At 61.9% G+C, this 56,921-nt stretch carries 50 protein-coding genes (1 of these 50 running past the window's edge); 25 read left to right on the top strand and 25 right to left on the bottom strand.

Features of this window, described 5'->3' with window-relative positions:
* Positions 1-129 precede the first annotated feature (129 nt).
* Positions 130-615 (top strand): GNAT family N-acetyltransferase, encoded by a 486-nt coding sequence (locus AHA_RS20175; RefSeq protein ID WP_011707675.1) that lies wholly within the window; start codon positions 130-132, stop codon positions 613-615.
* A complete protein-coding gene (locus tag AHA_RS20170; protein ID WP_011707674.1) occupies positions 612-1,469 on the top strand; it encodes an AraC family transcriptional regulator in 858 nt (285 codons plus the stop codon). The genes AHA_RS20175 and AHA_RS20170 overlap by 4 nt, the downstream gene beginning before the upstream one ends.
* Positions 1,470-1,661: 192 nt before the next feature.
* Here AHA_RS20170 and AHA_RS20165 read toward each other — a convergent pair whose 3' ends face one another.
* Together AHA_RS20165 and AHA_RS20160 are read right to left on the bottom strand one after the other, a co-directional pair.
* Positions 1,662-2,561 carry a DMT family transporter gene (locus AHA_RS20165; protein ID WP_011707673.1) on the bottom strand — a complete coding sequence of 300 codons (900 nt, stop codon included), beginning with the start codon at positions 2,559-2,561 and terminating at the stop codon, positions 1,662-1,664.
* Between the two features lie 147 nt (positions 2,562-2,708).
* Positions 2,709-3,149 carry a DUF2214 family protein gene (locus AHA_RS20160; RefSeq protein WP_011707672.1) on the bottom strand — a complete coding sequence of 147 codons (441 nt, stop codon included), beginning with the start codon at positions 3,147-3,149 and terminating at the stop codon, positions 2,709-2,711.
* Between the two features lie 109 nt (positions 3,150-3,258).
* Between AHA_RS20160 and AHA_RS20155 the strand changes: the two genes are divergently transcribed.
* Positions 3,259-4,869 carry a sensor domain-containing diguanylate cyclase gene (locus AHA_RS20155; protein ID WP_011707671.1) on the top strand — a complete coding sequence of 537 codons (1,611 nt, stop codon included), beginning with the start codon at positions 3,259-3,261 and terminating at the stop codon, positions 4,867-4,869.
* 15 nt (positions 4,870-4,884) lie between these two features.
* Here AHA_RS20155 and AHA_RS20150 read toward each other — a convergent pair whose 3' ends face one another.
* Genes AHA_RS20150 through AHA_RS20125 form a run of 6 tightly spaced genes read right to left on the bottom strand, consistent with a single transcriptional unit; the run spans position 4,885 to position 10,156 of the window.
* Entirely contained in the window at positions 4,885-5,544 is a 660-nt protein-coding gene (locus AHA_RS20150) for an HAD family hydrolase (protein WP_011707670.1), read from the bottom strand.
* Between the two features lie 39 nt (positions 5,545-5,583).
* A complete protein-coding gene (locus AHA_RS20145; RefSeq protein WP_011707669.1) occupies positions 5,584-6,591 on the bottom strand; it encodes an ABC transporter ATP-binding protein in 1,008 nt (335 codons plus the stop codon).
* Between the two features lie 6 nt (positions 6,592-6,597).
* Positions 6,598-7,374, bottom strand: coding sequence for an ABC transporter permease (locus AHA_RS20140; RefSeq protein WP_011707668.1), 777 nt, complete (start codon positions 7,372-7,374; stop codon positions 6,598-6,600).
* Complete coding sequence (locus AHA_RS20135; protein WP_011707667.1) at positions 7,367-8,266, bottom strand: ABC transporter permease; 900 nt, start codon at positions 8,264-8,266, stop codon at positions 7,367-7,369. Before AHA_RS20135 ends, AHA_RS20140 begins: the two co-directional genes overlap by 8 nt.
* Entirely contained in the window at positions 8,266-9,099 is an 834-nt protein-coding gene (locus AHA_RS20130; RefSeq protein ID WP_077392323.1) for an alkaline phosphatase family protein, read from the bottom strand. The genes AHA_RS20135 and AHA_RS20130 overlap by 1 nt, the downstream gene beginning before the upstream one ends.
* Before the next feature lie 10 nt (positions 9,100-9,109).
* Entirely contained in the window at positions 9,110-10,156 is a 1,047-nt protein-coding gene (locus tag AHA_RS20125; RefSeq protein ID WP_115586427.1) for an ABC transporter substrate-binding protein, read from the bottom strand.
* Between the two features lie 227 nt (positions 10,157-10,383).
* Here AHA_RS20125 and AHA_RS20120 point away from each other — a divergent pair, with 227 nt between their 5' ends.
* Entirely contained in the window at positions 10,384-11,190 is an 807-nt protein-coding gene (locus tag AHA_RS20120; RefSeq protein WP_011707664.1) for a UTRA domain-containing protein, read from the top strand.
* 66 nt (positions 11,191-11,256) lie between these two features.
* Here AHA_RS20120 and AHA_RS20115 read toward each other — a convergent pair whose 3' ends face one another.
* Both AHA_RS20115 and AHA_RS20110 read right to left on the bottom strand, forming a co-directional pair.
* Positions 11,257-12,021 carry a helix-turn-helix domain-containing protein gene (locus tag AHA_RS20115; RefSeq protein WP_011707663.1) on the bottom strand — a complete coding sequence of 255 codons (765 nt, stop codon included), beginning with the start codon at positions 12,019-12,021 and terminating at the stop codon, positions 11,257-11,259.
* Positions 12,022-12,472: 451 nt separating this feature from the next.
* Complete coding sequence (locus AHA_RS20110) at positions 12,473-13,387, bottom strand: LysR family transcriptional regulator (RefSeq protein ID WP_011707662.1); 915 nt, start codon at positions 13,385-13,387, stop codon at positions 12,473-12,475.
* Positions 13,388-13,644: 257 nt separating this feature from the next.
* On the opposite strand from AHA_RS20110, the gene AHA_RS20105 reads away from it, so the two are divergent.
* The 6 genes from AHA_RS20105 (at position 13,645) to recD (ending at position 24,374) form a co-directional block, all read left to right on the top strand.
* Entirely contained in the window at positions 13,645-13,977 is a 333-nt protein-coding gene (locus tag AHA_RS20105; RefSeq protein WP_011707661.1) for a hypothetical protein, read from the top strand.
* Positions 13,978-14,007: 30 nt separating this feature from the next.
* Positions 14,008-14,694: a pirin family protein gene (locus tag AHA_RS20100; RefSeq protein WP_011707660.1), complete on the top strand. Its 687-nt coding sequence runs from the start codon at positions 14,008-14,010 to the stop codon at positions 14,692-14,694.
* A gap of 40 nt (positions 14,695-14,734) precedes the next feature.
* Positions 14,735-15,127 carry a DoxX family protein gene (locus tag AHA_RS20095; RefSeq protein ID WP_016352231.1) on the top strand — a complete coding sequence of 131 codons (393 nt, stop codon included), beginning with the start codon at positions 14,735-14,737 and terminating at the stop codon, positions 15,125-15,127.
* 228 nt (positions 15,128-15,355) lie between these two features.
* Complete coding sequence (gene recC / locus AHA_RS20090) at positions 15,356-18,706, top strand: exodeoxyribonuclease V subunit gamma (protein WP_011707658.1); 3,351 nt, start codon at positions 15,356-15,358, stop codon at positions 18,704-18,706.
* Positions 18,706-22,323: an exodeoxyribonuclease V subunit beta gene (gene recB, locus AHA_RS20085; RefSeq protein WP_011707657.1), complete on the top strand. Its 3,618-nt coding sequence runs from the start codon at positions 18,706-18,708 to the stop codon at positions 22,321-22,323. Before recC ends, recB begins: the two co-directional genes overlap by 1 nt.
* A complete protein-coding gene (gene recD, locus AHA_RS20080) occupies positions 22,320-24,374 on the top strand; it encodes an exodeoxyribonuclease V subunit alpha (RefSeq protein WP_011707656.1) in 2,055 nt (684 codons plus the stop codon). The genes recB and recD overlap by 4 nt, the downstream gene beginning before the upstream one ends.
* A gap of 56 nt (positions 24,375-24,430) precedes the next feature.
* Here the strand turns inward: recD and AHA_RS20075 are convergent, their stop codons facing one another.
* Entirely contained in the window at positions 24,431-25,348 is a 918-nt protein-coding gene (locus AHA_RS20075; protein WP_164927758.1) for a hypothetical protein, read from the bottom strand.
* 334 nt (positions 25,349-25,682) lie between these two features.
* Positions 25,683-26,081, bottom strand: a complete 399-nt coding sequence (locus tag AHA_RS20070; RefSeq protein ID WP_011707654.1) for a VOC family protein — start codon at positions 26,079-26,081, stop codon at positions 25,683-25,685.
* 75 nt (positions 26,082-26,156) lie between these two features.
* Here AHA_RS20070 and AHA_RS20065 point away from each other — a divergent pair, with 75 nt between their 5' ends.
* The 3 genes from AHA_RS20065 (at position 26,157) to AHA_RS20055 (ending at position 28,834) form a co-directional block, all read left to right on the top strand.
* Positions 26,157-27,065, top strand: coding sequence for a helix-turn-helix transcriptional regulator (locus AHA_RS20065; protein ID WP_164927757.1), 909 nt, complete (start codon positions 26,157-26,159; stop codon positions 27,063-27,065).
* Positions 27,066-27,253: 188 nt separating this feature from the next.
* Entirely contained in the window at positions 27,254-28,255 is a 1,002-nt protein-coding gene (locus tag AHA_RS20060; RefSeq protein WP_011707652.1) for a sensor domain-containing diguanylate cyclase, read from the top strand.
* Positions 28,256-28,414: 159 nt separating this feature from the next.
* Positions 28,415-28,834, top strand: a complete 420-nt coding sequence (locus AHA_RS20055) for a hypothetical protein (protein ID WP_011707651.1) — start codon at positions 28,415-28,417, stop codon at positions 28,832-28,834.
* Positions 28,835-28,892: 58 nt separating this feature from the next.
* On the opposite strand, the gene AHA_RS20050 is transcribed toward AHA_RS20055, so the two are convergent.
* The 3 genes from AHA_RS20050 to AHA_RS20040 all read right to left on the bottom strand — a co-directional run bounded on the left by AHA_RS20050 (position 28,893) and on the right by AHA_RS20040 (position 30,051).
* Positions 28,893-29,243 (bottom strand): hypothetical protein, encoded by a 351-nt coding sequence (locus AHA_RS20050; RefSeq protein WP_011707650.1) that lies wholly within the window; start codon positions 29,241-29,243, stop codon positions 28,893-28,895.
* Positions 29,244-29,462: 219 nt separating this feature from the next.
* Positions 29,463-29,789, bottom strand: a complete 327-nt coding sequence (locus tag AHA_RS20045; RefSeq protein WP_011707649.1) for a hypothetical protein — start codon at positions 29,787-29,789, stop codon at positions 29,463-29,465.
* A gap of 82 nt (positions 29,790-29,871) precedes the next feature.
* On the bottom strand, positions 29,872-30,051 hold the full coding sequence (locus AHA_RS20040) for a hypothetical protein (RefSeq protein ID WP_077392324.1): 180 nt from the start codon (positions 30,049-30,051) through the stop codon (positions 29,872-29,874).
* 180 nt (positions 30,052-30,231) lie between these two features.
* On the opposite strand from AHA_RS20040, the gene AHA_RS20035 reads away from it, so the two are divergent.
* The 3 genes from AHA_RS20035 (at position 30,232) to AHA_RS20025 (ending at position 33,941) form a co-directional block, all read left to right on the top strand.
* Positions 30,232-30,954 (top strand): response regulator, encoded by a 723-nt coding sequence (locus AHA_RS20035; RefSeq protein WP_011707648.1) that lies wholly within the window; start codon positions 30,232-30,234, stop codon positions 30,952-30,954.
* Positions 30,955-30,958: 4 nt separating this feature from the next.
* Entirely contained in the window at positions 30,959-32,350 is a 1,392-nt protein-coding gene (locus tag AHA_RS20030) for an ATP-binding protein (RefSeq protein ID WP_011707647.1), read from the top strand.
* A gap of 103 nt (positions 32,351-32,453) precedes the next feature.
* Complete coding sequence (locus tag AHA_RS20025; RefSeq protein ID WP_011707646.1) at positions 32,454-33,941, top strand: transporter substrate-binding domain-containing diguanylate cyclase; 1,488 nt, start codon at positions 32,454-32,456, stop codon at positions 33,939-33,941.
* A gap of 34 nt (positions 33,942-33,975) precedes the next feature.
* On the opposite strand, the gene AHA_RS20020 is transcribed toward AHA_RS20025, so the two are convergent.
* The 4 genes from AHA_RS20020 to AHA_RS20005 all read right to left on the bottom strand — a co-directional run bounded on the left by AHA_RS20020 (position 33,976) and on the right by AHA_RS20005 (position 38,255).
* Complete coding sequence (locus tag AHA_RS20020) at positions 33,976-35,922, bottom strand: ligand-gated channel protein (protein ID WP_011707645.1); 1,947 nt, start codon at positions 35,920-35,922, stop codon at positions 33,976-33,978.
* A gap of 408 nt (positions 35,923-36,330) precedes the next feature.
* Entirely contained in the window at positions 36,331-36,543 is a 213-nt protein-coding gene (cspE, locus tag AHA_RS20015; RefSeq protein ID WP_011707644.1) for a transcription antiterminator/RNA stability regulator CspE, read from the bottom strand.
* A gap of 399 nt (positions 36,544-36,942) precedes the next feature.
* Positions 36,943-37,227 (bottom strand): DUF3811 domain-containing protein, encoded by a 285-nt coding sequence (locus AHA_RS20010; RefSeq protein ID WP_164927813.1) that lies wholly within the window; start codon positions 37,225-37,227, stop codon positions 36,943-36,945.
* Positions 37,228-37,376: 149 nt separating this feature from the next.
* The gene (locus AHA_RS20005) at positions 37,377-38,255 is read right to left on the bottom strand and encodes a cation diffusion facilitator family transporter (protein ID WP_011707642.1); all 879 of its coding nucleotides are present in this window, start codon (positions 38,253-38,255) and stop codon (positions 37,377-37,379) included.
* Positions 38,256-38,708: 453 nt separating this feature from the next.
* Between AHA_RS20005 and AHA_RS21985 the strand changes: the two genes are divergently transcribed.
* A complete protein-coding gene (locus tag AHA_RS21985; RefSeq protein WP_011707641.1) occupies positions 38,709-38,831 on the top strand; it encodes a hypothetical protein in 123 nt (40 codons plus the stop codon).
* Positions 38,832-38,911: 80 nt separating this feature from the next.
* On the opposite strand, the gene AHA_RS20000 is transcribed toward AHA_RS21985, so the two are convergent.
* Positions 38,912-39,670, bottom strand: a complete 759-nt coding sequence (locus AHA_RS20000) for a substrate-binding periplasmic protein (protein ID WP_011707640.1) — start codon at positions 39,668-39,670, stop codon at positions 38,912-38,914.
* Positions 39,671-39,837: 167 nt separating this feature from the next.
* On the bottom strand, positions 39,838-40,416 hold the full coding sequence (locus AHA_RS19995) for a single-stranded DNA-binding protein (protein WP_011707639.1): 579 nt from the start codon (positions 40,414-40,416) through the stop codon (positions 39,838-39,840).
* A gap of 524 nt (positions 40,417-40,940) precedes the next feature.
* Here AHA_RS19995 and AHA_RS19990 point away from each other — a divergent pair.
* From AHA_RS19990 to AHA_RS19965, 6 genes are all read left to right on the top strand, one after another.
* Positions 40,941-41,600 (top strand): LuxR C-terminal-related transcriptional regulator, encoded by a 660-nt coding sequence (locus AHA_RS19990; protein ID WP_011707638.1) that lies wholly within the window; start codon positions 40,941-40,943, stop codon positions 41,598-41,600.
* A gap of 94 nt (positions 41,601-41,694) precedes the next feature.
* Positions 41,695-44,523 (top strand): excinuclease ABC subunit UvrA, encoded by a 2,829-nt coding sequence (uvrA, locus tag AHA_RS19985; RefSeq protein ID WP_011707637.1) that lies wholly within the window; start codon positions 41,695-41,697, stop codon positions 44,521-44,523.
* A gap of 140 nt (positions 44,524-44,663) precedes the next feature.
* Positions 44,664-46,349 (top strand): diguanylate cyclase, encoded by a 1,686-nt coding sequence (locus AHA_RS19980; protein ID WP_164927756.1) that lies wholly within the window; start codon positions 44,664-44,666, stop codon positions 46,347-46,349.
* A gap of 446 nt (positions 46,350-46,795) precedes the next feature.
* On the top strand, positions 46,796-47,407 hold the full coding sequence (locus tag AHA_RS19975; protein WP_011707635.1) for an OmpW family outer membrane protein: 612 nt from the start codon (positions 46,796-46,798) through the stop codon (positions 47,405-47,407).
* A gap of 219 nt (positions 47,408-47,626) precedes the next feature.
* A complete protein-coding gene (locus AHA_RS19970) occupies positions 47,627-49,606 on the top strand; it encodes a methyl-accepting chemotaxis protein (RefSeq protein ID WP_011707634.1) in 1,980 nt (659 codons plus the stop codon).
* An 8-nt stretch (positions 49,607-49,614) separates the two neighbouring features.
* A complete protein-coding gene (locus AHA_RS19965) occupies positions 49,615-51,099 on the top strand; it encodes an ABC transporter substrate-binding protein (RefSeq protein ID WP_011707633.1) in 1,485 nt (494 codons plus the stop codon).
* 63 nt (positions 51,100-51,162) lie between these two features.
* On the opposite strand, the gene AHA_RS19960 is transcribed toward AHA_RS19965, so the two are convergent.
* The gene (locus AHA_RS19960) at positions 51,163-51,954 is read right to left on the bottom strand and encodes a GNAT family N-acetyltransferase (protein ID WP_011707632.1); all 792 of its coding nucleotides are present in this window, start codon (positions 51,952-51,954) and stop codon (positions 51,163-51,165) included.
* A gap of 328 nt (positions 51,955-52,282) precedes the next feature.
* Here AHA_RS19960 and metF point away from each other — a divergent pair, with 328 nt between their 5' ends.
* Positions 52,283-53,179, top strand: coding sequence for a methylenetetrahydrofolate reductase (gene metF / locus AHA_RS19955; RefSeq protein ID WP_005306036.1), 897 nt, complete (start codon positions 52,283-52,285; stop codon positions 53,177-53,179).
* Positions 53,180-53,241: 62 nt separating this feature from the next.
* Here metF and AHA_RS19950 read toward each other — a convergent pair whose 3' ends face one another.
* Positions 53,242-54,306 (bottom strand): DUF3103 family protein, encoded by a 1,065-nt coding sequence (locus AHA_RS19950; RefSeq protein ID WP_011707631.1) that lies wholly within the window; start codon positions 54,304-54,306, stop codon positions 53,242-53,244.
* A 150-nt stretch (positions 54,307-54,456) separates the two neighbouring features.
* Positions 54,457-55,608, bottom strand: a complete 1,152-nt coding sequence (locus AHA_RS19945) for a benzoate/H(+) symporter BenE family transporter (protein ID WP_011707630.1) — start codon at positions 55,606-55,608, stop codon at positions 54,457-54,459.
* A gap of 121 nt (positions 55,609-55,729) precedes the next feature.
* Here AHA_RS19945 and AHA_RS19940 point away from each other — a divergent pair, with 121 nt between their 5' ends.
* Positions 55,730-56,299, top strand: a complete 570-nt coding sequence (locus tag AHA_RS19940; RefSeq protein WP_164927755.1) for a helix-turn-helix domain-containing protein — start codon at positions 55,730-55,732, stop codon at positions 56,297-56,299.
* An 8-nt stretch (positions 56,300-56,307) separates the two neighbouring features.
* Here AHA_RS19940 and AHA_RS19935 read toward each other — a convergent pair whose 3' ends face one another.
* Positions 56,308-56,921: the 3' portion of an NnrS family protein gene (locus AHA_RS19935; RefSeq protein ID WP_011707628.1), read on the bottom strand. It continues 583 nt past the right edge of the window; 614 of the gene's 1,197 nt are visible here — the last part of the coding sequence; its start codon lies beyond the right edge, outside the window; its stop codon occupies positions 56,308-56,310.

Genomic DNA, 56,921 nt, shown 5'->3' with positions numbered 1-56,921 from the left:
AACAAGGAAAAACCAGGGAACCAATGGGCCCTCCCTCGCCCTTTGATAGGCATCACAAATGGGTGGGGCTGGGGGGATGACCGGACCCTTCTGATGCTGCATGATGAGGTTTTCGAGAAGGAGCCTCAGATGCAGATCACCATTCGTCACGCCGAACCGGCCGATGCCCCCGCCTTGCGGGATCTCTATGCCATGCCCAACGCTCAGGCGGGCACCCTGCAACTGCCCTATCCCACCCTGGGCGTCTGGCAGAAGCGGCTGGAGAGCGGCAGCGTGGTGGCGCTGGTGGCCGAGGTCGACGGCCTGCTGGTGGGCCAGCTCTCGCTGCATATGGAGCCCAATCCCAGGCGCAAGCACGTGGCCTGTATAGGCATGGGGGTACGGGATGACTGGGCCGGCAAGGGGGTTGGCTCCGCCCTGCTGAGGGCCGCGCTGGAGATGGCCGACAACTGGCTCAACCTGCAACGCGTCGAGCTCACCGTCTACACCGACAATCAGGGGGCGCTGGCGCTCTATCGCAAGTTCGGCTTCGTCGAGGAGGGGCTGGCCCGTGGCTACGCCTTCCGTCAGGGTGAGTACGTGGATGCCCTCTACATGGCGAGGGTCCGGCCATGATCGACTACCGCCGCCGGCTCATCCCGGTGCTGCGGGCGCTGGAGCAGGATCCGGATCTCTCCATCGAGGCGCTGGCGGAGCGGGCCTGCCTCTCGCTCTACCATTTTCACCGGGTGTTCACCGCCGTGGCGGGCGAGGCGCCGGGGGAGATGTGCCGGCGCTTGCGCATGCAGCGGGCCGCCTGGCAGCTCTGCTACACCGATGCCAGCATCACCGCCATCGCGCTGGGGGCGGGGCTAGGCAGCTCCCAGGCGTTTGCCAAGGCCTTTCGTCGCTACTATGGCTGCACACCGGGCGCGTTTCGCAGTGACAAGAGCAAGAATGGACACCTGGAGAGCAAGGATGGACACGCATGGGATGGACCGTCCCCTTATGCTGAAGGCCACTCATCAGCAAGGAGCAACACCATGAAAACTGTCGAGATGGACGCCCGTACCCTGGCCTATATCCGGGTCACCGGTCCCTATGGCGAGGGTTATGATGCCGTCTGTGGCCGCCTGCACCAGTGGGCCGCTGCGCGCAGGCTGGAGGGCGGGGAGTGGATCTTCATCTACCACGACAACCCGGAGGTGACGCCGCCGGCCCAGTGCCGCACCGACATCGGCATCACTGTGCCGCCTCAGACCCGGGGTGAGGGAGAGGTGGAGACCCAGCTCATTCCGGCTGGCCGTTATGCCCAGTCCCGTTACCTCATTACCGACCGCAACCAGTACGGCCCGCGCTGGCAGGAGCATGTGGGTGACATAGTCGCGGCCGGGCTGGAGTTCGGCAGCGGCCCCTGCTTCGAGCTCTACCACAGCGTGAGCAATGATCCCCTGCGCGACGACGTGAGCTTCTGCTCCAGCGTGCGCTAGGCGTACGGCCATAAAACGAGGCGCCCTGGGCGCCTCGTTTTGTTTGGGGTCACTGGCGTTCCGGCATGCCTGCCACATCAGGGTTGGCTCGGCACCTTGTCCCGCCGGGACTTCCACCACCAACGCAGGCGGATCTGGGAGATCAGGCATATGGACCAGCATCAGACGACAGGCCGAAGCTGGCCCACTCAGCTAGGGTTGGCTGGGCACCTTGTCCCGCCGGGATTTCCACCACCAGCGCAGGCGGATCTGGGAAATCAGCATGCCTGCCAGCATCAGGGCGCAGCCCACCATGGCGCGCTCGTCGAGGGTTTCCCCCAGCAACAGCACGCCACCGATGGCGGCGAACACCGTCTCCAGGCTGAGGATGATGGCGGCATGGGCCGGATGGGCGCAGCGCTGACCCACCACCTGCAGGGTGTAGCCCACCCCGACCGATACCAGACCGGCATAGAGCAGGGCCTGCCAGCCGGCCACTGCGCCGCTCAGACTGGGGGTCTCGATGACCAGCGCGGTGCCCAGACTGAGCAGACCGCACACCACGAACTGAACGCCAGCGAGGCGAATGGGGGCGACCCGGCTCGAGTAGTGATCCAGCACCAGCAGGTGTACGGCCCAGAACAGGGCGCCCACCACCTGCAGCAGGTCGCCGTAGCCGATGGTGAAGTCCTCGGTGACGCTGAGGTAGTAGAGCCCTGCCATGGCGATGAGGGCGCCAACCCAGGTGTTGGCCCCCGTCTTGTGGCGCAGGGCGAGCCCGATCACCGGCACCAGTATGATGTAGAGACCTGTGATGAAACCCGCCTTGGCTGCCGTGGTGTAGAGCAGCCCCACCTGTTGCAGCGAGGCGGCGCTGAACAGCACGGTACCGGCGATGAGGCCGCCGGTCAGCAGCAGACGCCGATCACCGGGCTGGGCCTTGGGTTGGCGGGACTTGAGCCACCACAGTAGCGGCAGCAGGGAGGCGGCCCCCAGCAGAAAGCGCAGGCCGTTGAAGGTGTAAGGCCCCATGTGGTCCATCCCGAGTCGCTGGGCCACGAAGCCCAGCCCCCAGATGGCGGCGGCCATCAATAACATCATGTTCGAACGCATAGATTCATCCCTGAAAGACGGACGGGCAGGGCCGTGCCGCAAAGCGCCAGCCTCCAAGATAACCGTGCGCGGGGGGATTTGTCTTTAGCTTCGATGAGGTTGGCTGTGTGAGCGGTTATCCCACGGCCTTGCCGCAGCTCGTGCGGCTCAGCCGTTGGCGATGCCGGCCAGCAGGGGTATGAGGGCGAGCAGCAGCAGGTTGCCGCGCAGGATCCAGATCACCCAGAACTGCTGCTGGATGGAGACCATGGGGGCGCGCCCCTGGCGCAGGGAGCGGCGCCAACGGTAGAAGAGACGGCTGGGGTAGCCAAAGCTGATGGCCATCACGCAGAACAGCAGCAGCTTGGTGCGGTAGCCCGGATTGGCGAGCAGCACGGAGGGCTCGTCTGGGTGGGCAAGCACTTGCAACACCCCGGTGATGAAGATGAGCAGCAGGGCCAGCGCCGCCAGGCCGTCGGCCAGCAGCAGCTTGCGCACCTGCTCGATGGACATGCCGCGACGGAACAGAAAATATTCGGAGGTGATCGCTCCGGTCAGGGTGATCACGGCGCAGTAGTGCAGCGCCATCAACAGATCCGGGTTCAGCATCCTTGTCGATTACCTCTCGTTGAGCAGATGGTCAGCTTCCCTTTGGACGCCATCTCGCGCTGCTGATATTCTGACACTACGCGTTGTCTGGCAATAGCAGGAGTCAGGATTGGATAAACGAGCGGTCTCCAAAAAAACCTGGTCTCTGGTTGCCCGGATGCGTCTGGGCCTGCTTCTGCTGTTCATCCCGGTATTGATGCTGGGGGGTATCTACTACCTGCACATGGAGCGCAGCCTGCAAAACGAGCTGCAGCAGCGCCTGCTCGCCACCAATCACCAACTGCGGCACGTCTTCATCGAACCCTATCTGCACGAGATGGAACGCCAGTTCACCCTCATCTACGACCAGGTGCAGGTGGCTGACATCAGCGGCCCCCGTCTGCACAACACCGAGACCTATCTGAAGGAGTGGCAGCTCTACAAGGGGGTCATGGCCGATCTGGTCTACATCTACATCGGCACTGCCGAACGGCAGATGCTGATCTACCCCGCCTGGCAGGCGGATGCCAACTTCGATCCCAGGGTTCGCCCCTGGTATCAGCTGGCCAGCCAGCACGTGGGCAAGATGGTCTGGACCGAGCCCTATTACGACTATACCAACGGCAATCTGGTGATCGCCCTGGCGCGGGCCCTGACCGACAAGGAGGGCAAGGTACGCGGGGTGTTTGCGATGGATGCCATCCTGGCCCCCTTTTCCGCCCAGCTGAATCGCCAGCTGGGGGACGGCTACCAGATGGTCGTCAACCAGTCCGGCAAGGTGCTGGCACATCCTGACACCGCGCAACTGCTCAAACCCATGGCCCATCCCGAGTGGCTTTCCCGCTTCAGCCAGGAGGATGGCATCTTTCTGGACAAGGCATCCAGCCAGTTCGTGGCCTACAGCAAGCTGACCGAGCGCAACTGGGTACTGATCAGTGTGCAGCCGGTGGCCAGCGTGATGGCGGTGGTGGAGCGGGTCTCCCTCAACGTGCAGCTGATGGTGGCGCTGGCCTGCGTGCTCTACGTGATGCTGGCGCTGGTCTGGTCCCGCTATTTTCGCCGCATGCTCGACGAGATCTCCAGCATGATCCGGGCGAGCCGGATGCAGCCCGATGACGTGCCGCAGGGGGGGATGCGCGAGCTCAGACACGTCTATGCCGAGCTGGCGGAGGTGAGCAAGGATTATTACGAGGCGCGCCAGCAGGCCAACCTCGACAAGCTGACCGGCCTCTACAACCGCCGCTTCTTCGACGAACGCGTCAATCGTCTGCTGTTCGAGCATCAGCCGTTCTGCCTGGCCATGGTGGATCTGGACGATTTCAAACGGGTCAACGACACCTTCGGCCATCAGACCGGGGACGTGGTGCTCAAGCGGGTGTCCAAGCTGGGCATGCGGCTGCTGGGGGATCACGGCTGGGTCTGCCGCTACGGTGGCGAGGAGCTGGTGGTGCTGCTGGTCAACCCGGACATCCACTTCTGCCAGATGCTGCTGGAGCAGTTCCGCAAGGGGGTGGAGTCACTGGACTGGCGCGAGCCCGAGCTCAGGATCACCTTCAGCGGCGGGCTGGTAGCCAGTCAGGCGGGGATGGATGGCAAGACGCTGCTGGAGATCGCCGATGCCGAGGTGTACCGCGCCAAACGCGACGGCAAGAACCGCATCTATCTGGGCAGGCCCGAGGCGAAGAGGCAGGAGGATGCGCCTCCTGCCGACGATGCACTGCTGAGCAAAGAAGAGGCCTGAGGGCCTCTTCTTCATTCAGGAGGCCAACTGCCAATCGAGGGTGGGCCAGGCCTGCTCGATGGCGACCTGGCGCAGACCGGGCGCCGGGTTGACCGCGTGGGGGTGGGTTACCGCCTGCAGCAGCGGCAGGTCGTTGTGGGAATCGCTGTAGCCGTGACTCTCCCGCCAGGGGTTGGTGCTGGCGGCAAACAGCTGGTTGATGCGGGCCACCTTGCCCTCGCGAAAGCTGAGGGTGCCGCGGGTCTGGCCGGTCAGCATGCCGGCTTCCTCGTCGAGCAGGATGGCCACGCAGTGATCCATCCCCAGCATCTGCGCCATGGGAGCCACCAGATGCTCGCCGGAGGCGGAGATGAGCACCAGCTCGTCACCGCGCTGGCGGTGCCACTCGATGCGTGCCAACCCCTCCGGATAGATACGATCGCGCAGCACCTGCTCGGCAAAGCGGGTGCAGAGCGAGTCGAGCCACTGGCGCGTCTTGCCCGCCAGCGGTTGCAGGGTGAAGGCCATGTACTGGTGCATGTCCATCTTGCCCTGATGGTAGAGGGACATCATCGCCTGCTCCTCGGCGATCATGCTGGCCGGCGCCAGCTCCTCGGCCACCATGTACGCCAGCCAGAGGCTGGCGGAATCCCCGGCAATCAGGGTCTCGTCCAGATCAAACAGTGCCAGTGCCATGGGCGCTCCTCGCAGTAAAAATGGAAATGAAATGCGGTGTCATGCTACCTCACAGAGCTGATCCCGGGCCACCACCAGGGTCACGGCGCTGCCCACCGGCAGCAGCTCGCCGGCGGAGCGGTTGAGGCAGTCCACCGTCAGCAGGCCCGCCGCACAGCTCACCTGATAGCGGATCACGTTGCCGAGCAGCTGCTGCCCGCTGATAACCCCCGGCAGGTGAGGTTCATCGCTGCGGGCACCGGCCGGCAGCAGGGAGAGGGACTCCGGTCGCAGCGCCAGCTTGCCCTGAAAACGGGGGCCGAACAGGGAGCTGGCCTGCTCACCATCGAGCAGGTTGTAGTTGCCGATAAAGCTTGCCACGAACTCGCTGGCGGGGCGGGTGTAGATCTCCTCCGGCGTGCCGCTCTGCACGATGGATCCCTTGTTCATCAGGAAGATCCGGTCCGACATGGTCAGCGCCTCCTCCTGATCGTGGGTGACGAAGATGGTGGTGAGCTCAAGGCGCTGCTGGATCTCGCGGATCTGCTGGCGCAAGCTGCGGCGGATGCGGGCATCCAGCGCCGAGAGCGGCTCGTCCAGCAGCAGGATCCGCGGCTGCACCACCAGAGCCCGGGCCAGGGCGACGCGCTGACGCTGGCCGCCGGAGAGTTCGCTCGGATAGCGGCGCTCGAAGCCGGTCAGCTCCACCAGCGCCAGCGCCTCCTGCACGCTGGCGGCGAGATCCCGCCCCGGCTGGGGCTTCATCTTGAGACCGAAGGCGACGTTGTCCCGCACCGTCATGTTGGGGAACAGCGCATAGCTCTGGAACACCATGCCGATGCCCCGCTTCTGGGGCTCCTGCCAGGTAATATCTTCACCGGCTACCCGCACCTGACCGCCATCCACCGGGGTGAGCCCGGCCAGCGCCCGCAGCAGGGTGGACTTGCCGCAGCCGGAGGGGCCGAGCAGTGTCACCAGCTCCCCCTTTCGGATGCCGAATTCAATCCCCTCGAACACTCTGGTGTCGCCATAGGATTTGTGCAGTTGATTCACTTCTAGATGGAACATGTTGATTCACCGATGAAATCTGTTCGCTGCCCAGGTGAGCAGCAGGGTCAGCAGGAAGTAGCTCATCACCAGCGCGCTGGTGAAGTGGCCCGAAGTCGAACGCATGTTGTAGAGGTAGACCTGCAGGGTTTCGTAACGGGTGCCCACCAGCATGTTGGCAAACACGAACTCGCCGAGCAGGAAGGAGAGCGAGAGAAACAGCGCCGCCAGCAGCCCCTTGCGCAGACAGGGGATCACCACCAGCAGGAAGGCGCGCCGACTGCTTGCCCCCAGCAGATGGGCGGCATCCATCAGATCTTTCAGCGGCACCCCCTGCAAACTGTTGGCCAGCGCCCGGTACATAAAGGGGAGCACCACGGTGAACCAGGTGCCGATCAGGATCCACGGCGTGCCGATAATCGGCAGAACGCCGTCGGCGTAGATCTGCAGCAACCCGACCGAGGAGACCACGGGCGGCACCGCGAAGGGGAGCAGGATCAGCAGGTTCATCCAGGGATCCAGCCTGGGGAAGTAGTAGGCCACCACCAGCACGGTGGGCACCAGCACCAGGGTCCCCAGCAGCAGGGTAGCAAAGCAGACCAAGAGGCTGCGGCCAAACGCCGCCAGAAAGCGCGGGTCACCCCACAGTTTGAGGTACCAGTCGAGGGTAAAGCCGTCCGGCAGCAGGGTCGCCCCCCAGCGGGTGGAGAGGGAGTAGAGAAACGTGGCCAGCAGCGGCAACAGCAGGGTGGCGACCAGCCCACCCAGCACCCACTTGGGCCAGCGCGGCGTCAAATCATGCATGGGATTGCCCCTTGTTCACATAGCTTTTTTTCAGCAGCCACTGGTTGGCGGCCGTCACTACCCCCAGCAGCACCATCAGGATCACCGCCAGCGCCGCCGCCATATTGGGTTCGAGGAAGATGTCGCCGGAGACCAGACTGGCCACCCGGATGGTCACCAGATTGAAGTTACCTGTGGTGAGGGCATAGGCGGAGGCATAGGCCCCCACCGCGTTGGCAAACAGGATGATCAGGGTGCCGAGCAGCGCAGGCGTCAGCATCGGCAGCGCCACGTGCCACACATACTGCCCCTTGCTCGCGCCGAGCAGTGCGGCGGCCTGCGGCCACTCATCCTGCAGCGCATCGAAGGCCGGGTAGAGCAGCAGCAACGCGAGCGGGATCTGGAAGTAGGTGTAGATGAGGATGAGGCCGCTACCCGAGTAGAGGTTGAAGCCGTCGATGAGGCCCCAGGATTTCAGCAGCAGAGTGACCGCACCGTTGATGCCAAGAATGATGATGAAGGCGAACGCCAGCGGCACGCCGCTGAAGTTGCCGGTCATGGTGACGAAGGCCAGCAGCACCCGTTTGACCCGCTCGCCGCTGTGGCGCAGTGCGGCCGCCCCGAGCGTGCCGATGGCAAGCCCCGCCAGACTGGCGATACCGGCGATGCGCAAGGAGTTGCCGAACGATTGCAGGTAGAAGGGGGAGCTCAGGATCTCCCGGTAGTAGTCGAGGCCCCAGCCATCCGGGGTCTGAAAACTGCCCACCAGCACCCACACCATGGGGGCGAGCTGGAACAGGATCATCAAGAGGACAAACGGCAGCAGCACCAGGGCCGGCAGCCAGTGGCGGCGCACCTTGTGCTTGGTTGCCATGGGTTGATCCGCCAGGATCTCGGTGGTGGCGGGCATCATCAGTGCACCTCCGGCAGGTTGCCGGCCTTGAGCAGCGGCGGGCCGCTCGGCTTGTCGTGAGTCACCCCCAGCAGGTCTGCCATCAGGGCACAGAGCTGGGTCTGCTGTATGGCGGGGCCGGCGGGCCACTGGGCCACAAACGCATCGCCAAACAGCCAGAGCGGTACCCGGCGCTCCTCGGCCAGGGTACCGCCGTGGCTCAGGTCGTTGTTCATGCCGTGATCCGAGGTGATCACTACCTGATACCCCTCCGCCAGCCACTGGGGCAGCAGGTCGGCCAGCAGGCTGTCCATCCGGCGCGCCTGATTGCGGTACTGGCGGGAATCGAGACCAAACTGGTGGCCGGCATCATCCACCCCCATCGGGTGGATCAGCAGAAAATCGGGGTCGTACTGGCTGCGCAGCCACTCGCCGTCCATCAGCAGATGGCTGTCGGGGTAGTTGTCATCCCAGTAGAAGCAGCCGTGCTGGATCGGCAGCCGCTCGTCATGGGTGAAGCGATCGCGGGCCGCTTGCCAGGGGCTCTGGTTGTAGAGCTCGCTCACCCAGTGGTAGGCCGCTGCTGCGGTGCGTTTGCCGCCCGCCCGGGCCAGATGGAAGATGGACTCCTGCCGGCTGAGACGGCTCACCCCGTTGTGGGTGATGCCGCTCTCCACTGGCGTCGACCCGGTCAGGATGCACTCGTAGAGGGGCCGGGAGAGGGAGGGCAGGGCGCAGCTGAGGGTCGTATAGAGGCCGCGCTCCGCCTCCACCATGCCCGCGAGGTAGCCCATGCAATGGGCTACCTCGGCAGAGAGGCCATCCACAAGTACCACTATCACCTTGTGTTGCACTGGCCGCTCCTTATTGCATGTTGATCATGACGGTTTCCTGCCACTGGCGCGGCAGGGCCTTGAAGCTCTGCTCCCAGGCGGCGTGATCCTGTACCGGCTTGGCATTGGCGTACTGCTCGGCCGGCAGCAGCTTGGCCTTGACGTCGTCCGGCAGGGTCACGTTGCTGCGGATCGGGCGGGCGTAGCCGCGCGCCAGGTTGATCTGGCCGGCGTCGGAGAGGATGTATTCCCGCGCCAGCTTGGCGGCGTTGGGGTTCTTGGCCCACTTGTTGATGATGGTGGTGTAACCGGCGATGACGGAGCCGTCGCTCGGGATCACCACCTCAAACTTCTTGGGGTCGATCTGGTCGCGGTAGTTCAGCGCGTTGAAGTCCCACAGCACCCCCACTTCCACCTCGCCCTTCTCGATGTTGGCGATGGTCGGGTCGTTCAGCGACAGGCGACCCTGCTTGGCCAGCTGACCGAACAGCTCCAGCGCGGGTTTGAGGTTCTTCTCGCTGCCACCAGTGGCATAGGCCGCCGCCAGCACGCCGTTGTTGGCCTGGGAGGCAACACCGACGTCACCCAGGGTCACCTTGTAGTCGCCACCCAGCAGGGACTGCCAGCTGGTGGGGGTGGCCTTGACGAGATCCTTGTTGATCAGGAAGGCGATGGTGCCGGTATAGGCCAGCATCCAGTGACCGTCCGCATCCTTGGCCCAGTTGGGAATGTCGGCCCAGGTGGAGGGTTTGTAGGGCTGGGTGACCCCCTGTTTGACCGCCACCGGGCCGAAGGCGCCGCCCACGTCGCCGATGTCGGCGGTGGCATTGGCCTTCTCGGCGGCGAACTTGGCGATCTCCTGCGCCGAGCTCATGTCGGTATCCTGATGCTTGATGCCGTAGATGCTGCCGAGCTGCTGCCAGGTATCCTTCCAGTTGGCCCAGCTGTCGGGCATGCCGATGCTGCTGAGCTGCCCTTCACCGCGAGCGGCTTTCTCGAGATCCGCGATGTTCTCGGCGGCAAACAGTGGCTGACTGATGGCCACCAGGGCCAGTGCACTTGCGATCACGCTTTTCATCATCCCATCCCTCTGGACTAGGTCAGTTAAGGTTCGAGAGGGATGCTAGAGGGGAAATATGACGGTGGCGGGGCGCTTTGATGGCAGTTTGATGACAATCGCCCTGTCATGGCGCTGTCATCCACAGCGGTTACAACTCTGAACCCAAGTGAAGCTGGACTACTCCAGCAAGGGCTGAACCAACAAGGGCTAAGCCAGCCGCCGCAGTCAGGATGAGCGACAGGGACATGAGCGTGATTGAATCGAGATTGAGCGAGCGGGTCGCGGCCGATGGCCGCGCCTCCAAGTGTGAACAGATTTGCCAGACCCTGCGCCGCTATATCGGCAGCGGCCAGCTGGCGGCGGGGCAGCAGTTGCCCGCTGAGCGGGCCCTGAGCGAGCGCTTCGCCACCACCCGCATCACCATCAAGGAGGCGCTCTCGAGCCTCGAGGCGGATGGCCTCATCTACCGGGCCGAGCGGCGCGGCTGGTTCGTGGCGCCGCCTCGCCTCACCTACGATCCCGCCATCCACACCCACTTTCACCAGTGGATCGGCGAGCAGCAGCGCACCGCCGAAACCCGAGTGTTGGCCCACGGTAGCGAGCTGGCCAGCAGCGAGCTGTGCCGCTGGATGGGGCTGGATCCTTTTACCCCGCTGTATGAAATCCGCCGCCTGCGTCTCATCGACGGTCGGCCGGTGCTCCACGTCAGCCACCACCTGCTGGCCAGCCGCTTTCCCGATATCGCCAGCGCGCCGCTGGCCAGCTCCCTCACCGAGCTCTATCAGCAGCGCTATGGCATAGGCCAGGGTGGGGCGAGTCTCGAGATCACCCCCTCGGCGGCGCGGGGCGCCATCGCCCGCGCCCTCAATCTGGCGGAAGGGAGCGCCGTGCTGCGGCTGGTGCGGGTCAACTATGACCAGCGGGGAGCGCTGGTGGATTGCGATATCGAGCACTGGCGACCGGATGCGATCCGCATCTGTCTCGATACGCGAGCATTGCAGCCGCCTGCATTCGACAGGCCGGCGCAGATCCAGCTCGCGGATCAGGGATGATCCGGCCCGCTCTGGCGGGCCATGCCGGTGTGGAAAGGGAGGCGGATCCCGCAGGATCCGCCGGGATCAGTTGTCGATATTGGGGATCAGGTCGTCGAAGCTCTGGTAGCCGCAGTCGGCCAGCTGCAGCGACATGGTGTAGGTCTTGCTGCCCTCGCGCTGGCCGATGGCGGGGCGGTTGAGCTTGAGCTCCTGGTGCCAGTACTCCTTCATCCGCTCGATCAGCGCCATCGCCTCGCTCTCGTCCAGATGGAGCTGGCACAGTGCCATGTAGTTGTTGGACTTGTGCATGTTCTCCACCAGATAGTCCCCCAGCACGGACATGGCCTGGCGCGCCTGCTGGCGGGCGAAGCGGCTGTGCTGCTCGAAGCTGATCCGCTCGCTGATGAGGAAGTGGTAGCTGTTGTCGATGCCGAGCTGCAGGATGCCGAGCTTCTCCAGCTTGCGCAGATAGAGGTAGCAGGAGGCATCGGTCAGGCCGTACTCCCGCTTGAGATCGATTAACGTCTTGTCGCGCCAGAAGATGTTGGCGAGAAAGGCGTAGAGACCGGGCTCCTTGTGGAATGCCTCGTCCTGCTCCTGGGTGAAGACGGCGCGGCGGCTCTGGGCGTCCTGGGTGCGGTCCAGCAGCTCCTCGAACGACAGCCCCACCAGGTGGCAGATCTCCAGCAGGGTATCGAACGGCAGGGAGGGCTTGTTCATCATCCGTTTGACGGTGGCGATGGAGACGCCCATGGCTTCTGCCAGGGTCTGATAGCGGATCCCCTTGTCGGTCAGGGTCTTCTTCAGGGTGTCGAGAATATTGTTGGCCAGGGTCTGGCTGTAGGTCATGCAACTATTCCTTTATCTGCATCTTTATGTTGTGTCAGAAACTGAGTTCTTTTGTCGTTATGGGCTCAGATACTGACACTTAAAAAAACCAGAGGAAACAAACCCGGCGTAATCGATGGAAATGGCCAGACCAGTCTGAGTGGAAGGTTGCAGATAGTGATACTCTGCGGTGCATATCCTTCAACCATTCAACATTTTGCTGGTGGCGCATAAAACATCGCGCATAATTCAACACGAATCGGATTCAAGACCTTCCTGGTTGAGAAATCGATTGTTTGCTTCCAATTTAAGGGTTTTTTAAACCGCAAGGTTTTTATTCTTTCCTGGCATTGAGCGGAACTCGCAAGAGGGCCGCTTTTTTCTTTTCTCCGAATTTGCGCCCGCCGTCAAGCGGCGGGGCACCGGCAGTTCTCTGTCGCTGCTTGCGCCCCCTCTTATGTTGCCGCCCGTCTTACTCCCCCTTGCAGGGAAACAGCTTGGGGATCTCCCGAATAAGCCAGCTCTTGGCCTTGCCCATGGTGTCGCGCCGCCAGGCCAGCACGACCTGGATCTGGTGGCGATACTCGGGGCTGATCACCTTGAGCCGTCCGGCCCTGATGTCCTCTTCAATCCAGCTCAGCGGCATGGTGCCGACCCCGATCCCCGCCAGCAGGGCGTCGCGCTTCTCGCCCATGGTGCTGACGGTCAGCCGCGGCTGCTTGTCGAGCAGGCGATAGGTGAGCACCGGCTTGCGTAGCGCCGTGTCGGCCACCGCGATGGCCCGGTAGCGGCGCAGGGTATCGTCCGCCAGGGGCTCGGGCTCCTGATGCAGGGGGTGATCGGGGTGGGCGACGTAGAGCATCACCTCCTCCTGCAGCGGCTGATGCTTGATACCGGTCATCATGATGTCGGGATTGAGGGAGGAGATGAGCAGGTCGGCCCGGCCATCTTCCAGACACTCCCAGCTGCCCGCCAGCACTTCGGCCCGCAGCCTGAGTCGGGTATCGGTCAGCTCGGCCAGCCGCTCCACCAGCGGGTAGAGGGCCTGCAGCGGCACCAGTGCATCGACGGCGATGGTGATGTCGGTCTCCCAGCCGCGGGCCAGCGCCCGGGTCTCGCCCACCAGGTGCTCGGCCGCCTCCAGCAGAACCCGACCCCGCTCCAGCAGCATGCGGCCCGCCGGGGTGAACTTGGTTCTGTGGCCGCTGCGGTCGAACAGCATGGCGTCCAGTTCGTCTTCCAGCTTCTGCACCGTGTAGCTCAGGGCCGAGGGCACCTTGCCCAGTTCGTCGGCTGCCGCCGCGAAGCTGCCACGGCGGTCGATGGCATCCAGCACCCGGATGGCTTCCAGGGTCAGCGCCCGTTCCTTGTTCAGTTCCTTGGCCATAAATTGCCTTCAATTTTTTTGAACATGTTTGCCAGTTTATCTCGCTAACAAGTTAGGCCAAGTGTCTTTAATATTCAATCAACGCTTAGGCAGGAACGCCAAGCAGCCAAATAAACGGGTAGTTCCAGACTGTGACTCCATCAATCAGGGAGTCTGACTTCGGTGAAAGAACAACACACTATTTGAATGACCTCTTGCATGGATGCATTGATTCTGGCCACAGCGGCCTTGGCAATGACATAAAACCAAGAGAGTGAATGAACATGAAAAACGTAATCAAGATGCTGGCCGTTGCAGGCCTGATGACCGCAGGTTTTGCTCAGGCTTCCGTCCCGGCTGACCTCAACGCCGCCCCGGGCGTGCTGTTTGTGAACTGGCACGCGACCGCCGCGGTGGAAGGCAAGGGCAACCCCATGCTGGAAGTGCGTGACGAGTCTGGCGACCTGGTTGCCTCCGTCCACGCCAACCTGATGGGCAGCCAGCAGGTACAGATCCCGAGCCGCACCCAGGGCAACCTGACCGTGAGCCTGGGTGAGCAGAGCAGCGACTACCGTATTCCGTTCGGCATCGGTAGCGGCAAGCAGCGTTAATCAACCGTATCGGTACGTGAGGAGCACACCATGATGAAATTGAGAGCCGCAGAAGCGCGCGGCAAAGCCAACTTCGGCTGGCTGGATGCGCGCCACAGCTTTTCCTTCGGGCACTACTACGACCCGGACTGGATGGGGCATTCAGTGCTGCGGGTCATCAATCAGGATCTGGTGGCGCCGGGTGGCGGTTTCGCGACCCACCCTCACGCCAACATGGAAATCCTGACCTGCGTGCTGCAAGGCACCATAGAGCACAAGGACAGCCTCGGCCATGCCGAGCAGATCCCGGCGGGGGATTTCCAGCTGATGAGCGCGGGGTCCGGCATCCGGCACAGCGAGTACAACCCCTCGCAGACCGAGCCGCTCTCCCTGCTGCAAATCTGGATCGAGCCGAACGAACACGGCACGACACCCGGCTATCAGCAGAAGCAGATTGAAGCCAATCCGGGCATGACGCTGGTGGCGTCACCGGACGGCGAAGCAGGATCCTTCAGGATCCGCCAGCAGGCCCGCGTCTGGCGGCTGCAGCTTGAACCGGGTGAGAGCCTCACCTGGGAGCTGGCCGGCCGACACGGCTACCTGCAGATGATTTCAGGGGAGCTGACCGCCAACGGTCTGGCTGCCCGACCCGGCGACGGGGTTCTCAGTCGTGATGAGCCCAAATGGGATCTGGTGGCCGCGAGTGCCAGCCAAGCCCTGTTATTTGACCTACCCTGAAGCAGTCAGCGGTGATGTGACGCAAAACGAGGATATTGAAATGGACAAGATGAAAGATTTGGCACTGCTGGTGGGTCGCGTTCTGCTGGCTCTGATGTTTGTGATTGCAGGCTGGGGCAAGATCGGCGGTTACGCCGGTACCCAGGGGTATATGGAAGCCATGGGCGTGCCCGGTTTCATCCTGCCGCTGGTGATCCTGCTGGAGCTGGGCGGTGGCCTCGCCATCATGCTGGGCCTGTTTACCCGCAGCCTCTCCGTGCTGATGGCCGGTTTCACCCTGATGGCCGCCTTTATTTTCCACTATCAGCCTGCCGACCAGATGCAGATGCTGATGTTCATGAAGAACGTCTCCGTGGCCGGTGGTTTCCTGGCCCTGGCGGCAGCCGGTGCAGGGGCCTTCAGCCTGGATGCCCGCTTCGGCAAGAACTGGTAATACCCCCGCAGGTTCGAGTTTTCCAACGCCTTTTGGCCGGTGCAATCGCACCGGCTTTTTTATGCCCGTCACATTTGCCTGCGGCAGATGACGGCGACGTGATCGGCGACAACAAGCGCCTTTTGCATCTTTCCCCCCGATCCCCGACAATCCCGATACCTGTGAAGTGACGGGGATCCTTGAGGTTTTCCCGCGCTGACCCTTCTTTTGCTCTGGCGGGAATTGCCCATGTTTACCCTCTACCACTCCAATCAGCTGGACCTGCTCAAAGAGCTGCTGGTGAGCCGCATCCGGCAGGCCCCTCTCTCTCACCCCTTCGATCGGGAGCAGATCCTGGTGCAGAGTCCGGGTATGGCCCAGTGGCTCAAGCTGGAGCTGGCCAAGGCCTTCGGCATCGCCGCCAATATCGACTTTCCGCTGCCCGCCAGCTTTATCTGGGAGATGTTCACCCGGGTGCTGGCGGATGTGCCGCGCCAGAGCCCCTACAACAAGGGCGCCATGAGCTGGCAGCTGATGACCATTCTGCCCGCCCTGCTCGATCGCCCGGCCTTTGCGCCGCTGGCCGCCTATCTGGGCGGGGATGACGCAGATCCTGCCAAGGATCCCGAGCAGGTGCGGCTGTGGCAGCTCTGCCAGAAGGTGGCGGATCTCTTTGACCAGTATCTGGTCTACCGGCCGGACTGGATCGCCCGCTGGGAACAGGGGGAGGGGTTGAGCCAGGAGCTGGCGGGAGTGAGCGGGCAGGATTGGCAGCCCGAGCTGTGGCGCGAGCTGGTGGCCCGCACCCTGGCGCTCTCTCCGAGCGGCTACCACCGTGCCAACCTCTACGAGGAGTTCATCCACGAGCTGCAGCGTACTGCCACGCTGCCGGGCAAGCTGCCGCAGCGGGTGTTCGTGTTTGGCATCTCGGCGCTGCCGCCGCGCTATGTGGAGGCGCTGCTGGCCCTCGGCAGTCGGCCGGAGGTGGAGGTGCACCTGTTCGTCACCAACCCTTGCCGTTACTACTGGGGCGACCTGCTCGATCGCAAGACGTTGGCGCGGCTGGAGAACAAGCTCAAACCCGGCACCGATATCGAGACCCTGCAGGGACCCGCCAACCCGCTGCTTGCCTCCATGGGCAAGCTGGGGCGCGACTACCTGCATCAGCTGATGGAATTGGAGGTGCCGCAAATCGAGGCCTTTGTCGATATCGAGGAGATGGATGGCAAGGGCAATATCAAGCTGCTGCACGCCATCCAGAAGGATGTGCTGGAGCTGGCCGAACGGGGCGCCGGCCAGTTTGATCTCGACGCCAGCCACCACAAGAGCCCGCTCGATCCGGCGGATGGCTCCCTGCAGATCCACGCCTGCCACGGCCCGATGCGCGAGCTCGAGGTGCTGCACGACCGGCTGCTGGCGCTGTTCGAGCAGGACACCTCCCTCACCCCGAAAGACGTGGTGGTGATGATGCCGGACGTGAACAGCTACGGCCCCTACATTCAGGCGGTGTTCGGCGCGCGCGGCCAGATCCCGTTTGCGGTGTCGGATCGGGCGGCGAGCCAGGAGAGCCCGCTGCTGCAGAGCTTCCTCGCCCTGCTCAGGCTGCCCAACGCCCGCTTCGGCGCGGGGGAGCTGCTCGCCATTCTCGAGGTGCCCGCCGTGCTGCGCCGCTTCGAGCTGGATGACGAGGAGTTCAATCAGCTGCGAGTCTGGGTGCAGGAGACCGGCATCCGCTGGGGGCTGGATGACGGCTACCCCGAGCGCTTCGATCTGCCGCCCCTCTCTGGCAACAGCTGGCTGTTCGGCCTGCGCCGCATGCTGCTCGGCTTTGCCATGGGGGACGGCGAGCCGGTGGCAGGCATCCTGCCCTATGCAGACATCGAGGGTCAGCAGGGGTTGGCGCTCGGCAAGCTCGCCTGGTTCGTCGATTCGCTGGCCGAATTTTTACCCCGCCTGCAACAGGCGCAGCCGCTGGGGGAGTGGGTCGCCTGCCTCAACGCGCTGCTGGAGCGCTTCTATCTGGCCGACGAGGATGAAGAGCGTCAGCTGCAGCTCATTCGCAGCCAGCTGGCCGACTGGCTTGCCCAGCTTGGCGAAGCCCGCTTCGAGCAGCCCATCAGTGCCGACCTGTTGCAGGATTATCTCGGCAGCGTGCTGGGGGAGTCCCGCTCCAGCCAGCGCTTCCTCGCCGGTCAGGTCAACTTCTGCACCCTGATGCCGATGCGCTCCATTCCCTTCAAGCAGGTCTGCCTGCTCGGCATGAACGACGGCGTCTACCCGCGCACCCTGCCACCCATGGGGTTTGACCTGATGGCGGTGGCGGGCCGGCGGGGGGATCGCTCCCGTCGCGATGACGACCGCTACCTGTTCCTCGAGGCGCTGCTCAGCGCCCAGCAGGGGCTCTACATCAGCTATCAGGGCTTCAGCGCCCAGGACAACAGCGACAAGGTGCCCTCGGTGCTGCTGGCCGAACTCATCGACTATGTGCGGCAGGGTTTCGTGCTGGCGGGGGATGAGCAGCTCGATGACGAGAGCTCCGGCAAACGGCTGCTGGCGCACCTGATCACCCAGCATCCGCTCACCCCCTACAGCCACGCCTACTTCTATCCGGCGGCGGGCTCTGGCCTCTTTACCTATGCCGCCGACTGGCTGCCGGCCCTCCATCCGCAGCGCGGCGCGGCCAACTTCCAGAGTGGCGAGCTGCCCTTACCTCCCGAATGGGGCAAGGAGCAGGGGCTGGAGCTGGCGGAGCTGCTGCGCTTCTATCGCCAGCCAGCCCGCTACTTTCTCAACCGCCGCCTCAAGGTGTGGTTCGAGCTGAACGAAGCCAACATCGAGGAGAGCGAACCGTTCGAGCTGGACGGCCTGCAACATTATCAGCTGAAAGACCTGCTGCTCGATGCTCACCTGGCACAGGGGGACAGTGTCGTGCGTCGCGAGCGGCTGCAGCTCACCGGCCTGCTGCCGCAAGGGTGGTTCGGCAGCCTGCTGCTGGAGGATCTGGACGAGCAGATGGGCAAGCTGGCGGATCGGCTGCGGCCCTGGGTGGCGGCCAATGAGGCGGATAAACAGGCGGTGGAGGTCGATATCGCGCTGGCCCAGGGTCAGCTGCAAGGGTGGCTCGACACCCAGAAGGGGCGCTTGCTGGTGGTGAAACCCGGCAGCTTCAACGGCAAGGATCTGTTGCTGGGCTGGATCCAGCACCTCTGCCTTTCCTTGAGCGATGCCCCCGGCGACACCCTGCTGTTTGACGCCAAGCAGAGTCTGCGGCTGGCCAGGCTCCCGGCTGACGAGGCGCGGCCCAAGCTGGCGGCGTTGGTGGCGCTCTGGATGCAGGGGATGAAGCGGCCGCTGCCCTTTTTCCCGAGCACCGCCTGGGACTGGCTCAAGGCGATCGAGAAGGATCCGGAGAAACCGGAGGCGGCCGACAAGGCGGCCCTCACCCGCTTCAACGGTGGCTACATGGCCAAGGGGGAGGGGGAAGACGCCTATGTCGCCCGCTGTTTCCCGGAACTCGACGAGGCCGTGCTGGCCCAGTTGCAGGCGCTGGCCCGTGAACACCTGACCCCGCTGCTCAAGAGCCTGGAGGAGTTGCAATAATGGCCAACCCGCTCAATACCCTGCGTTTTCCCCTCTATGGCGAGCGACTGATCGAGGCCTCTGCCGGCACCGGCAAGACTTACACCATCGCCGGTCTCTACCTGCGGTTGCTGCTGGGCCATGGCCCGCTCATTGAAGAGGGCGCCGATGCCGGTCAACCCAGCGCCCACGAGCGGCCGCTCTCGGTGACCGAGATCCTGGTGGTGACCTTTACCGAGGCGGCCACCGCCGAGCTGCGCGGGCGGATCCGCGGTCGCATCCATGAGGCGCGGCTTGCCTTTATGCGCGGTGAGAGCAAGGACGCCCTGCTGAGCCAGCTGCTGGCCGAGGTGGAGGATCACGAGCTGGCGGCCCGCCGCCTGCTGGCTGCCGAGCGGCAGATGGACGAGGCGGCGGTCTTCACCATCCACGGCTTCTGCCAGCGGATGCTGAAACAGAACGCCTTCGAATCGGGCGCCCTCTTTGAAACCGAATTTCTCACCGACGACAGCCAGCTCAGGCTGCAGGCGGTGAGCGACTACTGGCGATCCGAGTTCTATCCGGTGGATAAACCCCTCGCCAGCGCCGTGCGTGCGCTCTGGCCGAGCCCCGCCGCCCTGCTGAGGGAGATGGGCAGCTGGCTCGACAACAGCGAGCTGGAGATGCGCCCGCCGGCGGGGGACGAGACCCTCGCCGCCCGCCATCAGGCGGCCATGGCCCGCATTGAGGCGGTGAAGCGTGAATGGCTGGCGCAAGGGGACGAGATCCGCCGCCAGACGGATGGGCAAGTAAGCCGCTACACCGGCAAGAACTACGAAGGCTGGCTCGCCAAGATAGCCGACTGGGCGCAGGACGAGCACAGCGGCTACGCCATTCCCAAGGAGCTGGAGCGCTTCGGCCAGACGGTGCTGGAGGAGAACCTCAAGAAGGGGGGCGCAGTGCCGACCCTGCCGCTGTTCAGCGAGATTGATGCGTTGCTGGCGAGTCGCCCCGGCATTCGGGATCTGATCCTGCAACGGGCGGCGGTGGTGGTGCGCAGCCGGATGCAGGCCAGCAAGCGGCAAGCCCATCAGCTCTCGTTCGATGACTTGCTGAAAGATCTCGACGGTGCACTCGGCTCCGGCCTTGGCGAGCGGCTGTGCGAGCGCATTCGCGCCACCTACCGGGTGGCGATGATCGATGAATTTCAGGATACCGACCCCCAGCAGTACCGCATCTTCCACCGGCTTTACGGTGGCCACACAGACACGGCGCTCTTGATGATCGGTGACCCCAAGCAGGCTATCTACGGCTTTCGCGGCGCCGACATCTTTACCTACATTCAGGCGCGGCGAAATGTGAGCGCCCACTACACCCTCGGGCGCAACTGGCGCTCCAGCCGCGCGCTGGTGGCGGCGGTCAACGGCCTGTTCGAGCGGGCGAAAGATCCTTTTATCTACGAGGCGGATATCCCCTTTCTGCCGGTGGAGGCGCAGGGCAAGAGCAAGGCGCTGCAGCTGGATGGCGAAGCCGCCCCCGTGCTCCACTGCTGGCAGCTGAGCGGCCAGCCCACCTTCAACAAGGGGGATTACCAGAGCCGGATGGCCCGCGCCACGGCGGTGGAGATCCACCGCCTGCTGACCCTGGCCCGCGCGGGCAAGGCGCAGATTGGCGACCAGCCGGTGAAGGCCGGGGATATCGCCGTGCTGGTGCGCACCGGCGCCGAGGGCAAGCTGGTGCAGCAGGAGCTGGCGCGCCTCGCCATCGCCTCCGTCTACCTGTCGAATCGCGAGAGCGTGCTGGCGCAGGTGGAGGCGCGGGAGATTTTGCTCATTCTGCACGCCTGCCAGAACCCGGGGGAGGAACGCAGCCTGCGGGCGGCGCTCGCCACCGGGCTGTTCGATCTGGACGCCAAGGCGCTCGACGAGCTCGCCAGTGACGAGCGGGCGTGGGAGAGCGCAGTGCAGGAGTTTATGGAGTACCGCAAGATCTGGCACAAGCGCGGCGTGCTGGCCATGCTGCGCGCCCTGCTGCACCGGCGCAATCTCGCCTCCTCTCTGCTGGCGAGCCCGAACGGCGAGCGGCGGCTGACCAACTTCCTCCACCTCGGCGAGCTGCTGCAACAGGTGAGCTGCGAGCTGGACGGCGAATATGCCCTGCTGCGCTGGCTGGGGGAGGCGGCGAGCCGTCCCGACGGCCAGGATGCAGAGCAGGTACTGCGGCTCGAATCCGAGCGCAAGCTGGTGCAGATCGTCACCATCCACAAATCCAAGGGGCTGGAGTACCCGCTGGTGTTCCTGCCCTTCATCTGCAGCCACCGTGCTGCCGATACTCCGCTGTTCCACGAAGCGGACGGGGCGGGCAATCGCACCGTGCTCGATCTGAATGGTGCCGAGGAATCCCTGGCCGAGGCTGACCGGGAGCGACTTGCCGAAGACCTGCGGCTGCTCTATGTGGCGCTGACCCGGGGCGTTTACGCCACCTGGCTGGGGCTGGCGCCGGTGCGCTCCGGCAATGGCAAGTCGGAGAAGACCGACCTGCACCACACCGCCATCGGCTACCTGCTGCAAAAGGGCGAGGAGGGGGATGCCGCGACGCTGGCGACCGCTCTGACCGAGCTGACGCAGGCGCTGCCCGGAGTGGCTGTCGGTGAGCCCTCGCTCACCCGCCCGGCCCCCATGGCGGCAGAGGAGGATCAACTGGGCGAGCCGCAGGTGCGCCACTTTACCGGCACCCTTGAGCGGGACTGGTGGATCAGCTCCTACTCCGGGCTGGCGGCGCAGGGCCACGGCCACAGCAAGGGCGTACTCGCCAATCCCGGCTTCGATGACGAGGTGGTGACCGAGGCGGCTGCATTGGCTGCCGACCTGTCTACAGCACAACAGGAAGAGGCGCCCCAGCCCTCCATCTTTACCTTCCCGAAAGGGGCGCGCCCCGGCACCTTGCTGCACAGCCTGTTCGAGACCATCGATTTTCAAAGCGCCGGCGGCGAGCCGCTGGCGGAGCACATCGCCACCCTGCTGGCGCAGGACGGCTTCGACGAAAGCTGGGCGCCCGTGCTGCAACAGCAGGTGGAGGCGGTGCTCGATACCCCGCTGGAGACAGGCTTTGGCGAGCCGGTGCGGCTGCGGGATCTGGCCCCCGAGCGCAAGCAGGTGGAGCTGGAATTCTTCCTGCCCATGGGGCGGGTGACGGCACCGGCACTCACCGCGCTCTGCCAGCAGCACGACCCGCTGTCACGCGGCAACAAGCCGCTCAGCTTTGCCACCGTGCAGGGGATGCTCAAGGGCTTTATCGACCTGGTGTTCGAGTGGCAGGGGCGCTGGTATCTGCTCGACTACAAATCGAATCACCTCGGCATGAGCCCGGCCGATTACAGCCTCCCGGCGCTGGAGCAGGCAATGGCCGAGCACCGCTACGACCTGCAATACCAGCTCTACTCGCTGGCGCTGCACCGGCTGCTGGCCCTGCGCCTGCCGGGCTACGACTTCGAACAGCACTTTGGCGGGGTCTTCTATCTGTTCCTGCGCGGCATGCCGCAGGGGGGGATTTTCCATACCCGCCCCAGCCGTGAGCTGGTGCTGGGGCTGGATCGGTTGTTTGGCGAGGGGGCGGCGCCCGCCCTCGCCGGGGTATCGGATAACGGGGTAGAAGCATGAACGGCACCATGATGATTGAACGGCTCAAGGCCCTGGCGCTGGCTGGCCGTATCCGCCAGCTGGATCTGCAATTTGCCAGGCTGGTGGCCGACCTAGGCGGCAGTCCCGAGCTGGTGCTGGGGGCGGCGCTCGCCTGCTTCGAACTGGGGCGCGGGCATGTCTGTCTGCCGCTGGAAATGTTGACGCATTCCGGTAACGAAAAGGGATCCTTGCGCCCGTTCGGGCTGGATCCGGATCAGAGTCGGGATCTGCTGGCCGATCTGGCGGATCCTGCCCGCTGGCCCGCCCTGTTTGCAGAGAGTCCCCTGGTTGGCAGCGAGCAGGATGAGGGGCTCGCCCCGCGCTGGCCGCTGCGGCTCTGGCACGGGCGGCTCTACCTCACCCGCTACCACGATTTTGAACTGGGGGTGGCCCGCCATCTGCGCGCTTTGAGCGAGCGAGCCGAATGGCCGGAGATTGCCCCGGCTCTGTCGCGGCTGTTTGCCCGCGACTACGGGTTGGTGTTCGCGGCGCTGCTCAAGGCCCGCCTCGCCCCCGACTTCTCGGCCCGCCACTTTACCCTGAAGTATCTCGATCTGGTGTTCCCGAATGAAGTGGACTGGCTCGCTATCGAAGGACTGCTGGCCAGCGCCCAGGCGGCGAGCGACTTGAGCAAACTGGATGCGCTGGTGCCCGAGGCGCTCTGCTGCAACGGCCAGAAGCTGGCGGCGGCCACCGCGGCGGCGCGCCCCTTTGCGGTGATCTCCGGCGGCCCCGGCACCGGCAAGACCACCACGGTTGCCAAACTGCTCGCCATTCTGGTGGAGACCGGCCTGCAAGCGGGCAAGGCCCCGGCGATCCGGCTGGTGGCCCCCACCGGCAAGGCGGCGGCGCGCCTGACCGAGAGTATCGGCTCTGCCCTGCAGGCCCTCGATCTGCCCCCCGAATGGGTCGAAGCGATCCCCACCGAGGCGGGCACCTTGCACCGGCTGCTCGGGGTCATTCCGGGGCGCAGCCAGTTCCGCCACCACGCGGGCAACCCGCTGCACCTCGACCTGCTGGTGGTGGATGAGGCCTCCATGGTCGACTTGCCGATGATGGCGCGCCTGCTCGATGCGCTGCCGAGCCACGCCCGCCTGATCCTGCTTGGCGACAAGGATCAGCTCGCCTCGGTGGAGGCGGGGGCCGTGCTCGGCGATATCTGCAGCTTTATCGAACAGGGCATCAGCCCGGCGCAGGCGGACTGGCTCTCCCGCCAGACCGGCTACCGCTTGCAGGGCTCGCCCGCAGGGGCAACCGTGCGCGACAGCCTCTGCCTGCTGGCCAAGAGCTGGCGCTTTGATCAGCACTCCGGCATCGGCCAGCTGGCGCGCGCCTGCAACAGCGGCGATGCCACAGCGGTGGAATCAGTCTGGGGCGCAGGATTTGCCGATATCAGCCTGCACCCCTGGGCCGGAGAGGCCTACGATGCCTTGATTGCCCAGGGGGTGGCCGGTTACGGCAGCTATCTGAAGGCGGCTCGCGCAGGGGAAGCGCCCGCCGCCGTGTTCAAGGCATTCAACAGCTTCCAGATCCTCTGCGCCCTGCGTGACGGCCCGTTCGGGGTGCTGGGGCTCAACGAGCGGCTCGAACTGGCCCTGTCACGGGCCGGCCTGATTGCCTGCGATGGCGACTGGTATGCCGGTCGCCCGGTGATGGTGGTGCGCAACGATCACGGGGTCGGCCTCTACAACGGTGATATGGGGCTCTGCCTGCCCGATGAAACCGGCCGGTTAAAGGTATGGTTTGAGCAGCCGGACGGCACCCTGCGGGCCCTGCTGCCAAGCCGCTTGCCGCCCCACGAGACGGTCTACGCCATGACCATCCACAAATCCCAGGGCTCGGAGTTTGCCCATACCGTGCTGGTGTTGCCCGACAGCCCCAGCCCACTGCTGACCCGCGAGCTGGTCTATACCGGCATCACCCGCGCCAAGGCGCGCCTCGATCTCTACGGCGACCGAGCCCTGCTGGCACAAGCGGTACGAAAAAAGACCGAGCGTTATTCCGGATTGGCGGAGAGGTTGGGGGAGTGAACTATTGGATGGCGGTAAACGAAATTTACCGCCATCAATATTTCAGCGAAATGCAGCTAGACTATTTCTTGAGGCAGATTGAGACGAAATATTAAATTTTTCAGTTCACCATCTATGTTAACTTTAGGTGGATTTATTAATATGCTCTCGTCAAAAGTATAACGTAACAGAAATCGCTCTTGAGATGATGATATAAAATACTTATCTATTTCAGTCGGTAGAGTATTTATTATTAATGCCAGTATGTCAATGCAAACGTTGATTGCTATAATAAATTTCTCATATAATATTATAAATGTGTTAATGTCATGAAAACTTTTTTTGTTTTCATCAAAGATTTTCTTTATATCAAAAGAACAAGAGCCACCATTCATAATCAACAATCCATCTTTAACTAAAGATGTATGTATCTGATTGGCTAATCCTGTAAGTTTTTCATATTCATTTACCAAAGTGTTGTAATTAAAAACAGCCTTCCCTATAAAAATAGGATTGGACACATCATGCTTATTAAGGCTATTCATTTCTTTAGTAATGAAACATAGCGGTGCCATGCTGGTTTTACATGGTGCAAGGTTATATGGATATGCATGTAATAATTTTAAACATCTTATCACATCATCGTCATTCCCTATGGCACTCATATAAGTTCTTTTTATCTCTGATAATTGCTCGAAGCAATTAACAAGCTCAATACATATTGAGGTAGAGTCTTGGGTGTATTGGTCATATCTTTTCTTTATATTATCTTCTTGAGTTCTTTTTTTTGTAAATTCATGAGCGAAAAGTGCAGACAGGAATATCCCTATGGCAGGTACAAGCCAACTAGGAATAGCTTTGACTGTATAGTTCAAGTAGCACAGCATAACTGTGCTACTTGAACTATCACATTTTGAAAAACCACCATCACTATAAGCAATTATAAAACCAGAGGCACATATTAAAATTAACATTGAAATAATGTATTTATACATATTGACGTCACATTTTTTGCTTTCATCAAGTGTATCACTGATGAATTTTTGAGTACAGGGTGAGAATATCTCTGCCTCGTGAACAATCTCGTATGTTGGGCTTAGCGAAGCCCAACGTTTACCGCGCAATCTCTTTTTTCGGCCCCTTATCCTCCTTTTTTAATAAACGGGGGAAGGGAGCAATGCCGTTACCGCTGTCCGATTACGCTTCGCTAATCGAACCTATGTGGCTGATGGATTGCGGTTAGCCAAACCGGTGTGGTGGGCGATCATATCCCCGATGCTGTTTTATCCCCTCTCCCGTTGGGGAGAGGGTGAGGGGAGCATTCAGGTATTAGATGGTGAGCTCCAGCCGGTTGCCTTCCGGGTCGAGGAAGGTGCTCTCGTAATAGCCGTCGCCGGTCCAGCGGGGGCCGTCCAGGTGTTTCACCTCGGCGCTCTTGAGCAGCTTGAGGCGGGCGGTCATCTTGTCCACCTCCTCCACGCTGCCGAGGGAGAAGGCGATATGGGCCAGCCCCTGCAACGGGTGTGGCAGGTGCAGATCCGCCGGAAACAGGATGGGGGTGTGCATCAGCTCCAGGCTGGCGCCCCCCTCGAAGCGCACGAAGTAAGAGCTGAATTGTTTGCTCGGATTGTGATAGCGCTCATTGGCCTGCCCGCCAAACAGGGTGCAGTAGAATGCCTTGAGTGCCTCCAGATCCTGCGCCCAGATGGCGACGTGATGGATATGCATGGCTGGTCTCCTGTGACTTGATGCCCTTGATGTTATGCTGGGGCCTGTTCCTTCGACATGGCTGAGCCCGTCCTGATGATGTCTGAAACTGCCAACACCGATCTTGTCGATGTCTCCCCCGACTGCCGCGAGCAGATCTGCTGTGACAGCCTGCTGCCGGCCCTCGCACAGGAGCAGGTGTGGCTGGCGGGCTATTCCCGTCTCAAGACTCGCTACCGCATCGCGCGCCGCTTTGCCGATGTGCACTGCTTTCTGCTGACCCTGGGTGGCGAGGGGGAGGTGCAGGTGGGGGATCGCCGCGAGCGGTTGCAGGTCGGCGAGTGGGCGCTGATCCCGGCCGGGGAGCCGCTCTGCTACCAGCTTAGTGAGCAGGTGAACGAGCCGTTGGATCAGCCGTTGAACGAGACGGGTGAGTGGGAGCTGGTGTGGCTGCTGCTGCACAAGGACTCCCCCTGGGATGCCTTCGCCAGCCACCCCCGGCTCGGTTGCACCTCCCAGCAGGCTACCGTGCTGCGCACGCTCGAGAACCTCTATGCGGAGCAGGAGCGCCATCAGGACCCGCTGCTCAGCGCCCTGCTGGTTGAGCAGCTCGGCTTTTACCTGCGCCGCTTGCTGCAAAAGGGGGAGGGGCAGCGGCGTGGCGAGCGGCTGGCGTTGCGCCTCGAATTGCAGCTCAAAGAGGCGCTGACCGAGCCGTGGGACATAGCGCGCATGGCCGGTGCCCTGCATCTTTCCGAACGCCAGCTCTACCGGCTCTGCCAGCAGCACTTTGCGCTGGCCCCCATGGCGCTATTGCAACGGCTGCGGCTGCAACGGGCGGCGCTCTTGCTGGCTAGCCGGACCGACTCGGTGAAGCTGCTGGCCGAGCAGTGCGGCTTCAAGAACGAGTACCACTTCTCCACCGCCTTCAAACGCCAGCACGGGTTGGCACCCAGCCACTATCGCAGCCTGCATCATCCCGCCTTTAAAACCGGACAAGGGTGAAATATTGAGCCACACTGGTTGCTACTGTTATTCAGACGAACCCGATGGCGGCCGATAACCGGAACAAGCGGTGGCGGTTTTCATCGATCAACGGATAGCGGGCTGTGCAGCCGTCTGCCGCTGTCATTTCTCAACATCAGGCTGGAATGCCCCGCACCCTGCGGGGCGGCAAGACAAGGATGGTCTCCATGCTGCAGGACAGCGACACGATCAGGATCTCGGACGTCAGCGAGGCCGTGATACACGGCATTCTGGCGGTGGTGAGCGACGGGATCTGGGACTGGAATGCCAACACCGGCTTCGTCTATCGCAACCCGGGCTGGTATCAGATGCTGGGCTACGAAGCCCACTCCCTTGGCAACAACGTCTTCACCTGGGAGAGCGTGATCCACCCCGACGACATGGATCGGGTGATGGCCAGCTTCGATGCCTACCTGAGCGGCGCCGCCCCCGACTACCGGGTCGAGTATCGTTGCCGCAGCCGCGCCGGCGATTATATCTGGATCGAGGATTGCGGCCGCGTCATCGCCCGCAACCCGGATGGGTCGGTGGCCCGGATGATCGGTGCCCATCGCAACATCCACGCCCAAAAGCTGCTGCTGGAGCAGCTGGAGCGGCGCAATCACACCCTGGAGCAGCAGATTGCCGAGCGCACCGCCGAGCTGGTGCGGCTCAACGAGGCGTTGCAGCAGAAGGCGGAGGAGAACCGCCAACTGGCGGAGACCGATGCCCTGACCGGTGCCGCCAGCCGCTACCGGCTGGAGCGGGCCATCCGCCAGGAGTGCGAACGGGCCAAGCGCTTTCACCAGCCCTTCTCCGTCATCGCAATGGACGTGGATGACTTCAAGCAGATCAACGACAACCACGGCCACCACGCCGGGGATCAGACCCTGATCAACATAGTGGCGCTGGTGCGCAGCCACATCCGCGAAATCGATCTGATTGCCCGCTGGGGCGGCGACGAGTTCATGGTGGTGCTGCCCAATACCGGCCGGCTCGATGGCCGGCTGGTCGCCGACAAGCTGCGGGAGCTGCTGGTGCAGTCGCGGGTCTGCCAGCACTTCGACATCACCATGAGCTTCGGGCTGGCCGAGTACCAGCCGGACGAGCACATGAGCCAGCTGATGGTGCGGGTGGATCGGGCCCTCTACCAGGCCAAGCTGACGGGCAAGAACCAGATCTGCGAGTAGTCCGTCCATAGCCGGCGTCGGTGGTCCGGCTAAGCCGCCGTCATGTCGGATTATTCTGGTTATCCCCCCCGGATGCGTCTTGACCGCACCCTCATCTTGACTCCGTACGAGTACGCTGGTCTGATGCGCGCTCTTTAATCCCCCGCGAGACATGAAACGATGAAAAAGAGCATCCTGGTTGCCCTGACTGCACTGCCCCTGATGGCCAACGCCGGTCTGATGGATTCCCTGACCGACACAGTGACCAGCAGCGTGACCAGCACTGCCAAAGAGATGGCCGGCTCCGCCATGGACAGCGCCTCCAATGAAGCAATCAAGAAGGCGCTGGACATCAAGGAAGGCGGCTCCAACAAGCAGGCCATCAAGGACAAGCTGGGCGCACCGGCCAGCACCAAGACCGAAGCCGGTCTGGAAGTGTGGACCTATGACCTGGGCGCCCTGAACAAGGTATCTCCCATGCTGGCAGAGACCTCCAAGACCCTGTTCAAGGATGCCGAAGCCGCTCAGAAGAACGTGCTTATCAAGTTCGAAGGCGAGACCGTCAAGACCCTGAACCTGGTCGACAAGACCAAGGCTTGAGTCTGAACGACGTGCATGAAAAAAGGGGCCCGAGGGCCCCTTTTTGCTGCTTGTCGAATTACTGATGCGCTTCGGCGAACTGCTTCATCGCTTCGGCGTGCTTGGTCATGCCGTCGGCACGCAGGCTCAGGTTTTTCACGAATTCAGCCTTCTTGGCCGGGTCTTCGATCTTGTCGTAACGCTGCTGCAGGTGAGTCTGGATCTGCTCCGGCGTCATGTTCTGCATGCGGGCCATCTTGTCGTGGCGGCCGCCATGGTGCTTGCCGCCCATCATGCCGCTGCCGTCCATCGGGCAGTCGGTCATCATGCCGGGCTGGGCGGTGGTGACGGCTTCGCTGGCGGCATAGGCGCCGAGCGGCAGGCCAAGGATCAGGGTGGCGGTCAGCAGGGTCTTGGTCAGTTTTTTCATGGTCTATCTCCTTGCGGATTGAGTTCGGGGTCGGCTTGCTCGCCTTGACCCTAAGTAAACACCAGACTGGTGTCTGAACTTTGCCAGTTGAAGCCTATTTTGTAGCAGAGTGTGACACGGTGATGCTGTACAGGGCTTGACCGGGCGCATGCCGGACGGGAAATAAAAATACCCCGTCAGCGTCGCCCGCTGGCGGGGTATTTTTAGGCTGGGGCCGGCTTAGCGCTGGCGACCGCTGCCGACGCTGTAGGGCATGCGATAGCTGCTGCTCTCGCCGTCCAGGCTGAGGGTCAGGTCACCCTGGGCCCGCATTGGCAGACGCACCTGCTGCATCCCCTGCAACTCGGCAGGCACCCGCTTGAGCACGTCGCCGGTGGCGTTGCGGATCACCAGGGTGGGGTGTGCCTCATTGCTGCTGACTGCGTCGTGCCAGTTGACGAACAGCAGGCCGGGAGCGGCACTGACGTCGGCGGGGAGGGCGGCCTGGGCCAGGCCGGTGTGGGCCAGGCCGGCCAGCATTAACAGAGTCAGGCTCTTGTTGATCATGATATTGCTCTCCTTGGTATGACTCGCCGCAAGATGGCGGCAGAAAAGTCAGGGTGCGTAGCCGCCACCTGGCGGCCGCACATCATGACAAAGGGGGTTCGGTCGCACCCTTGGCGTCGCCGCGGCCGGGGGCCCTGTCGGCGGGGGATGTCTGCTGGTGGTCCGGGGGGCTCGCCGGTTGGGGTGAGCTGCTGCTCGCCTGTCTGGCAAGGGCTTCGCTGGCGGCAAAGGCCAGCAGCAAGGGGGTGGTGAGGGCCAGCATGGCCTGTCTACTCCTGCAACCGATGGGATGGCCACAGTAAACAGCCGGCTTGTGTCTCAACTTTGCCGAACGGGCGCTTTTTTGTAGCAGAGTGTGGCATCTTGCTGATCTGGCACACTTTGACACAAACCGCCCGGCAGATTTTCGTATACTCGTGCCAGCTCTAACAGGAGAGGCCTCATGAACCAAAGCAGCACCCACATTCTGGTGGTCGACGATCACAGCGAGATCCGCGATCTGCTGAAGCGTTTTCTGGAACAGCACGGCCTGCGGGTCAGTTGTGCCCGGGATGGCAAGGAGATGAAGCGGCTGCTGGAGGAGCGGGAGTTCGATCTGCTGGTGCTGGATCTGATGATGCCAGGAGAGGACGGCCTGACCCTTTGCCGCGAGCTGCGGGCCAAGTCCAGCCTGCCCATTATCATGCTCACCGCCATGGGGGAGGAGACCGACCGCATCATAGGACTGGAGATGGGGGCCGACGACTACCTCGCCAAACCGTTCAATCCGCGCGAGCTGCTGGCCCGCATCAAGGCGGTGATGCGCCGCACCCAGGTCGAACCGCAGCCTGCGGCCGAAACGCTGACCCGGGATCTGCGCTTCGATCGCTGGCTGCTCGACATCAACCGGCGCGAGCTGGTGGATGAGGAAGGGGTGGGCCTGAGCCTCTCCACCGCCGAATTCGATCTGCTGCGGGTCTTTCTGGAACGGCCGCAGCGGGTGCTGAGCCGGGATCAACTGCTGGATCTGGCCCGTGGCCGCGAGGCGGTGGCGTTCGACCGGGCCATCGACACCCTGGTGAGCCGGCTGCGGCGCAAGCTGGAGCGGGATCCCAAGAACCCGGAGCTGATCAAGACCATCTGGGGCGGCGGTTATCTGTTCGCCGCCGATGTGACCCAGGTATAAGGCCGTGGGGATCCTCAAGTGTGGCTGGTCGAGACTGTGGCCCAAGGGGCTGACCGGCCAGATCATCCTGGTGGCGCTGGCCGGGCTGGTGTTGATCCAGCTGCTCAGCATCCAGATCTACCGTACGGATCGGGAGGAGGCGCTCGGCTACATCAACAGCCGCAACGCCATGCAGCGCATCGTCTCCGTGGTGCGGCTGCTGGCCCTCTCGCCCCCCTCCCTCTATGACGAGATCATCAAGGCGAGTCGCAGCGAGACCCTGCTGCTGCGCATTGCCGACGAGCCGCTGCAACCGGACAACCGCAGCCCCCGCTTCGAGCAGCTGGTGCGCTCCCGGCTGGGCTACCCCTCGACCCTGATGGTGGAGATCAGCGCCGAACTCAAGCAGGATGCCCAGCGCAGCCGTGCCTGGCAGCACCACAGCCGGATGATGAAGGATCGCAAGGGGATGCCGCCGCCGCAGGACATGCGGCTGTACGGCTCCATCCAGCTGCCACGCGGTGGCTGGCTGCAGTTCAGCTCGCTGGTGGACAAGGAGTCGGCCAGCTGGTCCTGGCAGACCACCCTCAATCTGATGTTGGTGGCGAGCCTGGTGATCGGCCTGATGATCTGGCTGTTCCGCCGCGCCACCCTGCCGCTCAAGCAGCTGGCCGCCAACGCGGATCGACTCGGCCGTGGCGAGGACATAGAGCCGCTGCGGGAAGAGGGGCCGACCGAGGTGCGCGAATCCATCCAGGCCTTCAACCGCATGCACACCCGGCTCGACCGCTTCGTGCAGGACCGCACCCGGATGCTGGCGGCCATCTCCCACGACCTGCGTACCCCCATCACTAGCCTGCGGCTGCGCACCGAATTCCTGGACGAGGGGGAGGACAAGGAGCGGATCCAGCAGACCCTGCAGCAGATGGAGCAGATGCTGGCGGCGACCCTCAGCTTTGCCCGGGAGGAGGGGCAGCAGGAGGCGACCCGGGAGCTGGATCTGGTCAGCCTGCTGGAGAGCCTGTGCGACGACTATGCCGACACCGGCCAGCCGGTTACCTGCCTGGCCGAGGGCAAGCAGGTCTATGCCTGCCGCGCCAATACCCTGCGCCGGGTGCTGCAAAACCTCATCGGCAACGCCATCAAGTACGCCGGCAGTGCCGAGGTGTCGCTGGAGCGCACCGACAGCGAGCTGGTGATCCGGGTCTGCGATCAGGGGCCCGGCATCGATCCGGCCAGGCTGGAGGACGTGTTCAAGCCGTTCGTGCGACTCGACGAGGCCCGCAACACCGAATCCGGCAGCGTGGGGCTGGGGCTCGCCATCGCTCGCACCCTGGTGCACCAGCACGGCGGCGAGCTGACCCTGCACAACCGGGAACAGGGCGGGCTGGAAGCGCGCATCAGCCTGCCGCTGTAAGAGCGGCGGGAGCAGGGCGGGGAGGATGGCGACCAGCCTTCTCCCCGTTTTTTATCTTGCACTTATCTGACTGAAATCACGCCTATTTCATACTCGGTCATGCTTGTTCTTCTATGCTGAAGGTGGCGATAATCGATGGCCGCACAGACGGCCAAACAGCAAGGTTGGTGCAGGGATGGCGGGCGATTCTGGTTTTCGGTGGCGAGTCTGGTGCGGGGTGTGGTTGTTGCTCTTGGCACAGGCATGGCCCGTGTTGGCAAATACGCCTCTCAAGCCGCTCATCGTGACCAACTCCAAGGCCTGGCAGCCCTTCTCCTATCTCAATGAAGAGGGGGAACCCGATGGCCTGCTGATCGATCTGTGGCGCGAATATGGCAGGGTCACCGGTCGCCCGATCCAGTTCAAGCTGGTGGACTGGCAGGCCTCGCTGGACCTGGTTCGCAACGGCCAGGCCGATGTCCATGGCGGCCTGCTCTGGTCGCCGGAGCGCAATCTGGTCTACGACTACGGTCAGGCCCTCTCCCATGTCGATTCCCAGCTCTTCTTCGCCAACTCCCTGCGTGGCTCGGACGTGAACTACTACCTGTTGCACGAGAGCGTGGGGGTGGTGACGGGGGGCTACGAGGAGTACTACGCCCGCAAGCACTTCCCCACCACGCGCCTGCGCACCTTCGATGACAACGACGCCATGCTGCGGGCGGCCTTCAGCGGGGAACTGGATGCCTTCATCGCCGATCTGCAGGTGGCCAACTTCTACATCTACACCTCGGCGGATCCTACCCGCTTCATCCCGGTGCGCCACCTCTACAGCGACGAGATCCGCTTCGCCGTCGCCAAGGGCAACCAGGCGTTGCAGCAGGAGCTGGAGCAGGGCTTCTCCCGCATTGGCGAGGCCGATCGGGAGCGGATCGTCCGCAAGTGGATGCACATCGAGACCGTCTACCCGGTCCATCTCTGGCCTTGGCTGCTGGCCATCGGCGGCCTGGTGCTGATGGCCTACATCATCCAGTTGCGGCGGGCGGTGGCGAGCCGCACCGCCGAGCTTATCCAGGCCAACGCCAGACTGGAGCGCCTTGCCGGCACCGACTCCATGACCGGCATCCTCAACCGGCGCGCCTTTTTGCCGCTGTTGGAGCAGCGGCTGGCCAGCGGTCAGGCCTCGGCCCTGCTGCTGTTCGATCTCGATCGCTTCAAGGGGATCAACGATCACTTCGGTCACGGGGTCGGGGACGAGGTGTTGTCGGCCATGGTGGCGCAGGTACAGCGGGTGCTGCCCGCCAGCGCCCTGTTTGCCCGCATCGGCGGGGAGGAGTTTTGCATCAGCCTGCTTGTGGCGGACATGGCGACGCTGCAGCAGTGGGCCGCCCGGATCGGGCGGGAGGTCAATAGCCACAAGTTGCCAACCAGCGCCGGAGCGCTCGGCATCTCCATCAGCACGGGAGCGGTGTGGGTGCCGGCAGGGGGCGGGGCGGAAGGCCGACGGGTGTTGTTGCAGGCGGATCAGCTGATGTATGGCGCCAAATCGCAGGGGCGCAACACCTGGCAGGCGGCAAGCTACGTGAAAGAGGCGGCTGGCGAGGCGGGGAAATAAAAAGCCGCCGCCCAAGTCGGGCGGCGGCGGGTCATCAGAAGTTGTAGGTCATGCCCAGGGTGTAGCGACGACCATCCAGCACGGTGCCGAAGCTGGTGTAATCCACTGTCTTGTCGAACAGGTTGTAGACGCCGGCGGTGACATCCAGGTGCTCGTTGGCCTTGTAGACCAGACCGGTGTCGAAGAAGGTGTAGGAGGGGGTGCCCTCGGCCATCTTGACCCGGCTCAGGTAATCGGAGGTCTTGCTGCGGAAGTTGACCCGTGACCAGAGGCTGACGGTTTCGGTGGTCTGCCAGTCGACCGTGGTGTTGAACATGTGGCGCGGCATCTGGTTCAGCGGCTTGCCTTCCATCGCCCCACTCTTCTGCTCGGACTGGGTGAAGGTGTAGCTGGAGGCCAGCGACCAGGCGTCATTGATGGTCCAGTTGGCCGTGCCTTCCACCCCGCGCATGTTCGCCTTGTCGACGTTGATGCGGTCGCTGATGAAGTCATAGGTGTGACCGTTCAGGGTGCAGGAGGGGTTGCTCTTGCTTTCGCAGCGGCGGATCTCGGAGATCTTGTCCTCGAAGTCGGTATTGAACAGGGTCAGCCCTGTGTTCAAGCCTTGTTGACTATCCCACAGCAGGGCGATCTCCTGGCTCACGCTGGTTTCCGGTTTCAGCTCCGGGCTGCCGACCAGCATGCCGTCCTGAGTGCCACCGCCGGTGGCCTGGCCCCAGTTGGCGGCCGACATGCGCAGATCCGGTGAACGATAGCCGGTGGAGACACCCCCTTTCAGCGTCCAGGTGTCGGCCAGGTGCCAGACCCCGTACAGACGTGGGCTCCAGTGGGTGCCGTAGTTCTGGTCCTGATCCATCCGCACGCCGCCAGTCAGGGCGAAGGTGTCGGTCAGCGACCACTCATCTTCCACGAACATGGCCCAGCTCCAGCGGGTCAGCTGATTGGCGCGGTTGGCCACATTGAGCTGGTTGCCCTGATCCTGCAGATCCTCGTAGCGGTACTGGCCACCCACGCTCAGATAGTGAGCCCCCAGTTCAAACTGGGTGTGGGTATCGGCGATGGTGTTGATGAGTTTCATCTGACGGCCGGGGTTGGTGTTCTCTTCCCGCTGCAGGTAGCTGGTGGAGGAGCCGAAGTCATAGCGGCCGTCGTGGGTGATGGCGAAGTTGGTGCGCTCGTAGGTACTCAGGCTGGGTTTTGACTTGGCCGAGAGAGATTCACCCGGCGTGCGGTTGCGATCCTGCAGGCCGCGACTGGCCTCGAAATCGAAGCGGTTGTGCTCGTCCGGGGTCAGGCTGAAGACGGCCGTACCGCTGCGCATCTCCTGCTCGGCGAAACCGTTCTGGAACTGATCCTCGCCACGGTGGGAGAGCTGGCCGTTCACCCGCATCCCCAGCAGTCCATCCACCAGGGCGCCGGCGGTATAGGCGTTGGTCTGGAAGATGTCGCCGGATTCCTTGTTCTCCTGGAAGGTCGAATCGGCATGCAGCGAGCCCTGCCAGGCGGTCATGCTGGCGGTTTTGCGGGTGATGACGTTGATGACGCCGCCCATGGCGTCAGAGCCGTAGCGGGAGGACATGGGGCCACGCACCACTTCGATCCGCTCGATCGCCTGCAGCGGCGGCAGCCAGCCCTGCTCGATGCCGGGGCCGTCGCTGTTGGGACGGGTGCCACGGCTGTCGACCCGTTTACCGTCGACCAGCATCAGCGTGTACTTGGAGCCCATGCCACGAATGCTGATATCGCTGCTGCTGCCACCGCCGGTGATCACCACCCCGGGCACATCCTTCAGGGCGTCGGTCACGTCGCGATAGGCGCGTTTCTCCAATTGCTCGCGGGTCACCACCGAGATGGAGGCGGCGGTATCCTCGATCTTCTGCTGGAAGCCGGAGGCGGTCACGACCATGACCTCCTGCTCGGCGGCATAGGCGTGTGATGCGAGGGCGGCGAGAATGAGCGTGGTCAGCTTGTTGCGGTGCATTGTTATCATGTTGGCCTGAACTCTTTTAGTAAGAAGATGCATTCATCCTTTGGGTGAATCGATGGGGCGGTCTCATCGCATCCCGCGTGAAACCAGGACCAGAAAAGGTTCAATTGGATAATCACCAAGTCGGTCGGCAGGCATTGTAGTGATCACTGGATGATGTGTAAATGATAATTAATCTCATTAATATTGTGCGGTTATCCTCTCACCAGCAGATACGGGATGAGGAGCATGTGTGGCGCGGTGACGGGAAGCGGGGGCGAGACAGTGAGAAGGCTGAGAGGGTCGGCAGAGGGGGAATGGCAAATGGCAGACAACAAAAAACCCGCCGAAGCGGGTTTTTTCAATTCTTGCAGCGGATGGTACCAACCGGCATGAGCAGGCGGACCGGATCCCCGGCTTGAATTACAGAGCTACTACGTTAGCAGCAGCCGGGCCTTTCTGGCCTTGCTCGATGGTGAACTCAACGCGCTGACCTTCGTCCAGGGTCTTGAAGCCCGGGGTCTGGATGGCGGAGAAGTGAACGAACACGTCTTTGCTGCCGTCGGTCGGGGAGATGAAGCCAAAACCTTTCTCGGCGTTGAAGAACTTGACGGTACCAGTCATTTTGTTGGACATGATAATTTCCTTAAATAGTGTTTAAAGTGCCAAATGGCAATCTATGATTTTTCGTCAGCAATACGTATGGGGAGCACTAAAGAAGGAGAATTATTTGATAAGAAGAATCATGGATAATTCTTATACTAATCGCTGCTTTACTAAAATGACTGCCTAACATAACCAGGTCTGAACTACCGAACCATCGCAAAAGATTAAAACATGCCCATTTTCTTAAAGCAAATTTTATCTCGCTGCGAGTGGTCGGATATCAACGCAGCCACTCCTGGTGTGGGTGTCTGCAGCGCAGGATCCTGCGCCGTTGCAGGTCGCTGGACGCACCATGGTAGAGGGCTGTTCTCCGCCATGGTGTGAGTTGGCTGGTTGAGGTAGGTGGCGCTTGAGCGGGAGGATTGGCCGTCAGCGTTTGCTGCGAAACTTGTTGCTGACGGAGTCCACCCAGCTGAATGTCTCTGGCAACACCTGCTTGTTGGCACGTTCCTTGGCCTTTTCCCGTGCCAGTTTGGCGGCCACTTTGGCGGCGGCAGCACGGTCTGCGACTATCTTGAGTCTGCCTTCCTCGCGGATGCGGTTGCGCTCGGCATTGCTCAGTTGATGATCTGTATTGGCCTGTGCTTTTTGGAGCAGCAGGGTGATCTCGGCCTTTTCGGCATCGGTGAGGTCCTTCATTTCCAACTTTTTCACGGCGTGCTCCTGATGGCGGGAATAGTCCACCCTACCACACCTGCCGGCCGTTTATTGCACAATCGACACCGTTTTCGAATACCGCTCCACCGGATGGCCGTTGTCGAAGGGAATAGCCCGTCGCATTCCCCTCGCACGGCTCAGCGCCGTTAACCATGCCCGCTCGGTTCAACATGGATCAGCACGACGGCGTGGGGGAGGTGTCGCATGATACCCTGCTCTATCCGATCGCAGATGGCGTGGGAGTGCTCGATGCTCATCTCTTTTGGCAAGGTCAGGTGGAAGTCGATGTGACGACGGCGTCCGGCCTGCCGGCTGCGCAGATCGTGAAAGCCGCCATGCTCCGGGCAGCACTCCTCGATCACTTGGGTGGTGATGGCCAGCTCTTCCTCGTTCATGCTGTGGTCCAGCAGGGGTTGGAAGGCCTGCTTCAGCATGGCGATCGCCTCCTTGAGGATGAACAGGGCGACACAGATGGCAACAATGGGGTCAAGCAGATAGAGGTTGTAGCCCAGTCTGGCGGCAATCCAGATACCGAGCAGGCCGACGGCGACCCCGAGCGAGGTCAGTACGTCCGCCTTCAGGTGCAGTGCATCGGCGGCCAGGGCCACGGACTCTTCCTCCTTGGCCACCCGGTAGAGGTAGGCGGAGACGCCGCTGTTGACCAGTGCCGAGAACAGCATGACCAGCACACCGAGCCCCACCCCCTCGATCTGGGTTGGCGTGATCAATTTGCCGACGGCCTCGAATATTATCCAGCCGGCTGCCAGCAGGATCAGCAGCGCTTCGATCACGCCGGAGACGTTTTCAATTTTGTCATGACCGTAGGGGTGGCGTTGGTCGGGGGGAATATCCGATTTACGTACGGCCACCAGCGCGATCAATGCCGCCACCAGGTCCATGGCCGAGTGAATGGCCTCGGAAATAATACTGACGGATCCGCTCAGTATGCCGGCAAATATCTTCATGATAATCAAGGTGATATTGGAGCAAACTGAGACCAAGGCCGCTCTGGTTTTTCTGGTCATGGGACGTCCTTATTCTCGCTGGAATATTTTCACAAATAGGGCTGGATAATATCAGCTTGTCCAGGGAGGCGCTGCTTTGGGTTGTAACTTTTTGTTTCTGGCGATAGTGAGAATGCTTATCTAAATTATCTCTCATTATTTAAAGAGAATTCATTTTGGCATTCAGTGGTTTATTTCACACCCCCATAAAATAAATCTGTTTGGCGTTATTTTATAAGGAATAAATCGCTTCTCCGGCCGTTCATTCCCCAGCCGGATCGGGTCAGCGGAAGCGGGTGAACACCTGCTGCCACTGGGTGATGGGATGAGGGTGGATTCTTGCGCAAGATTAGGGGTATGCTGGACTGAGTGCGATCGCAGGATCGTCACTGAAAGCGTACTGTAGTCTACGATTCGGATGGCATGCTGGAACCTGGGTTCCAACTGTCTGGGTAACATTTTTGGAGTTTGATGATGAGTAACAAAGAACATCACAACGGCAAAGATGCCAAGAAAAAACCGCAGATGTCACTGAAAGAGAAGCGCGAAGCCAAACGTCAGAAAGCAGATCTGAAAAATGGCGGCGCGATGAAGTAACGCTCCCCATGCTGTAGTTCCTTTGGAGCCAGTAACAAAAAGCCAGCCTTTTCGGGCTGGCTTTTATGTTTTCAGGAGGCTCAGGGCGTGGCCCCGTAGCGGGCAAATATGCGCTGATAACGGCCATCGGCCCGCATGGCATCGAGCCGGCGATCGAACCAGCGCTGCTGCGCCGCCTGGCGAAAGGCAAAATGGTAGTGAGTCGGCGCAAACAGATCGTATTGCCGAACCCGACCGGGAGCATAGAGCTCGGCACCATATTTGCTGTTGGCCAGTTGTGCCAGATAGTAATAGAAAACCCGCTGCTCCAGGATCACCGCATCCACCCGTCCCAGCATCAACCTGTGCACCTGCCCCTGCTGTTTGGCGACCTCTTCGTAACGGGGATTCTGGTCAGCCATGCTGGCAAAGGCACCTCCCAGCACCTGACGGGCCCGCTGGAAGGCACTCACCCTCAGCGTCTTCATGTCGTCCAGAGTGCTGATGTGGGTTTTATTGAGGGTGAACACCCGATTGTGGAAGGCGATCACCGGCTGCGACAGGAAGACGTCGTGCAACATGCCGGGTTTGACGTTGATGATGGCATCGAGCTTGCCGGACTCCAGCATGCGGAAGGTGCGCTCCAGCGGCAGGTATTCGAATTGAGGCTCATAGCCGCTGTCCCGAAAGGCCTCTCTCATCAGGTCGAGCTCGATCCCGCGACCCTCTTCCTCGATCACATAGGGCGGGATGGCGAAGCTGACCCCCACTCGCAATGGCTCGCCGGCCAGCAGCAAGGATGGCAGCAACAGGGTGGCGCAAGCCGCCACGCACAACAAGATTCGATACCAAGACCCCATGCGTTCTCTCTGGCAACTGGATTGCCCCGATCATAATCCCAAGGCGAATGATATGGGGACGTATGGCTGGCAAGACCGGCCAGGAGGCTGGATTGCGCGCCACGTCTGCGTCAATAACAGGCAAAAAAAGGCCCTGCATGAACAGGGCCTCCGGGATCTGACGTTGCTTAGAACGGAATGTCGTCGTCGAAGTCCATCGGCGGCTCATTGTACACCGGCGGTGCAGACTGCGGCTGCTGGGCCGGACGAGCATAGCCGCCCTGTTGCTGCATGTTCTGCTGCGGAGCCTGGGCAGGACGCGCCTGGTTCATCGGCTGTTGGGACTGCATGCCCTGCTGCTGACCCCAGTTACCCTGAGACTGGCCACCCATGCCCTGGCCGGCGCCGCCTTGCGGACGGCCACCCAGCATCTGCATCACGCCGCTGAAGCCATCGACCAGCACTTCGGTGGTGTAACGCTCCTGGCCGCTTTGATCCTGCCACTTGCGGGTCTGCAGCTTGCCTTCAACATAGACTTGGGAACCTTTCTTCAGGTACTCGCCAGCCACTTCGGCCAGCTTGCCCATGAAGACAACGCGGTGCCACTCGGTACGCTCTTTCTGCTCACCGGTCTGCTTGTCGCGCCAGGTGTCGGAGGTGGCCAGGGTGATATTGGTCACGGCACCGCCGCTCGGCATGTAGCGCACTTCCGGGTCTTGCCCCAGGTTACCGATCAGAATGACTTTATTGATGCCTCGACTGGCCATAATCTCTCTTCCACCCTTTATATACCGGCCGGGCCATATGCCCGGGCCAATTCAACATATCGTTTGTTTTCTGTGAGATAGGCGATGCTGCTGGGCGGCCCCGCCACTCATGTGATGACTGTGTCCGGTTCAGCGCGCCAGTTGGCCGCCTCCCCGTTTTCAGATTTTGCCCGCAATAGTAACAGTTGGGGAGAAAGAGCGCACATCTTCCTGACGCTCCATTCCGTGTCCGCCGAACGAAGGATTAACTTACACGAGGCCGACCTTGGCCAGCAAGTGAACAGCAACGGGGAGTCATATCATCGAACGGTCGAGACGAGAAGGGGGGGGCGGAGGCCGGTGTGACAGCCCCTGTCCGGCCAGGGGCCAGTATTTCACCCAAATGGGGGGGCTCGGCTAGTTATTTGTATTGCTTGGAAAATTGGTGAGTTTCAAAGGAGGCGCATCGGCGTCTAATACTTTTTTAATGCTGCAGCCTGCGGGGGGCTTGGTACTCTCTGCTGCCGAAAAACACCATGGCCGGAATGTTCAAGGACCAGCGCTTCATGATCACCCCATATCCCATCGTATTGGTAACCGAAGACAATGCGCAGGCGACCAGCTTTCAGAGCTACCTGGCCGAACAGCTGGCTCTGCCCATCCTGCTGGTGAGCGCACTGGAAGCCCTGCCTCAAGCGGATGAACTCGAGCCGCATCCGTTGTTTCTGGTGGATCTGGATTACCTCAAGTCGAGCCAGCAAACGGGGTGGCCACGGGAGATCTCCAGCCGCTTCGGGGAAGCCAATACCGTGCTGCTCAATGCCCCCACCAGTACGGATCGGGAGCTGCTGCTGATGTGGCCCCATACCAGCGGGCTCTTCTTCTGTCAGGATCCACTGGATCGGCTGGTGCTCGGCATTCGCAAGGTGCTGGAGGGGGAGTACTGGATCCCGCGTCATCTGCTGTGCGATCTGGTCAACTACTACCGCAAGGGCGGGGAACACCACCTGCGCAATCAAACGCTGCTGACCGTGCGCGAGCAGGAGATCATCCGCTACCTGATGACGGGTGCCTCCAATACCGAGATCGCCGACAGCCTGTTCGTGAGCGAGCACACCATCAAGTCCCACCTCTACAATGTCTTCAAGAAATTGAACGTGAAGAACCGCCTGCAGGCGGTGAGCTGGGCCAAGGAGTATCTCTGATATCGATGGGATGATGGATAAAACCTGTCTATTCATCCAGTAGTCTCTATGCCATACTGACTCGCTCAGGTTTCCGTATCGAGCGTGCAACAAGATGGAAAAGATCGTGGTCCGGGGTGCTCGCACCCACAACCTCAAGAACATCAATCTGACCCTGCCCCGCGACAAGCTGATCGTGGTCACCGGCCTCTCCGGTTCGGGCAAGTCCTCTCTGGCGTTCGATACCCTCTATGCCGAGGGGCAGCGCCGTTATGTGGAGTCGCTCTCCGCCTATGCCCGCCAGTTTCTCTCCCTGATGGAGAAGCCGGACGTCGACCATATCGAGGGGCTCTCGCCCGCCATTTCCATCGAGCAGAAGTCCACTTCCCACAACCCGCGCTCGACCGTCGGCACCATCACCGAAATCTACGACTACCTGCGTCTGTTGTTCGCCCGGGTCGGTGAGCCGCGCTGCCCGACCCACGCCATTCCGCTCGCCGCCCAGACTATCAGCCAGATGGTGGATCAGGTGCTGGCCCAGCCGGAGGGGAGCAAGCTGATGCTGCTGGCCCCGGTGGTGCGCGATCGCAAGGGGGAGCACACCAAGCTGCTGGAGAATCTGGCGGCCCAGGGCTACATCCGTGCCCGCATCGACGGCGAGGTGTGCGATCTCTCCGACCCGCCCGCACTGGAGCTGCACAAGAAGCACACCATCGAGGTGGTGGTGGACCGCTTCAAGGTGCGCGATGACCTGGCCCTGCGTCTGGCCGAGTCGTTCGAGACGGCGCTGACCCTCTCCGGCGGCATCGTACTGGTGGTACCGATGGACGGTGAAGAGGGGGTTGCCCCCATGACTTTCTCCGCCAACTTCGCCTGCCCGGAGTGCGGCTACTCCATGTCGGAGCTGGAGCCGCGCATTTTCTCTTTCAACAACCCGGCCGGTGCCTGCCCGACTTGTGACGGCCTCGGGGTGCAGCAATATTTCGATCCGGCCAAGGTGATCGGCGATCCGGCTATCAGTCTGGCCAATGGCGCCATCCGTGGCTGGGATAAACGCAGCTTCTACTACTTCCAGATGCTCAAGTCCCTCTCCGAGCACTACAAGTTCGATCTGGAGACGCCGTGGGAGGATCTGCCACTGAAGACCCAGGAGGTGATCCTGCGCGGCTCCGGTCGCACCGAGATCGAGTTCCGCTACATGAACGATCGCGGCGACGTGGTGGTGCGCAAGCACCCGTTCGAGGGGATCTTGCACAACATGGAGCGGCGCTACCGGGAGACCGAATCCAACTCGGTGCGCGAAGAGCTCTCCAAATACATCGCCAACAAATCCTGTACCAGCTGCGGTGGCAGCCGGCTGCGGGAAGAGGCGCGTCACGTCTTCGTCGACAACCGCAACCTGCCGGCCATCGCCGAGCAGTCTATCGGCGATGCGCTGGCTTTCTTCGAAGGGTTGAACCTCACCGGCCAGCGCGCCCAGATTGCCGAGAAGATCTTGAAAGAGATCGTCGAGCGACTCGGTTTCCTGGTGAACGTGGGCCTCAACTATCTGAGCCTGTCGCGCAGCGCCGAGACCCTTTCCGGTGGCGAGGCCCAGCGGATCCGGCTGGCCAGCCAGATCGGTGCCGGTCTGGTGGGGGTGATGTATGTGCTGGACGAGCCCTCCATCGGCCTGCACCAGCGCGACAACGAGCGGTTGCTCAAGACCCTCACCCATCTGCGCGATCTCGGTAACACGGTGATCGTGGTGGAGCACGACGAGGACGCCATCCGCCTCGCCGACCATGTGCTCGACATCGGCCCGGGGGCCGGGGTGCACGGCGGTGCCATCGTCGCCCAGGGTACGCCGGAAGAGATCATCAATAATCCGGAGTCACTGACCGGTGACTACCTCTCCGGGCGCAAGCAGATCGCTATTCCCGCCGAGCGTACTCCGCTCACCGGCAAGTGGCTGAAACTCAAGGGGGCGAGCGGCAACAACCTGCGCAACGTCAACCTGGATCTGCCGATCGGGGTGATGACCTGCGTGACCGGCGTCTCCGGCTCCGGCAAGTCGACCCTGATCAACGATACCCTGTTCCGCATCGCCCACCGCGAGCTCAACAAGGCCACCGAATCCACCCCGGCGCCCTATCGCAGCGTCGAGGGGCTGGAGCATCTGGACAAGGTGGTGGATATCGATCAGAGCCCTATCGGCCGTACTCCGCGCTCCAACCCGGCTACCTACACCGGCCTGTTCACCCCGATCCGCGAACTGCTCTCCGGCACCCAGGAGGCGCGTTCCCGTGGCTACCAGCCGGGTCGCTTCTCTTTCAACGTGAAGGGGGGGCGCTGTGAGGCCTGTCAGGGGGATGGGGTCATCAAGGTGGAGATGCACTTCCTGCCGGATGTCTACGTGCCGTGCGACGTCTGCAAGGGCAAGCGCTACAACCGCGAGACCCTGGAGGTGAAGTACAAGGGCAAGAACATCCACGAAATCCTCGAGATGACGGTGGAAGATGCCCGCGAGTTCTTCGATCCGGTGCCGGCGGTGGCGCGCAAGCTGCAGACCCTGATGGACGTGGGTCTCTCCTATATCCGCCTCGGCCAGTCGGCCACTACCTTGTCTGGCGGTGAGGCGCAGCGGGTCAAGCTGGCGCGCGAGCTCTCCAAGCGGGATACCGGTCAGACCCTCTACATTCTGGATGAGCCGACCACCGGGCTGCACTTCCACGATATCCAGCAGTTGCTCAAGGTGCTGCACCAGTTGCGGGATCGTGGCAACACCATCGTCATCATCGAGCACAACCTGGACGTCATCAAAACCGCCGACTGGATCGTCGATCTGGGGCCGGAGGGGGGCGCCGGCGGTGGCCGCATCCTGGTGACGGGGACGCCGGAGCAGATGAGCCGTTGCGAGGATTCCCATACGGCCCGCTTCCTGGCGCCGCTGCTGGCACGATAATCCGTTCAATAATGTGACAAGGGGCCCTGGGCCCCTTGTTTTTATTGTGGTAATTCAGTGACCTCCAGACGGGCCGATACTCCATACTTGGGGCAAGACCCTTCCCGTTTCGCATTGCCATTCAAAGGATATTGGCGCCCATGGCTCAACCGTCCCGCTCCATCGATCATTTGCTGGCCTACTCCATGTTCCCCGTCTGGGCTGGCGCCATCCTGATGCTGCTCATCGTGATCGCGCTGGCCCAGGTGCCGGCGGCGCAGCGGGTCGAGGAGCGGCGGATGCAGGATCATCTGCAACGGGTGGTCAGGGCAGTGCAGGGCGACATCAATGCCATCAATGCTTTCACCCGGGATTGGGGGATCTGGGACGAGAGCTACCACTTCCTGGCCAGGCCCAATCAGGGCTATATCCACTCCAATCTGCTGGTCGACACCCCGATGCGGGACTTTGAGCTCAACGTGCTGAGTTATATGGATTTGCAGGGCTCTGAAATCTGGACTCGCACCCTGCTGCCGGAGGCGCCTGATACGGACACCACCCTGCTCCCCTTCTTTCTGGATGACCTCAAGCTGCAACTGCTGCGTGAATCACGGCAGGGGGGGATCCACAGTCTGAGCGGGGTGAGAGGCTCATTATGGGGGCCGCTCATCTTCTCGCTGCAGCCGGTGACCAATACCCTCGGCGATGCCAAACCCAATGGCTATCTGCTGGCGACCCGTTGGCTGGATGAACGCTATCTGGACGATCTGGCGGCGCGGACCGCGCTCGCCTTGACCATTGCCCAGCCCAGATCTGGCGAGCATCTGGGCTCTTTCAAGCCGTTCAAGCCATACATGAGCTACCGGCTGGTGGATCTGGGGTTGCAGCGTGTCAGAGGGGAGGGGCTGCTGCTCGACAACGACGGTACTCCCGTCTTGACCCTGATTGTGGAAGAGGAGCGTGACGTGTTGCGGGGGGCGATGGAGGGGGCGATCTGGACCTTCATCGGCATGCTGCTGATAAGCTTCGCCTGTATTCTGATGGCGCTGGCCCGCTTGCGCGCCATCGTGCTGGGGCCGATTGGCGAGCTGGTGGGGGCGCTGCACAAGTTTGCCGAAAAGCAGGATGTGAGCGTGTTGCCGATCATCGACAGCAGTCAGGAGATGGCGCTGCTCAGTCGTAAGTTCCGGGAGATGGCGGCCAGGATCAGTTTGCACCATAGCGCCTTGCAGGCCTATTCATCCCGGATGGAGACGGCCGCCTATACGGATCCGCTGACCCACGCCTTCAACCGGCGCTACCTCGATGAATGGTTGCTCAATCGCGATGCGCTGGCGGCAGGCAGGGTGTTGCTGATCCTGGATCTGGATCACTTCAAGCAGGTCAACGATCGCTTCGGCCACGACATCGGCGATCTGCTGTTATGCCAGCTGGCGGAGTTGCTGCGGGGGGCCCTCGCTGAGGAGGAGCCGCTGATCAGGCTCGGTGGCGAGGAGTTTTTGCTGCTGCTGGTTGGCGATGAGCCGACACGGGTTGCCGAGCGGGTCGAGCGTCTGCGCCGCAAGATTGCCGACTGCCGCTTCGGGCGCGAAGAGCTGCCGCTCTGGATGACGGCTTCACTGGGGTTCTGCGATTACCCCCTGCATCGGGAGCTGGAGGATTCGTTCTGGAATCTGAGCTTCAAACTGGCGGACATGGCGCTGTACCGGGCCAAGCAGGAGGGCAGGAATCGCTGGCGCGGATATAGCGGGGAACTGGGGCAGGCGCAGTGGGATTTGAACCCGGAGCAGATTGTAGCGGGGGAGTGGCTGCGGTGTCAGGCGTCTCACACCAGCCAGTCGGCCTAGTGGGTCAGAATTAATAGCGCCATGCCGAGAACGAATCCCAATAAAATAAACAGGAAGGATCCAATACCCCAGATGGCTGCCAGTATGGCTACTATTTTGTCCCTTCTGGTTTGTGGTTTCATAAAGAATTTCTTACAGCCCGGCTACATGGCTCGCAAAAATACTCTGGTTGAGCGAGTGAAACAACCATTTTTAGCCGTTTAAAGCTTCGATAAGGTGCATTTAAATTATTCTTTAATGTGGCTGGTTTGATTTTGAATTGACGTATCAGTATGTTTTTATTGTTTATTATGCCAATTATCAGCCATATCTCGGGAGCCTTAAGCTGCTGTACACATCTATCTATTTCTTGGTAACGTTTGAGCTAAATCAATAACTCCGCATTCACATCCCTTTATAGTTTTCAGGCTTGCAACATATAAAACGAAAACTAAAAGGAAAACGTGATGAAAAAGATCCTTCCTCTGATGATCGCGGCCGCGCTCGCTTCTCCCGTCGCCATGGCCCACCAGGCTGGTGATATTCTGGTGCGCGGCGGCCTGGCCTTTGTTTCTCCGCAAACGAGCAGTGACAACGTGCTGGGTACCGGCGAGCTGGAAATCGACAGCAATATGCAGCTGGGTCTGACGCTCTCTTATCTGATCACTGACAACTGGGGTGTCGAGCTGCTGGCTGCCACACCCTTCTCCCACTCGGTATCCACCGCCGGTCTGGGTGAAGTGGCCAAGGTCAAGCACCTGCCGCCAACCCTGATGGCGCAGTACTACTTCGGTGATGCCAACAGCAAGGTACGACCCTATATCGGTGCCGGTATCAACTACACCACCTTCTTCGATGAGCAGGGCCGCGGCGCGCTGGATGGCACCGACGTGAGCGTGGACTCCTCCTGGGGCATGGCCGGTCAGGTCGGTCTGGACATGGCGATCAATGATCGCTGGTTCGTCAACGCCTCTGCCTGGATCATGGATATCGATACCGACGTGCACACCGCCGTGGGTACCATCAACACCTCCATCGATCCCATGGCCTTCATGTTTGGTGTCGGCTATCGCTTCTGATAGGACACAGGGTTGGCCCCCCCACGGGCCGTTACAGCTAGCATGTCTCTTTGGCCCGGCACAGTCCGGGCCCTTTTACGCGCAAAGCGTCCCCCGTCAACTGTGATCCCACCCCATATAGATCAATAAAATACCCTCGGTCTCCCCTCTATAATTCGCCCCTTGTGCCGATAGTGTCTATGTTCACGTTACCTTTCCCCCACGAGTGAGGATGTCTCCATGGGTTTATCTATTGTGCAGCGGATCATCGCCGGATTTGTGTTGATGCTGCTGCTGTTGATCCTGCTGGGTGTGATCAGCACCCTGAAGATCAGGGGCATCAACGACGGCTTGTCACAGGTCTCCGACCGGGCAACCCCGTTGGTGATTGCGGTGGCCGGCCTGAAAGGCGCCCTGCAGGACAGCAACCGCTGGGTGCTGGTCTACCGGACCAACGAGGATGCAAGCCAGCTGCCGCAACTGGCCAGCCAGTTCAAGGAGCAGCAGGCGCGTTTCAGTCAGCTGAGTCAGGAGATGGACAGGTTTAGCGGGGTGGCTGAGGCCGGCTCTCGTTTTCAGCAGGTCGATACCGCCACCAAGCAGTTCTACGGCCTGGCTGAACAGGTGCTCTCCCAGCACAGCCAATGGGTCAATGCCCAGGATCAGCGCCACAAGCTGGAGATTGCCTTCATCCGGCTGGAAGACACCTACCAGTGGGCTGCCGATCTGCTGCTGCAGCAGACCGCCAGCAAACGCTCCATGCGCAACAAGGCTGAACTCATCACCTCGGGCATCGCGCGCGATCTGAAGAACATTCGCCGGGCCGATGCCAAGACCGATCTCAACGAGCTGGAGAAGGTGCTGAGCAAGGACATCGAGATGGCCCGCAAACGGCTCGATCGGGTGCTGGTACCGGATGACGTGAAGCAGCGCTTCGTCTCCAACCTCGACCGGATGCAGGAGCTGGCACTCGGCCAGCAGGGGCTGCTGGCGACCATGCGCAATGCCCAGCAGCTGGCCGCCTCGCTGCAGACCCTCAATCAGCAGCTCGATGCCAGCCTGATCAACAGCCTGGGCCTGCTCGACGAGATGGGACAGTCGGCCGGCTCGATTGCCAGCCAGAGCCGCACCACGGCGGATGATGCGGTCAGCAGCGCCAGTTTCTGGATCCTGGTGGTGGCCGCCATCTCGGCTGCTGCCGCCCTCATCATCGGCTATACCACGGCGCGCAGCATTCAGCGTCCGCTGCAGATGATCAACAAGGAGCTGGACTACATGGCGGCCGGGGACATGACCCGCCGCATCAACTATCGCAGCAGCTGCGAATTCGGCGCACTCTCCCGCTCCATCGATACCCTGGCCGGCAAAACCGGCGAGCTGCTCTCCCAGATCAATGCCGGCTCCCGCCATCTGGTGGAGGAGGCGAGCCGCGCCGCCGAGATAAGCGAAAGGGCCGTGTCCCGGGTACAGGATCAGAAGAGCCAGACTGATCAGGTGGCTGCCGCCATCACCGAGCTGGAGGTGAGTGCCACCGAGGTGGCCCGTTCCACCGATGGCACCAAACGGGAAGTGGATCTGGCCGATGATGAAGCCCGCAGCGGTCGCCAGAAGGTGGCGACCACCCGTCGTATCACGGAACAACTGGCAGGCGCCATGGAAGAAGCCGTTGGCATCACCTACAAGCTGGGTGAGTTCAGCAACAACATCGGCAGCATCCTCGACGTGATCCGCAGCATCGCCGAGCAGACCAACCTGCTGGCGCTGAACGCCGCCATCGAGGCGGCACGGGCCGGCGATGCCGGTCGTGGCTTCGCCGTGGTGGCAGACGAGGTACGGGCACTGGCCAACCGGACCCAGACCTCGACCGAAGAGATCCAGGCGATGATCGAGAACCTGCAGAGCTCGAGCAAGTTGGTGGTGGAGGTGATGGGGCGCAGTCAGGAGCAGACCCACAACTGTGTCGAGCAGACCCGGGAGATGGATGCGGCCCTGCAATCCATCGCCGACCGGATGAGCGCCATCAAGGCGATGGCGGATCAGGTGGCGCACGCCGCCCAGGAGCAGATCTCGGTCAGCCAGGGGGTGGCCCGCCATATCTCCGGCATCGCCGAGGTAGCCTACGAGACCGAACGGGAAGCGCGGGAGTCGGCCGGCAGCAGTGAAGTGCTGGCGGAGCTGGTCGCCAAGCAGCAGCAATTGATCGCACATTTCAAGGTTTAGGAGGGCTTATGTCTAACAAGTGGATCGGGGCCCTGAGTCTCCTGTTGTGTGGTCAGCTGATGGCCAGCGAGCTGGTGATCGAGAGCTGGCGGATTGATGACAAGGCCTTGTGGGAGCAGAAGATCATTCCTGCCTTCGAGGCCTCCCACCCGGGCATCCAGGTGAAGTTCAATGGGGTGCAGAACGTCGACTACATGCCGACCCTGTGGGCCAGTCTGAAAGAGGACAAGGCGGGGGATCTCATCACCTGCCGGCCGTTCGATGACTCCCTAGCCCTGTTCAAGGCGGGCCACCTGGCGGAGTTGACCGAGATGTCGGGGATGGAGAACTTCCCAAGTTTTGCCCAGTCACCCTGGCAGACCGACTCCGGCGCCCAGACCTTCTGCGTGCCCATGGCCTCGGTGATTCATGGCTTCTTCTACAACAAGAAGATTTTCAGTGAGCTGGGGCTGAGCGTGCCGCAAACCCGGGATGCCTTCTTTGCTGCGCTGGACAAGGTGAAGGCCGATGGCCGCTATGTGCCGCTCGCCATGAGCGGCTCGGAAAGCTGGGTATCCTCCGAGCTCGGTTTTCAGAACATAGGCCCCAACTACTGGAAGGGGGAGGATGGTCGACTGGCGTTGATCGGGGGGCAGGAGCGTTTTGACAACCCACCCTACGTCAAGGTGTTCGAGGAGCTGGCGCGCTGGCGTCCCTACCTCGGCGAAGGGGGCGAGAGCCGCGACTATGCCGCGACCAACGAACTGTTCACCTCGGGCAAGGCCGCCTTCTACGTGGCGGGTTCCTGGGAGATCGCCCCCTTCACCGGCAAGGTGGACTTTGGCGTGATGCGCCCGCCCGTGGCAAAACAGGGCGATGGCTGCTTCTTTACCGATCACACCGACATCGGGATGGGGATGAACCCGGCCAGCAAGAACAAGGAGGCGGCCATGGCCTTCTTGCAGTGGCTGACCACGCCCCAGTTTGCCGAGCTCTATACCAACTCGCTGCCCGGCTTCTTCTCCCTCTCCAACCACTTCTTCGAGGTCACCAACCCGGCGGCGAAGGAGATGATGGAGTGGCGGGATCAGTGCGACTCCACCATCCGGGTGGCCACCCAGATCCTCTCCCGTGGTACGCCCAAGCTGGGGGACGAGCTGGCCGAAGTGAGTCAGGCTGTTCTGCTCGGCAAGATGGAGCCCAAGGCGGCAGCCGATCGGCTGGAGCAGGGCCTGAAGGGCTGGTATCCGCCTCATCAGGGCAACAAGGTGAAGGGAGCCGATTGCCAGTGTGACGTCCCGGCCGCCGCGCCCGCAGTCTCGGCCGCCGCTGCGACCACCGAGCCTCCTGCCGCTGCATCCACCGCGACGCCGGCGGTGACAGAGACACCAGCCACCCCGGCGCCGTCAGCAACGCCTGCCGCAGCGGCATCTGCGGCGGCCGCGCCGTTGCCGGCTCCGTCGGCCGAGGTGGAGCAAGCGCTCTCCAACGAGCTGGAAACACCGCAGCAATAGCTGCCGGTAGATAAACAACGGGAGGCATCAGCCTCCCGTTTTCTTTGCTGTCAGCCAGCGACGTTACTGCACCGGGTGGGGCCAGCGGCAGAGGCTGCCGATGCGGGCCACCGGGGCGAACCCGAGCGAGCGATAGACGCGCTGGGCGTGATAGTGCTCGTCGGCCACTATGATGAGCCGGTCGACCCGCGTCAGCCCGTGTCTGGCAACCTGGCTCAGCAGCTGGCGGCACAACCCCTGATTGCGCCATGCCTGCCTTGTGCGCACCAGCTGGAAGCGGCCCAGAGTATCGGTGAAGAAGAGGCCGCAACTGGCGACCAGCTGCTCCTGCTGCCAGATCCCCCACCACTGACCCAGCCCGTCCCCGATCATCGCCTCGTACAACTGGCGGCGTGACTGCAGATAGGGCAGGTAGCTCTGTTCCGAGTGACCGGGATCCCGCTCTTCCAGTTCAAAGGCCAGCCACTCGTCCCAGTCGGCCGGGGTAAAGGGGCGCGCAGCCACCGTCGCGGCTGGCGGTTGCCAGTCGGTGGCCTCCAGTGCCAGCACCACGCACTCCATGTACTGGTATCCCGCCGCCACGAAGCCGGCGACCCGGCTGTTCTGGCCGGCCGCGAGAGGCCACTGGAAGGTGCGGTGTCTGACCCGGGGATCCTGCCCGATCAGCTTGTCGAAACTGGCCTCGAGCCAGCCCTTGTCGTGATCGCTGGGGGGAAAGGGAAGCAGCAGATAGTTGCCGAAGTAGTAATCAGGAGCATCGGGGGTGCGCACGGCCCAGAACTGCTCATGGTCGACCACGTTGCCTTGATAGCGATCGAACAGCAAGTCGGTGGCAAAGCCGGGGTGGGTGTCCATGATGATGCTCCTGCGAATGGTTCAATTGGTTATCGGCAGGAAGGGGAAGAGGTTGAAAAGGGGCCGGAGAAACCTCCGGCCAAACAATCACACGCAGATTCAGAACGTCCAGGACGATCTGCGTTCATCATAACGCGACTCGCCGGATTTTGGGATGGGGTGCCAATCGTTACTTTGGCTTTATTGCCAAATAAAAATCGGCGGCCTTCCTCTTGCTGTAAAACAGTGTTGACTTTGTGCCATTTTCTCATAAAGATAGAAAGACGTTTAGACGTCCAAACATCCGTTTTGACGTAGAGAAATGGATTGCAGGGCAGGGAGAGAGCAGATGGGATTTCACAGCGCACGTCAGGTTGAGGCACTCAACCAGAGTCTGGCAGATTTGAGTGGCGACATATCGGTCAGTTTCGAGTTTTTTCCGCCCAACAGCGAAGGGATGGAAAATACCCTGTGGCAATCCATCGAGCGCCTGAAAGTGCTGGAACCCAAGTTTGTGTCGGTGACCTATGGCGCCAACTCGGGCACCCGGGATCGCACGCACAAGGTGATCAAGGACATCAAGGAGCGGACCGGTCTGATCGCCGCCCCGCACCTGACCTGTATCGACGCCAGCCGCGATGAGCTGCGCACCATTGCCCGCGATTACTGGAACAGCGGTATCCGCCATATCGTGGCGCTGCGCGGTGACTTGCCCCAGGGGCTGGAGAAGCCGGAGATGTATGCAACCGATCTGGTGGCCCTGCTCAAGGCCGAAGCGGACTTCGATATTTCGGTGGCCGCCTACCCGGAAGGGCACCCGGAAGCACGCAGTGCGCAGTCGGATCTGCTCAACCTCAAGCGCAAGATCGATGCCGGTGCCAACCGCGCCATTACCCAGTTCTTCTTTGACGTCGAGACCTACCTGCGCTTTCGGGATCGCTGCGCCGCCATAGGCATCGATGCCGAAATCGTGCCGGGGATCCTGCCGGTTTCCAACTACCAGACCCTGGCCAAGTTTGCCGGCTTCACCAACGTGAAGATCCCGCGCTGGATGCATCAGCGTTTCGAAGGGCTGGATGACGATCAGATGACCCGCAACATGGTGGGGGCCAGCATCGCCATCGATCAGGTACGGGTGCTGAGTCAGGAAGGGGTGAAGGATTTCCACTTCTATACCCTGAACCGCTCCGAGCTGACCTACGCCATCTGCCACACCCTGGGGGTGAGGCCGAAAGGCCAGCCGTAACGGATCGCGGGCACAAAAAAAGCCAATGAGTCGCTCATTGGCTTTTTTGTTATGGCGACCAATCAGGGTCTGGTAGGGGCGATCTCTTTGGGTTCGAGATCGATCACCGCATTGCCGGCGGCGCCGGGATACTGGTGATAGCTCTGGTCCTGCTCCAGGGTGTAGAAGGTATCCAGATAGTCATCGTTGTTGGTCATCCAGGAGTCGGGCAGCGCCTTGACGATGCGACCGCCGAGATCGAGGAAGGGCAGTGCCTCGGGCACGCCGCCAGCCGTGAAGGCCAGCTTGAGGGCATCGATGAACAGGCCGCTCAACTCCTTGTAGTTGACGTTGTCGTCCTGCTCCATCATGACGATGTCGACGGCACCCCAGCGATAGCGATCCCAGTAAACCAGGATCTGGTTGGGGGTGTAGTCGGTGTTGTCATAGTCGAGATAGGGCATGTCGACGATATCGACCACGGGCTCATCCCGGCTGGGATTGACCCCTGCGACCACCGCATACACCTCGGCCGCACCCAACAGCCAGGGCTCCTGATCATCCTTCAACCGAATTTTCTTCAGGATGCTGGTCTTGAGTGGTGCCGTGCTGGCAGCCGCACGGGGAGCCACCTGCATATCGGCGGCAGCCAGCGCCTTGCGGATCACCTTGAGGCCGGCGTTCTTGGCCTTGACGGGATCAGCTTCCACGACCAGGACCGGACGGGCCGGTGCCTTGTCCACATCCAGATAGACGGGGTTGCCGGCGCTGTCGAAGGCTTCGATGGCGCTCCAGCTCTTCTCATCGCCGCTCGGTACATAGGCGACCAGCGGCTCGACACCCTGCTGCAGCGCGGCGGCCTGTTCCGGGTTGGCCAGTCGCAGCTGCATCAGCTCCTTGACCTCGCCGTCCAGCCCTTGCCGGCTGATGGCTGCCTGGTTGGCATCCCGAGCCTGGCGTTTCAGGCGCGGACTGGCCTTTTGCAACAAGTTGGGCAGCGGGCTCTGGTACTCCTGATTGCTCAGGAGCGGCAGCAGGTTTTTCTGCTGCAGCGCGAGCTGGCGGGCCAGTTCCCGATCGGTGTCGGCAGCGTGGGCGGTGGTGGCGCCCAGCAGTGCCAGTAACAAAATGACAGCCTGATTCCTCATTATTATTCTCCAGTTTATGAGTCTGACATGAGGCACGCATCGGGGAAGAAGAAGTGCCTCGACACCACTTAATGGCAATTAGTTTCAGCTGTGAACCAATTTTTCTGAATTATGTGCGGTGTCTCACGGGGGGCTCCCCAGATGGTCAGGTCAGTTTCTCCGCTGGTTGACTTGATAGAGGATGATGCCGACGAGCAGTCCCCAGCAGGCGGCACCGATGCCGAGCAGGCTGATGCCGGAGGCGGTGATGATGAAGGTCAGCAGGGCGGCCTCACGGGCATCGTCGTGCTGCAATGCGGTGTGCAGGCTGCTGCCGATGGTGCCGAGCAGCGCCAGCCCGGCGACACAGGTCACCAGTGCCGCCGGGAAGGCCGTGAACAGCGCCGCCACCGTGGCCCCGAAACAGCCAGTCAGCAGGTAGAAGCCGCCGGCCCACACTGCCGCGGGCCAGCGCCGGTTGGCGTCCGGATCCACCTCTTTCCCCATGCAGATGGCCGCAGTGATGGCCGCCAGGTTGAAGGCATAGCCGCCGAAGGGCGCCAGCAGCAGACCGGTGAGGCCGGTCCAGGTGATGAGGGATGAGGTGGCGGGCTGATAGCCGTGGGCCCGCAAAATGGTAATGCCCGGCATGTTCTGGGAGGTCATGGTGACGATGAACAGTGGCAAGGCAATGCCGAACAGGGCACCAAGGGAAAACTCTGGCCAGGTCATGACCGGGCCGGCCAGTTGCCAGTGGATGGTGTCAAGCTGCAGCTGGCCTCTCAGCAGGCAGATGAGAATGCCGGTCGCCAGTACCAGCACCATGGTATAGCGTGGCCAGAGATGACGGCCGAGCAGGAACGCCAGCAGCAGGCTGCCGAGCAGCAAGGGATCTGCCGGGGCGACCTTGAACAGATCCAGCCCGAACTTGAGCAATACCCCGGCCAGCATGGCCGCCGCCAGCTGGGCTGGGATATGACGCATCAGCCGATCGAACCAGCCGCTGATGCCGCACAGGGTGATCAGCAGAGAAGAGATAACGAAGGCGCCGATGGCCTCGGCCAGGGTGAAGTGACCCAGGCTGGTGATGAGCAGGGCGGCACCCGGGGTCGACCAGGCGGTCAAGACAGGGATGCGATAATAGAGGGAGAGGCCGATGCAGCTGATACCCATGCCAATGCCCAGCGTCCATAGCCAGGACGCAAGCTGGGCTGCATCGGCCCCCGCTGCCGTGGCTGCCTGAATGATCAGGATGACCGAACTGGTATAGCCGACCATCACGGCGATGAAGCCGGCGACCAGATGAGGAAGGGCAAAGGGCATGGTGACGTCCTTGTGGGGTTGTGACGGTTTGTGCGTTATTACGTACAATATTGCTTCAGACTATATCGTTGTGCGTTATAGCGCACAAGGCGATTCAAGCAAGCACAACAAAGAGGCAGTCATGCAAGAGATGAATCAGCATCTGGCCCAACGTCTGAAGGGCTTGCGCAGCGAGCTGGGCTGGAGCCTGGATGTAGCGGCGCGGGAGACGGGAGTGAGCAAGGCCATGCTGGGCCAGATTGAACGGGGGGAGTCGAGCCCGACGGTGGCCACCCTGTGGAAGATTGCCACCGGCTTTCGAGTTTCTTTCTCCAGCTTCATCGAGCCGACTCCGGCAGAGCAGGGGGAAGTGCTCTATCGCACCGCAGATGCGATTCGCCAGCAGCCGGCGGGAGAGGGCATGCAGGTCGCCCCTCTCTTCCCTTATGAGGGGCGCTTTGGATTCGAACTGTTTGAGCTGACTCTGTTGCCCGGCTATCAGCGAGAATCAGAACCCCATGAACCCGGGGTGACCGAGCATGTCATCGTCATCAGCGGCCTGATGGAAGTGCTGGTGGAAGGGGAGTGGCGCTCATTGACGCAGGGGGAGGCGGTACGTTTCGCGGCCGACCGCCCCCATGGCTATCGCAATCTGGGAGTGGCTCCTGCCATCTTCCACAATCTAATCCACTATCCGGTCAGCAGATCTTGACCCCTGGGTCAGCCTGGACGTCCATCAGCCCGGGGGCTGGTCAATATGGGAGCATAGACCCAGACAAACAGACCATACGCCAGGCTCCAGGCCAGGCCGCTCAGGTTCCAGCCGTGTAGGGTATAGGCCGGCCAAAGCAGCGGGATCAGAACCCGGATCAGGGCCGCCATGATCACCAGCGCGAAAGCGCACTGGATCCTGCGCCCCACCTGCAAGGCCCGGCCGCTATGACCAAGAGAGACCCGGGCTATCATCCCCAGGATCATGGTCCCCATGCAGCCGGCACTGAGCAGGTGGCTGGCCAGCGACAAGCTGATGGGCAGGCCAGCCGCCAGAGCACCAAGGGCGAGCAGGCCGAGAGGAATAAACAGGTAGGCGAGGTGCAGCGACCACAAGAGGGGTTGGCCAAGAGTGGAAGGCAGCCGCCAACGCAATTGGCGCCACAAGTGCAAAACAGCCGCCACTATATATAGAGGAAGCAGGTAGAGGCTGGTGACCCATGGGGTGGGCAGCAGTAGCCAGCTCACCAGGGTGAGCCACAGTGTGGCAAGGGCAGCCCGCTCCAGCCAGAGAATAGGGACAGCTTTTTCCATCCCGGTGGCTCTGGCGGTAAAGAAGGGGA

This window comes from Aeromonas hydrophila subsp. hydrophila ATCC 7966 (genome assembly GCF_000014805.1).
Lineage (GTDB): Bacteria > Pseudomonadota > Gammaproteobacteria > Enterobacterales > Aeromonadaceae > Aeromonas > Aeromonas hydrophila.
This window is presented reverse-complemented; position numbering and strand designations above follow the sequence as displayed.

What these genes read in the sequence shown, in the direction of transcription:
- AHA_RS20135 (WP_011707667.1), bottom strand. Translation starts at nt 8,266, where the DNA reads ATGATGCCCGCCACCACCGAGATCCTGGCGGATCAACCCATGGCAACC.
- AHA_RS20000 (WP_011707640.1), bottom strand. Translation starts at nt 39,670, where the DNA reads ATGGGGTCTTGGTATCGAATCTTGTTGTGCGTGGCGGCTTGCGCCACC.
- AHA_RS20160 (WP_011707672.1), bottom strand. Translation starts at nt 3,149, where the DNA reads ATGCTGAACCCGGATCTGTTGATGGCGCTGCACTACTGCGCCGTGATC.
- AHA_RS20140 (WP_011707668.1), bottom strand. Translation starts at nt 7,374, where the DNA reads ATGCATGATTTGACGCCGCGCTGGCCCAAGTGGGTGCTGGGTGGGCTG.
- AHA_RS20005 (WP_011707642.1), bottom strand. Translation starts at nt 38,255, where the DNA reads ATGACCAGAAAAACCAGAGCGGCCTTGGTCTCAGTTTGCTCCAATATC.
- AHA_RS20040 (WP_077392324.1), bottom strand. Translation starts at nt 30,051, where the DNA reads ATGCTGGCCCTCACCACCCCCTTGCTGCTGGCCTTTGCCGCCAGCGAA.
- AHA_RS19975 (WP_011707635.1), top strand. Translation starts at nt 46,796, where the DNA reads ATGAAAAAGATCCTTCCTCTGATGATCGCGGCCGCGCTCGCTTCTCCC.
- uvrA (WP_011707637.1), top strand. Translation starts at nt 41,695, where the DNA reads ATGGAAAAGATCGTGGTCCGGGGTGCTCGCACCCACAACCTCAAGAAC.
- recC (WP_011707658.1), top strand. Translation starts at nt 15,356, where the DNA reads ATGTTTACCCTCTACCACTCCAATCAGCTGGACCTGCTCAAAGAGCTG.
- AHA_RS20120 (WP_011707664.1), top strand. Translation starts at nt 10,384, where the DNA reads ATGAGCGTGATTGAATCGAGATTGAGCGAGCGGGTCGCGGCCGATGGC.
- AHA_RS20035 (WP_011707648.1), top strand. Translation starts at nt 30,232, where the DNA reads ATGAACCAAAGCAGCACCCACATTCTGGTGGTCGACGATCACAGCGAG.
- AHA_RS20045 (WP_011707649.1), bottom strand. Translation starts at nt 29,789, where the DNA reads ATGATCAACAAGAGCCTGACTCTGTTAATGCTGGCCGGCCTGGCCCAC.
- AHA_RS20050 (WP_011707650.1), bottom strand. Translation starts at nt 29,243, where the DNA reads ATGAAAAAACTGACCAAGACCCTGCTGACCGCCACCCTGATCCTTGGC.
- AHA_RS19950 (WP_011707631.1), bottom strand. Translation starts at nt 54,306, where the DNA reads ATGAGGAATCAGGCTGTCATTTTGTTACTGGCACTGCTGGGCGCCACC.
- AHA_RS19990 (WP_011707638.1), top strand. Translation starts at nt 40,941, where the DNA reads ATGTTCAAGGACCAGCGCTTCATGATCACCCCATATCCCATCGTATTG.
- AHA_RS20065 (WP_164927757.1), top strand. Translation starts at nt 26,157, where the DNA reads ATGATGTCTGAAACTGCCAACACCGATCTTGTCGATGTCTCCCCCGAC.
- AHA_RS20100 (WP_011707660.1), top strand. Translation starts at nt 14,008, where the DNA reads ATGATGAAATTGAGAGCCGCAGAAGCGCGCGGCAAAGCCAACTTCGGC.
- AHA_RS20070 (WP_011707654.1), bottom strand. Translation starts at nt 26,081, where the DNA reads ATGCATATCCATCACGTCGCCATCTGGGCGCAGGATCTGGAGGCACTC.
- recD (WP_011707656.1), top strand. Translation starts at nt 22,320, where the DNA reads ATGAACGGCACCATGATGATTGAACGGCTCAAGGCCCTGGCGCTGGCT.
- AHA_RS20115 (WP_011707663.1), bottom strand. Translation starts at nt 12,021, where the DNA reads ATGACCTACAGCCAGACCCTGGCCAACAATATTCTCGACACCCTGAAG.
- AHA_RS20020 (WP_011707645.1), bottom strand. Translation starts at nt 35,922, where the DNA reads ATGCACCGCAACAAGCTGACCACGCTCATTCTCGCCGCCCTCGCATCA.
- metF (WP_005306036.1), top strand. Translation starts at nt 52,283, where the DNA reads ATGGGATTTCACAGCGCACGTCAGGTTGAGGCACTCAACCAGAGTCTG.
- AHA_RS20125 (WP_115586427.1), bottom strand. Translation starts at nt 10,156, where the DNA reads ATGAAAAGCGTGATCGCAAGTGCACTGGCCCTGGTGGCCATCAGTCAG.
- recB (WP_011707657.1), top strand. Translation starts at nt 18,706, where the DNA reads ATGGCCAACCCGCTCAATACCCTGCGTTTTCCCCTCTATGGCGAGCGA.
- AHA_RS19980 (WP_164927756.1), top strand. Translation starts at nt 44,664, where the DNA reads ATGGCTCAACCGTCCCGCTCCATCGATCATTTGCTGGCCTACTCCATG.
- AHA_RS19965 (WP_011707633.1), top strand. Translation starts at nt 49,615, where the DNA reads ATGTCTAACAAGTGGATCGGGGCCCTGAGTCTCCTGTTGTGTGGTCAG.
- AHA_RS19960 (WP_011707632.1), bottom strand. Translation starts at nt 51,954, where the DNA reads ATGGACACCCACCCCGGCTTTGCCACCGACTTGCTGTTCGATCGCTAT.
- AHA_RS20170 (WP_011707674.1), top strand. Translation starts at nt 612, where the DNA reads ATGATCGACTACCGCCGCCGGCTCATCCCGGTGCTGCGGGCGCTGGAG.
- AHA_RS20175 (WP_011707675.1), top strand. Translation starts at nt 130, where the DNA reads ATGCAGATCACCATTCGTCACGCCGAACCGGCCGATGCCCCCGCCTTG.
- AHA_RS20105 (WP_011707661.1), top strand. Translation starts at nt 13,645, where the DNA reads ATGAACATGAAAAACGTAATCAAGATGCTGGCCGTTGCAGGCCTGATG.
- AHA_RS20060 (WP_011707652.1), top strand. Translation starts at nt 27,254, where the DNA reads ATGCTGCAGGACAGCGACACGATCAGGATCTCGGACGTCAGCGAGGCC.
- AHA_RS21985 (WP_011707641.1), top strand. Translation starts at nt 38,709, where the DNA reads ATGAGTAACAAAGAACATCACAACGGCAAAGATGCCAAGAAAAAACCG.
- AHA_RS20145 (WP_011707669.1), bottom strand. Translation starts at nt 6,591, where the DNA reads ATGTTCCATCTAGAAGTGAATCAACTGCACAAATCCTATGGCGACACC.
- AHA_RS19945 (WP_011707630.1), bottom strand. Translation starts at nt 55,608, where the DNA reads ATGCCCTTTGCCCTTCCTCATCTGGTCGCCGGCTTCATCGCCGTGATG.
- AHA_RS20055 (WP_011707651.1), top strand. Translation starts at nt 28,415, where the DNA reads ATGAAAAAGAGCATCCTGGTTGCCCTGACTGCACTGCCCCTGATGGCC.
- cspE (WP_011707644.1), bottom strand. Translation starts at nt 36,543, where the DNA reads ATGTCCAACAAAATGACTGGTACCGTCAAGTTCTTCAACGCCGAGAAA.
- AHA_RS20150 (WP_011707670.1), bottom strand. Translation starts at nt 5,544, where the DNA reads ATGGCACTGGCACTGTTTGATCTGGACGAGACCCTGATTGCCGGGGAT.
- AHA_RS20095 (WP_016352231.1), top strand. Translation starts at nt 14,735, where the DNA reads ATGGACAAGATGAAAGATTTGGCACTGCTGGTGGGTCGCGTTCTGCTG.
- AHA_RS19995 (WP_011707639.1), bottom strand. Translation starts at nt 40,416, where the DNA reads ATGGCCAGTCGAGGCATCAATAAAGTCATTCTGATCGGTAACCTGGGG.
- AHA_RS19940 (WP_164927755.1), top strand. Translation starts at nt 55,730, where the DNA reads ATGCAAGAGATGAATCAGCATCTGGCCCAACGTCTGAAGGGCTTGCGC.
- AHA_RS20165 (WP_011707673.1), bottom strand. Translation starts at nt 2,561, where the DNA reads ATGCGTTCGAACATGATGTTATTGATGGCCGCCGCCATCTGGGGGCTG.
- AHA_RS19970 (WP_011707634.1), top strand. Translation starts at nt 47,627, where the DNA reads ATGGGTTTATCTATTGTGCAGCGGATCATCGCCGGATTTGTGTTGATG.
- AHA_RS20075 (WP_164927758.1), bottom strand. Translation starts at nt 25,348, where the DNA reads ATGTATAAATACATTATTTCAATGTTAATTTTAATATGTGCCTCTGGT.
- AHA_RS20110 (WP_011707662.1), bottom strand. Translation starts at nt 13,387, where the DNA reads ATGGCCAAGGAACTGAACAAGGAACGGGCGCTGACCCTGGAAGCCATC.